Source organism: Actinoplanes sp. KI2 (genome assembly GCF_025630775.1).
Classification (GTDB): domain Bacteria; phylum Actinomycetota; class Actinomycetes; order Mycobacteriales; family Micromonosporaceae; genus Actinoplanes.
Map to the genome: position 1 here is coordinate 1 of NZ_JAOSZE010000026.1, position 54971 is coordinate 54971.

Genomic DNA, 54971 nt, shown 5'->3' on the forward strand with positions numbered 1-54971 from the left:
CCTAGATCCGTATGAACACCGCTCAGGCCAGCATGAGCACCACGTAGTCGACGCCGTCCTCGTGGCCCACCTCGGTCAGCCGGAAGCCGCAGCGTTCCAGCAGCCGCCGTGAGGCCAGGTTGTCGACGTCGGTGTCGGCGTAGAGCGGCCGCGTCGGCTCCAGCTCGAGGAACTGCCGCACGGCCGTCCCGCCGATCCCGCGGCCCCAGAACGGCCGGCCGAGCCAGTACCCGACGCTACGGCGGCCCTCCTTCCACCAGGCCGTGACGTAACCGGCCACCTCCGAGCCCACGCACACGGTCCGGACCAGCACGGCCGGGTCGCCGAGGACGCGGTCGCGCCAGTGCGCCTCGAACTCCTCGCGGGAGCGGGACGGCACGTTCGCGCGGTCCCGGGCCACCGGGTCCGCCTGCTGCTCGTGGAGGATCTCCACATCGGCCGGTACGGGCGGCCGCAGCGTGACCGGGGTCTGCAGGCCGAACCACGGCCGGCACTGCTCGAAGCCGGTCACGGTGACCGGCGGCGACGTCCACCGGTCGGCCGTGAGCAGCAGATTCTGCAGCGTGACGACGTCGCCGCCGGTGTCCACGATCCGGCTGAGGCCGTTGTCGACATATCCCACGCGCCGGGACACTCCCAGGGACGCGCCGTTCGCCAGGGTGGCCGAGCTGATCGCCGCCGTCGCGCCGAGACAGTCGAAGGCGAATGCCAGAGCGGCCGTACGCATCCGCACCCCGATCCCGCGTCCGCGCGCCGCGGGCACCAGCCACGACGCCGAGTCCACGGTGCGCAGGGCGGGGAAGTTCTCGCCCTCCACGGTCTGCACCCCGACGATCTCGTCGTGCACGATCACGGCGAGGTGCAGGATCCACGAGGCCGGATCCCAGGTGCCGAGCGACTTCCAGTAGCCCATGCAGAGCAGCCGCCGCTCGTTCTCGAGCATCGTCTGCGAATCGAACAGCGCCAGCCTCGGATCGTGCCCGACATCCGGCGGCAGCACCGCGCACAGATGCGGCAGATCCGCCTCGCGCACGCACCGGAGCAGCACGTCGCGATGGCGGATCCGCAGATCGAACAGTGGCCACATAGGTCGCTTTATAGCCGATCGCCGGCCGCCGGGGGCAAGAAGGCGGCCGGCGATCGGGGCCTACTCGGTGCCCAGCGCCACCACCGGGCTGACCTTCGCGGCCCGGCGGGCGGGCAGCACCCCGGCCGCCGCGGTGAGCAGCACCAGGATCACGAAGACCAGGGCAAGCTGGCCGATCGGCAGGGTGAACGGCGCGTTCACGCCGAGCGCCTGCACGGCCAGCCAGGCGTACGGGACGCCCAGCACCAGCCCGAGCCCGGCGCCGATCACGCCGTAGAGCGCGGACTCGGTGGTGAGCATGGCGCGCAACCCGCCCCGGGACAGCCCGACCGCCCGCAGCAGGCCCGACTCGCGCACCCGCTCGACCACCGACAGCGCCGTGGTGGTGCCGACGCCGACCACCGCGATCAGCACGGTGAGCCCGATCAGGCCGAGCGCGATGGCGAGCAGGACGGTGAGCTCGCTGTCGATCTGGTCGCGCTCGTCGGCGAGCACGTCGATCGCCCACTGGTGGCTGCCGACCGTGTCGGTGAGCGCCCGGCGGCCGTCGGCCCGGCCCTTCTCACCGGCGACGGACTGGTCGGCGAGCAGGCCGGTGAAGGCGGCCGGGGCGCCCAGCTTCGTCATGTCGGACGGGTCGACCACCATCGACGAGGCCAGCGGTGTGCTGCCGTTCAGCTCGGCGGCGACGGTCAGCGGCATCGAGCGCTTGTCGGCCACGACGGTGACCTTGTCGCCGACGTGCAGCCCCTGGTCGTCCGCCATGAACCCCGAGATGATCACCTTGCCCGGGCCGAGGTCGGCGACCTTCCCGGCCGCCACGTCGAGGTCGGCGAGCCGGGGCACCTGGGAGAGCTGGACGTCGACCGCCTGGAGTTCGGTGCCGTTGCCGGTCTTCACCGCGAGCCGCCGGTACGGCGCGATGTGGGTGAGCTCCGACCGGGCCTGCAACTGGCTGACCGTGGTCGCCGGGATCGGGTCGTCGTTGGTGGTCAGCTCGTAGTCGGCCGGGGACGACAACGAGCTGTCCCGGACGGCGAGGACCCGGATCGACGCGCCGCCGACCAGGCAGCCGGCGATCAGCGTGACGCCCAGCGCCACCACGACCGACACCGCGGCGGCCCGGCGCGGGGCGCCACCCACGCCCCCGGCGGCGAGCCGGCCGACCGGACCGGCGTGCCGGACCGGCGCGCCGAGCACCGCCAGCACCGGCCGGACCAGCACCGGGCCCAGCGCGATCAGCGCCAGGAAGGCGAGCCCGCCGGAGGCGACGATGGCCAGCAGGTTCATCGAGGGGTCGTAGTTCTTCGGGTTCCGGCCGGGCAGGTTGACCACGACGTACGCGGCGACCAGTCCGGCACCGGCCGCCAGCAGCAGGCCGAACGCCCAGCGCAGCTTGCCGATGTCGCGGCGGCCCCCGGTGACGCCGGCGCCGCGCAGCGCCTCGAGCGGGGACACCTTGCCGGCGGTGAAGGCCGGCGCGACCACCGCGACCACGGTCAGCACCACCGCGAGCAGCACGGTGAGCAGGGCGGGCCGGACCGGCAGGCCGGGCGCGGCGACGTGCGGCCCGAAGGCGGCGACGACGCGGGGCACGAGCTGACCGGCGCCGAGCGCGAGCAGCACCCCGGCCAGCCCGGTGACGAACCCGGTCAGCGCCCCCTCGGCCGCCAGCGACCAGGTGATGCCGCCGCGGCCGGCGCCGACCGCGCGGAGCAGGGCCAGCTGCCGCATCCGCTGGGCGAAGACGATCCGGAAGGTGGAGGCGGCGACCAGCCCGGCGGCGACCACGGCGATCGCGACGAACAGGCCGATCACCTCGAAGACCCGGTCCACCTGGCTCGCCTTCTGCCGGGCCTCCTCGAGGCGGACCTGGCCGCCGGTGGCGACCTCCGGCCGCTCACCGTCCTTCACCCTGCTTGCGCCCGCTGCCACCAGGTCTTCGATCTGCTTCTGTACGCCGTTCGCGTCCGCGCCGGGTGCCAGCCGCACGTCGATCTGGTTGAGCCCATCGGAACCGCTCATCTGCGCCACGGCCGGCTGTGACGCGTACGCCTGGAAGCCGTAGTCGTCGCGGCCGGTGACGATGCCGACCACCGTGAGGGAGGTCGGCGCCAGGGGTTTGCCGTCCTGGTCGTAGCGCAGCGAGACCTTGGCGGTCGAGCCGGGCTTGATGCCGAGCCGCTCGACCGTGCGCGGGCTGACCGCGATCTCGGACGGGCCCTGCGGCAGGCGGCCGGAGACCAGGTGGCTGACCGCGAGCGGCCCGGTCGACGAGTCGGCGAGGATCTGGAGGTATTCGGAGCCGATCTCGCCGCCGGCCTCGGCCCGCCCGGCCGTCTCGGCAACTCCCGGGATCTTGCCGATCGCGGCGAGCTCGCCCGTGGTCAGGGTGCCCTTGCGGGCCACGATGTCGACCGCCGCGGGCGTGCCGCTGAGCCCGTCGAGCACGCTGCGCTTGGTGATCTGCTGGGCCAGCACCGTCGCGTAGACGACGAACGAGACCACCAGCACGGCGAGGCCGGTGAGCAGCAGCCGGGCCGGTCGCCGCGCCACGCCGCGCAGCTGGGTGCGCAGGACCGCGCTCATCGCTGCGCCGCCAGCGACCGCAGCGCCTCGGTGACCGACTCGTGGTCGGGCCGGTCGATCTCGCCGGCCACCTTGCCGTCGGCGAGCAGCACGACCCGGTCGGCGTACGCGGCGGCGCCCGGGTCGTGGGTGACCATGACCACGGTCTGGCCCAGCTCACGCACCGAGTTGCGCAGGAACTGCAGCACCTCGGCGCCGGACCGGGAGTCCAGGTTGCCGGTCGGCTCGTCGGCGAAGACCACCTCCGGGCGGGAGATCAGCGCGCGGGCCACCGCGACCCGCTGCTGCTGGCCGCCGGAGAGCTCGCCGGGCCGGTGGCTGAGCCGGCCGGTGAGGCCGAGCGCCTCGGTGAGGTGGGTGAACAGGTGCCGGTCGGGCTTGCGACCGGCCAGCTCGAGCGGTAGCAGGATGTTCTGTTCGGCGGTCAGCTGCGGGAGCAGGTTGAACGACTGGAAGATGAAGCCGATCCGCTCGCGGCGCACCCGGGTCAGCACCCGGTCGCTCTGCCGGGTCAGGTCGGTGCCGCCGAGCGTCGCCTGCCCGGAGGTGGCCGTGTCGAGGCCGGCCAGGCAGTGCATGAGCGTCGACTTGCCGGAACCGGACGGGCCCATGATCGCGGTGAACTGAGCGCGGGTGAAGCCGACGGTCACCCCGTCCAGCGCGCGTACGGCCGTGTCGCCGCTCCCGTAGACCTTGACCAGGTCGACGGCCGCGACGGCGGCCAGCGCGTCCTGCGCGGCCGGTGGGAACTGGGTCTGCATGGTGACTCCACTCGCAGGGATCTCTTCCGACGCCGAGGAGTCTGGTGGAGCCGGGCGATCGGCACATCGGCCGCCGGGAGGGCTTACGCCGCGGGCGGCTCTCTAACTTTCGGCCGATGGGGAGCACCTGACCTGCCATTACGCTGGGCAACAAGATGGAGACAAACCCGAATCGGAAGATCCTGCTGCGCCTCGGCCAGGTGGGCGCGCTGCTCGTGCTGGCGATGCTCGGCCTGTTCGACGTGGCCCAGGGCCGCCTGGTCTCGCAGGCCGGCAACGAGCTGCTCGGCCTGGTCCGGATCCTGCTGGCGATGGCCGCCGCGGCGGTCTGGCTGCCCGCGCACAAGCAGAACTCCGTCTCGCTGGCCAAGGCGGCCATCTGGCTCAGCCTGACCTCGCTGGTGGTCACGTTCGTGGTGGCGGTCTCCGACCCGGAGTTCGGCAGCTGGGGGCTGGCCGAGTCATTGGCGCTGCTCGGCGTGCTGTTCGTGGTGGCACGCCGGGCCCATCCGGGCTGGGCGGTGGCCGCGGTGATCGCCACCGGCGGGGCGGTGAGCTTCCTGCCGCTGCGCGGCGGGCAGACCGCCGAGTTCGTCATCTTCGGCCTGATCCAGGCCCTCGCGGCGGCCGCGGCCACCGGCCTGGGCGTCTACCTGCGCACGATCGAGAGCTCCCGGCAGCGGGCCTTCGACGCCGTACGAGCGGAGCAGCGCGCCGAGTTCGCCCGTGATCTGCACGACTTCATCGCGCACCACGTCACCGGGATCGTGGTGCAGGCACAGGGCGCGAAGTTCATCGCCGAGCAGGACCCGAAACGCGTGGTGCAGGCGCTCGACCAGATCGAGCAGGCCGGCGCCGAGACGATGGCGTCGATGCGCCGGATGGTCGGCGTGCTGCGCGATCCCCAGTCGCGGCCGGACGCGCCGCTCGCCCCGGTCGCCGGGGTGTCCGACCTCGGGCCGCTGATCGAGCAGTTCACCGGGGCGGGCGGGCCGCTGGGCCGGCTGCACCTGGACGGGCCGATCGAAGGGCTGCCGGTCGAGGTGTCCACGTCGGCGTACCGGGTGGTGATGGAGGCGCTGACCAACATCCGGCAGCACGCGACCGGCGCCCGGGTCGCCGACGTGTGGATCCGCCGGACCCCGGAGTGGCTGCTGGTGCGGGTGGCGAACGACGGGACGGCACGGCCCTCCGGCCCCCGGGAACGCGCGGGGTACGGTCTCGTGGGCCTGACCGAACGGGTCCGCGCGGTCGGTGGCCGCCTCTCGGCCGGTCCCGGCATCGAGGGCGGCTGGGTGGTCGACGCCGCGTTCCCGCTCAACGTAAAGGTGGCCCAGTGATCCGGGTCTTGATCGCCGACGACCAGGCCATGGTCCGCACCGGCTTCGGCATGATCATCGGCGCCCAGCCGGACATGGAGGTCGTCGGCGAGGCGGCCGACGGCGTCGAGGCGGTCGCCCTGGCCCGCAAGCTCAAGCCGGACGTCGCGCTGTTCGACATCCGGATGCCCAAGATGGACGGCCTCGAGGCGCTGCGCCTGCTGGCCGGCCCCGGCGTCGCCGACCCGATCAAGGTGGTCGTGGTGACCACGTTCGACCTCGACGAGTACGTCCACCAGGCACTGCGTAACGGCGCGGCCGGCTTCCTGCTCAAGGACTCCGGCCCGGCCCTGCTGGTCGAGGCGGTCCGCGCCGCGGTCTCCGGCGACGCCCTGATCAGCCCGAAGATCACCGTACGGCTGCTGGAGCACCTGTCCCTCCCCCGGCCCGTCACCGACGACGGCGGCCTGTCGCCGCGGGAGCTGGACGTGGTGAAGCTGGTGGCGCGCGGCCTGACCAACGCCGAGATCGCCGGCGAGCTGTTCATCTCGATCGGCACAGTCAAGACCCACCTGGGCAGCGTGCAAACCAAGCTGAGCGCCCGCGGCCGGGTCGAGATCGCCGCGTGGGCGTGGGAGCGCCGCCTGGTCGGCTGACCCGGCCGACAGCCCTTCTGGGCGGATATTCGCCCAATATCACGCAGCGAGATGGGGTAGTTGCCGAACGTGGCACACAATTTGCCCTCCTCAGCGAATGTGAGTCGCGGCAATCCCCTTTAGGCTTGGATGATCAGCGGATTCGAAGCGACCACGTCGGTGATCATCTCGATCTGGGTGGTCATCGGATTTCTGCTGCTACCGACCGGGTCGCTGCGATACTGGACCGCCGCCTTCGTCGTCCTGCTCGCGGTCGTCGGCGTCGGCGACCACCTGCCGGTCCGGACTTTGCTGGTCGCCCTGCTCGCCCTGCACGTGCTGTTCGTGGCGCCGGCCGCCGCCCGCAGCGGCCAGCGGGCGCTGCTGCGGATGGCGCTGATCTCCCTCGCCCTGCTCACCGCGCTGGTGGTCACGGGCGGAGTGCGATATTGGCTGCCGGCGCTGATCGTCGGCGTGCTCGTGGTGCCGTTCGGGGTGCCGCTGCTCTGGGCCCGGCCACGCCCGGCCGTCGAGGTGCGACTGTGGCCGCGGCTGCGAGGGCCGGAACGGTCCACTCCGGTCGCGGACGAGCCCGCACCCGCTCCCCCACCGGCGGAACCCGGCGAGTCACCGGCCGACGAGGAGCGACCGCCGCGTCCGGCTCCATCTCCCCCGCCGCCGCGCAACGTGCGGCAGTTCCCGCCCGGGAAGCGGCGGGGCGCGCGGCCCTCGGCGCCCGACATGCCGCAGCGGCAGCGCCGTCCACCGGCCGCCTCCTGACCGGATTCGCCGCCGAGGCACATCATGACCGACGAGGACTGGAGGGATGGCGGGTTCCGGCAGGGTCGGCCATCCGTGGAGACTCTCGCCTGGGTTGCGGCGTCCATGGGTCGGGGCAGTCGCGTCGTTGGCTGTCGCCGATTGACCGGTGGCGTCTGCTCCGCCGACAGTGCCCGACGTCGATGGCGCGCTACCCCCGATGGATGTCGAGACGGCGCTACCGCGCCTCGGCTGGCGGGCGCGCTACAGCGTGATCCAGTAGCGGCGGACCTCGTCGTCGCCGGTGCCGCGGATGTCCTCGAAGACGCCGCCGGCCTTCTCGATCGTCCGGGCCGAGGCGACGTTGGCGACCCGGCAGGTGATCAGCACCCGCTCCAGGCCGAGCTTGCGCGCCTCGTCCAGGGTCAGCCCGAGCGCCCAGCCGGCCAGCCCTTTGCGACGCTCGGAGGGCCGCACGCCGTACCCGATGTGCCCGCCCACCTCCATCAGATAGTCGGTGAGGATGTGCCGCAGCGAGATCGCGCCCAGCACCCGGTCGCCCTCGACCATCCACCGGTACGTGCAGTGCACCCAGTCCTGGGCCGGCGGGATGTGGACGTCCTCCTCGTCGGTGAGCCGGCGCACCCACCGGGCGAAGCCCTCGGGCGTGTCGTACTCGTCCTGCGGGCGCATGCCGGCGCCGTCCTGGTGGACGCCGCGCCCCCACTCGTCGCGCGACGCGATCCAGGCGGCATGCAGGCGGGTGGTGGGCGCAATCAGCTCGGGCATGCCTGCCACCGTACGTGGGAAGGGTTATTGGCCGGCCGCGAGGGTGAGCAGGCGCTGGATCTGCGACTGCCGCCGCTGGGTGACCGTCGCCGCGAGGGACCGGGCGGGCGGATAGGCGCCGCCCGACTCCTCCATCCGGGACGTCTCGACGCAGTTCGCCAGCTGGCCCAGGAGCAGGCTCACCGCCGTACGGTCGAAATCGGAACCGGACGCCGAGCGCAAGTCCTGGAGGTCGGCCGCCCGCAGGGCATGCAACGCGCCGTGCCCGGCGTGCGCGCCGGCCGACGGATCGGCCGCGAGCGGCTGCTGCCAGCCCAGCAGCCAGCGCTGCATGGGGCCGGACTCGTCGCGCCACTGGGTGCGCAGTTCGGTGGCGACGGCGCGGATCCGCGCGTCTCCGGCCCGCTGCGCGGCGAGCTGGGCCACCTGGTCGCCCTCGGCGATCTGGGCCAGGCCCATCTGCAGGAACATCACGTCGGTCGCATTGAACGGCGACGTGGCGCTGACCGCCCCGTCGGTCGTGGTGGTCGGCGGCGCGGCGCTGACCGCCGGCCGCTCCGGGGAGCAGCCGGCGACCAGCGCCAGGATCAGGGCCAGCCGGATCAGATGGCGAGCCACAGCGCCGGTACGTTGGGCGGCTCCCAGCCGACGATGGCGGTGTGCGCCTGCCGGCAGCGATACGAGACGCCGTTGTAGGTGACGACGTCCCCGACCTTGTACGCGGTGCCGGCCTTCCAGGTCCCGCTCGGGGTGGTGGTCGGCGGTGTCGTGGTCGGCGGTGTCGTGGTCGGCGCAGTCGTCGGGGCGGTGGTGGGCGGGGTCGTCGGCGGCGTGGTGGGCGGTGTCGTGCTGCCGCCGCCGATGTTCACGTCCACGCAGGAGTAGAAGGCGTTCGCCGTGTCGGCGATGTTCCACCGGGCGAGGATCGTCTGCTTGCCGGTGAAGTTGCCCATGCTGACGGTGTGCTGCTTGGTGGCGCCGGGCTGGGCGCCGCCGTCGTTGAAGGACGCGAGCAGCGTGCCGCCGATGAAGTACTCCCAGGTGGCGGTGGCGTGCCGGGCCGTGATGACCCAGTTGAACGTCACGGTCCTGCCCACCGAGGCGTACGGCCAAGGTTTGCTGTTGTCGTTGAGCACGGCGAAGCGGGAGCCGCCGCCGTTGCAGAGGGTCGAGCCCTTCGGGGCCTCGACGCTCTGCGGCTCGTAGATGATGTCGCCGCAGTTGGGAACCGCGCCGCTGGCGCAGTTGGCCTGACGGCTCGGCGGGGATGAGATGTAGCCGTGTGCCGAAGCCGGGGAGACCGCCACGAGGAGCGAGGCGGCGGTCACGCCGACGGTCAGTGCGGGAAGGGTGAACCTGCGTCGCATGAAGAACTCCTTGGGCTTCATGGGGGATGTGGCGCCGGTCGTTGCGGTCAACATAAGTTAAAGAGTGTTAACAGTAAATAGACTTAACGAAGTTTTTCGATGTCCCGTTAATCGAGTGCCGCTGCCTGGGCGATCCGTTAGCGTTCGCCGGATGGAACCACTCACCGAGAAGGAGATCCGCGCCGGCTTCGCCAACTGCAGCAAGGGCGAAGCGAGCCGGATCAAGCTGCCGGATCTCGCCGCGGTGCCGTGGCCGGACCTCGACTTCCTCGGCTGGACCGATCCCGGCGCGCCGCAGCGAGCCCTGCTGGTCGTCTCGGCGGAGGTCGGCATCGTCCTGCGCCGGCCGGAGGCGCGCCGCAGCACGGCGATGCGGTCGAGCATGTGCCGGATCTGCTACACCGGCCACACGGCGGACGGGGTGACGTTGTTCGTGGCGCCGCTGGCGGGGGCGGCCGGCCGCAACGGGAACACGGTCGGCGAGTACATCTGCAGCGACCTGGCGTGCTCGCTCTATCTGCGGGGCAAGCGGCAGCCGCGGGGGCGGCTGGTGCGGCAGGAGGAGTCGCTCTCCCTGGAGGAGCGGGTGGATCGGGCGCTGACCAACCTGAACGGGTTCGTCAAACGGGTGACGTCGGGTCAGCTCAGTTCGGGGCGCCTCAGTTCGCGCTGACCTGCTTCATCAGGTCTTCGGCCAGGGCTGACGGGTGCTTACCGAGCCAGACGGCGTGCAACGGGCGGAGCAGGTCGAGACCGGGCACCCGCAGCTCGACCAGGTCCCCCGCCGCCCGCGCGCTGACCACGCCGATGCCGCCGCCGGCGCGGGCCGTCGCCAGGATCGTGGTGGTCGAGCCGAGGCTGGTCGCGTGCGGCAGCGGCGGCATCGCGCCGAGGGCCTTCTCGAGCGCCCCGAGAAACGTGTCGCGGGTGCCCGAGCCCGGCTCGCGCAGCAGCAGTGGCTGTTCGAGCAGGTCGGCGATCGGCAGGTCCTGGCCGACCCGCGCGGCGAGCGGATAACCGGCCGAGACGACCAGCGCGACCCGGTCCTCGCCGACCTGGCGGCGGCTGAGGCCGGCCGGGATGTCCGGCGACTCGACGAAGCCCAGGTCGGCCCGGCCGGAGCGGACGATCTCGAACACTCCCTGGCTGTTGGCCACCTCGGCGGAGATCTCGGTGTCCGGGTGGGTGCGGCGCAGGGCGAGCAGCCAGGCCGGCAGCATGTACTCGGCGACGGTGAGGCTGGCCGCGACGCGCAGCCGGGCCGCCTGGTCGGCGCGCAGGCTCAGCACCCCGTCCGCGAGGGTGTGCGCGGCCCCGACGACCTGCTGCGTCCAGACGGCGACGGCCTGCCCGGCCGGGGTGAGCAGGCTGCCGCGCCGGGAGCGGACCAGCAGCGGCACGCCGAGACGTCGTTCGAGCCGGGCCAGGCGGGCGCTGGCGCTGGGCTGACTGATGCCGTGCGCCTGGGCCGCGCGGCCGACGCTGCCGGTCTCGGCGACCGAGAGCAGCAGGTCAAGGGCGGGCAGATCGCTTATCCAGGGCGGAAGGGGCATCGCGCGCAGTCTGTCACACGCCGGTCAGGTGCTGCAGGCCAAGACTGGTGACACTCACCGCGATCCACAGGATCAGCCCGAGCAGCAGGGGCCGCATGCCGGCCCGGCGCAGTCCGGCCACGTCGGTCGAGAGCCCGACCGCGGCGAGCGCGACCGCGATGCACAGCAGGGCGAGCCGGTGCAGGAGGGGCTGCACCGCATCCGGTACGAGACCGACCGTATTCACGCCCACGACCAGGAGAAACGCCACGAGGAACCACTGCTTGGGCGCCCTGGCCCCCTTCGACAGCACCAACGTCACCGGGATGATCATCAGCGTCCGCACCAACTTGACCACCACGGCATGCTGGGCGGCGAGCGGCCCGAAGCTGGCGGCGGCCGCGACCACGGCGCTGGTGTCGTTCACCGCGGTGCCCGCGAAGAGCCCGAAGGCCTGCTGATCGAGCCCGAGGAGGTGCCCGAGCGGCGGGAAAGCCAGAACCGCCGCCACGTTGAAGAAGAAAATAGTCGAGATCGCGTACGCGACGTCGCTGCTCTTCGCCCGCAGCGCCGGCGTCACGGCAGCGATCGCCGACGCCCCGCAGATCCCCGTCCCGACCCCGATGAGCGTGCGAAGGTCCCGCGGAATCCCGAGTCGCCGCCCCACCAGCCAGGCGAGGAAGAGGCAGACGGCAAGCGTCCCCAGCATGACCGGCAGCGAGCTGGCCCCGACCGAGGCCACCTCGCCGAGCGAAAGCTGAGCCCCCAGCAACACGATCGAGAACCGCAGAACCGGCCCCTTGGCAAACTCAAGCACCGACTGCCGCCGCACGGTCCCCACCGCACGCGGCTCAACGCTCCCGGCCGCCGCCGGCTCCCCCACCGCAAGCTCCACAGGTGCCGCCGTCTCGCCACACCCCGCCCGCTCGCCGCACCCCGCCGTCTCGCCGCCCGCCCCGGTCTCGGCATGCGTCCCCGCCTCAGCAAGCATCACCGTCTCAGCGCGCGCCCAGGGCTCAACCGCAGCAGGCACTGCCGTCTCCGCGTGCACCGGCGCCTCGGCGTGCACCGCCGTCTCCGCGTGCACCGCCGCCTCAGCCGGCACCCCCGCCTCGGTGCGCACCCCTGTCTCTGCGCGCACCTCCACCTCGCCGCGCGCCCCCGTTTCGACGCGCGCCGAAATGCCCCTGCTGGCCGCCACCTCGCCATGCACCGCCGTCGCGGCCTGTCGCGCCCGCTCGCCCGACATCGCCGACTCTCCACGACCCGCCGGTGTCCGGCCCTCCGCCCGGCCCTCCGCCCGGCCCTCCGCCCGGCCCTCCGCCCGGGCCGCCGCCCGACTCGCGAGGCGGCGCGCCAGCGGGCTCAGCAATACACCGCCGACGACCGCGAAGATCGGCGCCCCAACGGACGGCACGAGGGAGCCGGCCGTGAAGGCGGCGAGACCCAGGGCGAGCAGAAGCAGCAGCACCAGTCCAGGTTCGGCCCGGATCCGGCCGCCCGGTACCGCCTACCTGCCGTGCGCGGTCATAGCCAGAACCTATGACCGCGGCGCTGATCAAGGCGATTCCAGGGCGCGCTACCGACTACTCCCCCACTACGGCGGACGGCTGTTGGCCGGCTCGGCCGGAGCGCTCGGGGTGATTCGGCGGGTTTCATAAGTCCACATGGCGAGCTCGACGCGGTTGCGGGCGTTGAGCTTGGCCATCAGGCTCGCCAGGTGGGTCTTCGTGGTGCTCAGGCTGATCCGCAGGTCGTCGGCGATCTCGGCGTTGGTGCGGCCGCGGGTGACCGCCAGCAGCACGTCCTCCTCTCTTGGTGTGAGCGGCTCGAGCGGTTGGATCGCGCGCCGCCCGGTCGGCAGGTTGGCGAAGGTCTCCAGCAGCCGGGCCGTGACGGTCGGCGCGATGAGCGCCCCACCGTCGGCCGCGGCCCGCACGGCCTGGACGAGAAGTTCCGGCCCGGCGTCCTTGAGCAGGAACCCGCGGGCGCCGTCGCGCAGCGCTCGATGAACGTACTCGTCCAGGTCGAACGTCGTGATCACAATGACCGCCATCGGGTCGGCCACCCCGCGACCGGCCAGCTCCCGGGTCGCCTCAAGGCCGTCCATCTCGGGCATCCGGATGTCGAGCAGGCACACGTCGGGCCGTAGCTCCCGCGCCAGCCGCACCGCCTCCCGCCCGTCCCCTGCCTCGGCGACGACCTCGATCTCGGGCGCCGTCTGCAGCATGACGCGCAGCCCGTTCCGAATGACCGCCTGGTCGTCAGCGATGAGCACGCGGATGGACACTGCCCTTGTTCCCCTCAGGTGATGACTCCTTGACGCCGCTCAACGGAAGCTCCGCCTCGACCACCCAGCCGCCATCGCGGCAAGGGCCGGCCCGCAGAACTCCGCCCAGCAGAGCCGCCCGCTCCTCCAGCCCGACAAGACCGAACCCGTGACGACGCGGACCGTCGCCACCGGTCGCCCCGTGCGCGCTGCGCCCTGTGCTAACAAGGCCGCCAGCCAGGCCGTCGCCAGCCAGGCCGTCGCCGGCCAGGCCGAACCCACCACGGCGCTGACCACCGCGGCTGCTCGATCCGTCAGCGCTGCGCCCGCTGCCGACAATGCCGTCGTCGGTCAGGTCGAACCCACTGCGGCGCGGGCGATGGCCGCCGATGGCCCCGTCGTCTCGGACGGCGATCCGGACCCGGTCGGGCTCGACTGTCACCCGGACCTCGACCAGGGTTGCGCCGGTCGCGTGGCGGGTCGCGTTGGTCACGGACTCCTGCACTATGCGGTAGACCGCAGTGTCCACGGCCTGCGGCAGGTTTTCGGCCGGGCCGTCGAGACGCAGGTCGATCGGGATGCCACCGGCAGCGTCGCCCGGCCGGTCGCGGGCCAGGCGCTTCAGGTCGGCCGTGCCGGGCAATGGCTTCAGCTCGGCATCCGTCTCCGCGGTGCGCAGGGCCTTGACCATGGCCCGCATCGCCTCGAGCGTGCGTGCGCCCTCCTCCTCGACACCGGCCAGCGTTTCGTCCGCGGTCGACGGGTCGAGGCCGGCGAGAACCCGCCCGGCCTGGGCGCGCACGACGATGGCGGAGACGTGATGGGCGACGGTGTCGTGCAGCTCGCGGGCGATGCTTTCCCGCTCGCGAGCGCGCATCTGCTCCAGCTCGCGTCGACGAGACGTCGTGCGGAGGCGGACGAAACCGCCGAGCGCGGCCGGGAACGCCAGGAACGAGAGCCCGCCGATGATGTCGCCGGCCGGGCCGCCCTCGACGATCGAGGACACCGCGAAAGAGGCGAGGATGACGACCGAGCCGAGCACGATCTCGCGCCCCGAGCCCCACCTGGTCAGGGCATGGACCAGGAACAGGACGATGATGCCGGCACGCAGGCCGATCGGCGCCGTGTGCCCGGTGAGCACGTCGATCAGAGTGAGCAGCACGCCGCCGCCGAAGGCGAGGACGACCATCGCCAGCGGATGGGTGCGCCGCCACAGCACCAGCAGGCACAGGCCGACGGTGAGAACAGTGGACACCGGGCGCCAGGTCACCTGCTCGCGGAACGACGCCTCCAGTGCCGTCGCGGTCAGCCCTGCGGCGAGCAGCAGCCAATCACCCGGGACCCGGGCCGGCGCCCCGGGCGCCCTCGGCTCGGCCCACAGCGTGCGCAGCTCGTCTCGGAACACGCCATCAGCCTAGGCAGCGCCGGGGAAGAAACATCGGCCGAAAGAACTAGGACTTTGCCGGTCCGCGGACGGAGAAACCGCCCGCAATCCGGCCGATGTCAGCGCCGCGCCGAGCGACGAACCTCGTGGCATGCCTGCATCGAAGACATCCGCACGCCTGGTGGGTGTGCTGTTCATCGCGGCCTCGGCCACGGCCGTCGCCGGGGGCTCGCTGCTGCTGCCCGTCCAGCGACGAGACTTCCTTATTACTGGTGCGCCGCACGCCCAGCTGGTCACCGGCGCCCTGCTGGAGGTGACGCTGGCACTCTCCGTCGTGGCCATCGCGGCGCTGCTGCTACCGGTGCTGCGGCCGGCCGGCGAGGGCTGGGCCGTGCTCTATACGGCGGTCCGCACGATCGAGGGCCTGCTGATCCTGGTCGGCGCGATAAGTGCGCTGGTCATGACGTCCCTGATCGGGTCCGGTGGGCCGGCGGGGCTGGGCGCCGCGGTGCTGCATACCCGGGAGTGGGCCTACCACCTCGGCACGGTGCTGGTCTTCGCCGTGAGCGCGGTCGTGCTCAACGTTCTGCTCCTGCGCGGCGGTCAGGTGCCGCGGTGGCTGGCCTGGTGGGGCCTGGCCGGCGGATGCCTCCTGCTGCTGCGGGGCGTAGCCGAGCTGTACGGGCCGCTGCCTCCCGCCGCGCAAGCCGTGTGCGCGGCGCCCATCGGCGTTCAGGAGATGGTCTTCGCCGGCTGGCTGATCGTGAAGGGAGTCCGGCCGTGACGTGGAACGGCGCGGCCCAGTGCCGGGACCGCGCCGTTCCTTCCGTCCGGTCAGGCCGCGACAGGAGCCTGCTCGGTCGTTGCGGGGGCCGCCGAGCCGCCGGACATGTGCCGCAGGTATGCCGGCAGGGTCAGGAACTCGGGGCAGGTGCGCTCGGTGAGCAGCACCGTCAGCAGGGTGCGGGCCTGGCCGAACCGGCGGGCCGCGTCCTCGTCGAGGGCGCCGGTCTCGCTGAGCACGTCCAGTTCCTCGCGAAGCATCCGGGTGACCAGGGCAGCCGAGACCGGCACCCCGTAGTCGGTCGGGGTGTTCGCGTGGATCCACTGCCAGAGCTGCGCGCGGCAGATCTCGGCGGTGGCCGCGTCCTCCATGAGGCCGCCGAGCGCGACGGCGCCACGCCCGCCCAGCCAGGCCGCGATGTAGCGCAGCGCGACGCTGACGTTGTTGCGCAACGCGACCTCGGTGACCTGGACGCCGATCGCCTTGACGTCGAGCAGGTCCTGGGCGGTGACCCGCACGTCCTCGCGCTTGCGCACGATCTGGTGCGGCTCGTCACCCAGCCACTGGTCGAAGACGTCGCGGCAGGTCGCCACCAGGCCGGGGTGTGCCACCCAGGAGCCGTCGAAGCCGTCGCCGACCTCGCGGCGCTTGTCCTGGCGCACCTGGTTGAGAGCGCGCTTCGCGGCGACCGGGTCGCGGCTGGGCACGACGGCGGCCATGCCGCCGATCGCGTGGGCGCCACGCCGGTGGCAGGTGCGCACGAGCAGCTCGGTGTACGCCCGCATGAACGGCGCCGTCATCGTGACCTGGGACCGCTCGGGCAGCACCACGTCCGGCCGGTTCTTGATCATGCTGAACAGGTAGTCCCACCGGCCCGCGTTCAGGCCGGCCGAGTGCTCGCGCAACTCGTACAGGATCTCGTCCATCTCGAACGCCGCGGTGATCGTCTCGATCAGCACGGTGGCGCGGATGGTGCCGCGCGGGATGCCGAGCTGCTCCTGGGCGTAGACGAAGACCTCGTTCCAGAGGCGGGCCTCCAGGTGCGACTCCAGCTTCGGGAGGTAGAAGTAGGGCCCGCTGCCGTTGTCGATCTGGCGCTGCGCGCAGTGGTACATGTAGAGACCGAAGTCGAACAGCGTGGCCGACACCGCCCGGCCGCCGATCCGCAGGTGGCACTCCGGCAGGTGCCAGCCCCGGGGCCGCACCATGATCGTCGGAGTCCAGCCGTTGACCTTGTACTCCTTGCCGTCGGCCGCGGTGAAGTCGAGCGTGCCGTCCAGCGCGTCCCGCAGGTTGAGCTGGCCGAGGACCACGTTCTCCCAGGTGGGAGCCGTGGCGTCCTCGAAGTCGGCCATCCAGACCTTCGCGCCGGAGTTGAGCGCGTTGATGGTCATCTTGCGCTCCGGCGGACCGGTGATCTCCACGCGGCGGTCGAGCAGGTCGTGGGCCGGCGGCGCCACCGTCCAGGACGCGTCGTCGCGGATGGAAGCGGTCGACGGCAGGAAGTCCAGCTCTTCCGTGCGCGTCGCCCGACGGCGCCGGCGGCGCTCCAGGAGTTGCACCCGCTGGGCGCCGAACTCACGGTCCAGCGCGACGACGAACGCGACGGCCTCGGGGGTCAGGATCTCGGCGTAGCGGCCTTCCGTCGTGCCGGTGATGGTGACCTCTTCGTTGCCCATTTAGAACTGCTCCGTCTCCGTCGAGCCCTTGAGGGCGGTGGTCGAGCTGTCCGGGTTGAGGGCCGTCGACACCGCGTCGAAGTAGCCGGTGCCGACCTCCGCCTGGTGCTTGGTCGCCGTGTAGCCGTCCGCCTCCGCGGCGAACTCGGCCTCCTGCAGCTTCACGTACGCGGTCATGCCGGTCTCGGCGTAGCCGCGGGCCAGCTCGAACATCGAGTGGTTGAGCGCGTGGAAGCCGGCCAGCGTGACGAACTGGAACTTGTAGCCCATCGCGCCCAGCTCCTTCTGGAAGCGGGCGATGTCGGCGTCGTCCAGGTTCTTCTTCCAGTTGAACGACGGCGAGCAGTTGTACGCGAGCATCTTGCCGGGGTGCTCCTTGTGCACCGCCTCGGCGAAGTCGCGGGCGAACTCCAGGTCGGGCTTGCCGGTCTCGACCCAGAGCAGGTCCGCGTAGTCGGCGTAGGCGACACCGCGAGCGATCGCCGGCGCCGGGCCGCTCTTGACCCGGAAGAAGCCCTCCGCGGTGCGCTCGCCGGTGAGGAACGGCTTGTCCCGCTCGTCCACGTCGGTGGTGAGCAGGTCGGCCGCGAGCGCGTCGGTCCGGGCGATGACCAGGCTGGGCACGCCGAGCACGTCGGCCGCGAGCCGGGCCGCGTTCAGCGTCCGGATGTGCTGGCCGGTCGGGATGAGCACCTTGCCGCCCAGGTGGCCGCACTTCTTCTCGCTGGCCAGCTGGTCTTCCCAGTGCACGCCCGCGGCACCGGCGGCGATCATGGCCTTCATCAGCTCGAACGCGTTGAGCGGACCACCGAACCCGGCCTCCGCGTCGGCGACGATCGGGGCGAACCAGTCGCGGTCGAAGCGGCCGGCCGCGGTGTCGATCTGGTCGGCGCGCATCAGCGCGTTGTTGATCCGGCGGACCACGGCGGGCACCGAGTTGGCCGGGTAGAGGGACTGGTCCGGGTAGGTGTTCCCGGAGAGGTTGGCGTCGGCGGCGACCTGCCAGCCGGAGAGGTAGATGGCCTTGAGGCCGGCCCGCACCTGCTGGACCGCCTGGCCACCGGTCAGCGCGCCGAGCGCGTTGATGTAGTCCTCGCTGTGCAGCAGCTCCCACAGCCGCTGCGCGCCCCGCTCGGCGAGCGTGTGCCGCTCCTGGACGGTGCCACGGAGCTTGACGACGTCCTGCGCGGTGTAGCTGCGCTTGATGCCGAGCCACCGGGGATCGCCGGCCCACGCCAAAGTGAGGTCCGCAGCGGTACCGCCCCTGGTTTCGGTCAGCTGATCAGTCATCGAAATATCCCTTTCCTACCCTGTCGCGTTCCTTCTCGGTGGAAGAACTCGACTGTCGCTCATCGCGCAAGGGGTCTGGGAGGCGTTTGTGAACAGAAGAAACGCAGAATTTCTGATAACGTGAAACCCGTGACCGCTTCACTTTCCGACGGCTCCGTCGACCTGGTGACCCTCGGCCAGCGCCTCCGGCACCTGCGCAAATCCAAGGGCATGACCCTGGAGCAACTGAGCGAGGCGGTCGGCCGGGCGCCGTCGCAGCTCTCCGTCATCGAGAACGGGAAGCGCGAGCCCAAGCTCTCGGTGCTCCAGGCCGTCGCGGCGGCCCTGGGGGTCTCGTTGCAGGACCTGCTCCGGCCGGAGGCGCCGAGCCGGCGGGCCGGACTCGAGATCGAACTCGCACACTTCCAGCAGGGAACGGCGTACACGGCGCTGGGTCTGCCGATGGTCCGCGGCGGCCGCAGGCTGCCGGCGGATGCCCTCGAAGCGCTCGTGGGCATGCATCGCGAGCTCTCCCGGGTGCTCGCCGAGCAGAGCGCGACACCCGAGGTCGCCCGCAAGGCGAACGCACAACTGCGGGTCAACATGCGCGAGCGGAACAACTACTTCGCCGAGATCGAGGCGGCGGCCGCGAAGGTGCTGCAGTCGGTGCGGTACACGACCGGGCCGCTGTCGCAGCGCGGCATCCTCGACATCGCGGCGTCGCTGGGGTTCTCGCTGCATTACGTGAACGACCTGCCCGGGTCGACCCGCTCGGTGACCGACCTGAAAAACCGGCTGATCTACCTGCCGCAGGTGGCCAGCGGCAAGGGGCACGATCCGCGGGCGGTGGTGTTGCAGACACTCGGGCACTTCGTGCTCGGGCACAACGACCCGGCCGACTACGGGGACTTCCTGCGTCAGCGGGTCGAGGCCAACTACTTCGCGGCGGCGCTGCTGATGCCGGAGAAGTTCGCCGTCGAGTTCCTGCGCGAGGCGAAGGCCGACCGGGCGCTGGCGATCGACGACTTCCGGGACGCGTTCGGGGTCTCCTACGAGACGGCGGCGCACCGGTTCACCAACCTGGCGACGCACCATTTCGGGATCCCGGTGCACTTCACCCGCGTGCACGAGAACGGGATCGTCTACAAGGCGTACGAGAACGACGGGGTGCGCTTCCCGTCCGACGTGACCGGGTCGATCGAGGGCCAGCCGATCTGCCGCAAGTGGGCGTCACGCACCATCTTCCAGGCCGACGACCCGTATTCGTCGTTCTACCAGTTCACCGACACCTCGGCGGGGACCTACTGGTGCACCGTCCACATCGAGTCGACGCGGTCGGGCGAGTTCTCGGTCACGGTCGGGACGCCGTACGAGCACGCGCGCTGGTTCCGTGGTGGGGACACGACGCGACGGACGGTGTCGCGCTGCCCCGATCCGGACTGTTGCCGTCGGCCGCCGGCGGACCTGGTGCGGCGCTGGGCCGGGAGCGCCTGGCCAAGCGCACGGGTGCACTCGCACCTGCTGGCGGCGCTGCCGCCGGGGACGTTCCCGGGCGTGGACAGCCAGGACGTGTACGAGTTCCTGGAGCGGCGCGCCCACGGGTGAGGGGGCACGCGGACCCGCCCCGGCGCCCTCATCCCGGTAACCAAAGTGTGACCAGGACGGCCAGGTGCCGGCACCCGCAGGGCCTGCCGTCGAAGACCAGCACGGCTCGGTGGCGGCGTCCGCAGGGCCTGCCGTCGAGGACCAGCACGGCTGGGTGGCGGCGTCCGCAGGCCAGCCGTCGAAGTCCAGCACGGCAAGGTGCCGGTGGCCGCGGGGCCGGCCATCGGCGATCAGGACGCTCGTCAGTCCGGGTCGAGGTCGAGGAGGTGGATCACGCGCAGCGTTTGCTGGACGGCTGTTTCTACAGCGCCGGCGCGCAGCCTGCCACGTCACCCAATCGGTCCTTCATCGGCAATCTATTCCAGGGAGGCGGGTCCACGGGCAACGGCCGCGGCGGGGGCTAACGGTCGGGCTGGGCAGGGCAACAGGCGGGGCGGGGCAACGGGCGGGGTGGGCATCGGCCGGCCGGGCGGGCGGGGCGTCAGCGGAGAGGGCGGGGCGTCAGCGGAGAGGGCGGGGCGTCAGCGGAGAGGGCGGGGCGTCAGCGGGTGAAGTGGTAGGCGAGGACGGCGAAGGCGAGGAAGACGAGGGCGACTGCGAGCAGGGCGATGAGTTCGGCGGTGATGCCTCGGGCCACGATCGGGCGGTCGGGGGCGGACGGGTCGTAGGCGATGGGGTACTCGGTGCCGGTCAGGTGTTCGCGGTGGTGGGGTAGTTCTTCGAGGACGGTGCTGATCTCCCGGCCGGTGTCGGTGTGGTAGGTGACTACCGGGCGGAACAGGAGGCGGCCCTGGTCGTGGGACTCGCGTTGGTTGCCGGTCACGACGGCGGTGGCGCGGGAGCCTTCGGCGGTGAGGCGGCGGTGGCGCAGCCATTTGCGAGCGGCGGCGACGGTCGCGAAGAGCGCCACGAGGGTCGGGACGATCACCAGGAACAACCGGGCCAGCAGCTCGAACCCTTGGTCGTCGTCGATCATGGGCGGGACTGTAGCGGGGCTACGCCACCATCTCGGGACGGTGTGGGGTGCGGAGTAGGGTCGTCGGCTGTGGACGACAAGGGTGTCGAGCGCTGGTTCGGGGAGTATCTCGTCGCGTATGCGGCCTGTGGGCGGGGTGAGCGGGAGACCGACTCGCTGCTGGACTACTACGGGGTGCCGCTGCTGATCACGACCGATGGCGGGTTCTTCGCGCTGGGCGGCGCGGAGCAGGTTGTCGCGGGGGTGCAACCGCAGATCGTGGCCATGCGGGACGCCGGGTACCACCAGACCGAGGTGCTTGGCGTCGACGTGACCGTGGTGAATCGGACCTCGGCGCTTCTTCGCGGGACCTTCGCGTGGCAGCGGGCGGACGGGAGCGAGTTCAACCGGCTCACCGCGTCGTATCTGGTGACCGACGGGACGGCGGGACGGCGGATCTCCGTGCTTGCAGTTCACGGCGCCGGTGTCTCGGAGGCGACCGGCCCGGCGCACCCGACCGGCACCGACGGCTGATGGCCGACATTCTGGTTGAGACCGGGCAGGTCGCCGAGATCCGGCTGAACCGGGTCGATGCGCGGAACGCGCTCTCCACCCGGCTGGCGTCCGAGCTGATCGAGGCGGCCGGGGTGGTTCGGGAGAGCAACGCGCGCGCCGTCGTACTCACTTCGGCCGCGCCGTCCGCGTTTTGCGTCGGAGCCGATCTCAAGGAACGGAATCGGCTCAGTGACGCCGAGTTCATGGCGCAGCGGCTGGTCTTCCGCCGTGCGTTCGGGGCGCTCCGGGAGATGCCGGTGCCGGTTGTCGCGGCGGTTCATGGGTACGCGCTCGGCGGCGGCTACGAGCTCGCCCTGTGCTGCGACCTTATCGTCGCGGACGAGTCGGCCGTCGTCGGGCTGCCCGAGGTGCGGCTCGGCATCGTTCCGGGTGGCGGCGGGACGCAGCTGCTGCCGCGCCGGGTCGGGTACGGCGTCGCGGCCGACCTGATCCTCACCGGACGGCGGGTCGCCGCGGAGGAGGCGGCCCGGCTCGGGCTGATCGACCGGCTCGTTCCGGCGGGGGCGGACCGGACGACGGCCACCGAACTGGCTCGGCAGATCGCCGCCAACTCCCCGGTCGCGGTCGGCAACGCGCGCCACGCGATCCGCCGCGGCCTCGACGTCGACCTCGCCGCGGGCCTCGACATCGAGGACTCCGCCTGGCGCGCCACCGTCTTCTCCGAGGACCGCCGCGAGGGGGTCCGGGCCTTCACCGAACATCGCGAACCCCGCTGGCCCTGACCGCGGCCGCAACCGGGGCAGCCCCGGGGTCAGCGCCACCCCGCAGGGCGACCGCAACCGAGGCCCAAGGCAGCCCCACCCCCGCGGAGCGGCCGCAACCAAGGGGCAGCGCCACCCCGCAGCGCGGCCGCAACCCGGGGAAGCACCCCCCGCACGGCGACCAAAGCGGTCAGCCGGTGACCAAGCGGTTCCGGTGGGATGCTGTGGGTTACCCCGAAACGACCCCACCCACCGCCGGGAGGTCACCGAAGATGCTGCCCCTCAGCAACGCCACCCTGTCCGACCTGAAGGATCTCACCGTTCCGTCCTACGACCGGTCCCGGTTGACGGCCGGGATCGTGCACTTCGGGGTGGGTGGCTTCCACCGCGCCCACGAAGCCATGTACCTGGACCGGCTGATGACCGAGGGCAAGGCCCACGACTGGGCCATCTGCGGCGTCGGGGTGATGCCGGCCGACCAGCGGATGCGGGACGTGCTGCGGCGGCAGGACGGGCTCTACACGCTGGTCGTCAAGTCGCCCGACGGCGGGCAGGACGCGCGGGTGATCGGCTCGATCGTCGAGTACCTCTACGCCCCGGACGATCCGGAGGCGGTGATCGAGAAGATGGCCTCGCCCGAGATCCGGATCGTGTCGCTGACCGTCACCGAGGGCGGGTACAACTTCAACGCGGTCACCGGCGAGTTCATGGCCGACAACCCGGACGTCCGCCACGACCTGCAGCCGGGCACCCGGCCGCGGACCAGCTTCGGGCTGATCACCACCGCCCTGGAGCGGCGACGCGAGCGCGGCGTGCCGCCGTTCACCATCATGAGCTGCGACAACATCCAGGGGAACGGCGAGGCCGCGAGGAAAAGCTTTGTTGCGTACGCCGGGTTGCGCGACCCGGGACTGGCGTCCTACGTGGCCGCCGAGGTCCGTTTCCCGAACAGCATGGTCGACCGGATCACGCCGGTCACCACCGACGACGATCGGGCGCAGGTCCGGGACCGGTTCGGTGTGGACGACGGCTGGCCGGTGGTGTGCGAGCCGTTCACCCAGTGGGCCCTCGAGGACAGCTTCGGGGCCGGGCGGCCGCCGTTCGAGGACGTCGGCGTGCAGGTGGTGCCGGAGGTCATCCCGTACGAGCTGATGAAGTTGAGGTTGTTGAACGCCTCCCACCAGGGGCTGTGCTATTTCGCCTGGCTGGCCGGCTACCGCCTGGTGCACGATGCCGCGCAGGACCCGCTGTTCGCGCGCTTCCTCCTGGCGTACATGGAACGCGAGGCCACCCCGACGCTGGCCGAGGTTCCCGGGGTCGATCTGCGCGAGTACCGGCACCAGCTGATCGACCGGTTCTCCAATGCCCAGGTACGCGACACCGTCGCCCGGCTGTGCGCGGAGAGCTCGGACCGGATCCCGAAGTGGCTGCTCCCGGTGATCCGCCGCAACCTGGAGACCGGCGGCGACATCCTGCTCTCCACCGCCATCGTGGCCTCCTGGGCCCGCTACGACGAGGGCGTCGACGAGCAGGGGCAGCCGATCGAGATCGTCGACCAGCTCAGGGACCGGCTGATGGCGTCGGCCGCCCGGCAACGCGAGCACCCGACCGCGTTCATCGAGGACCGGGAGGTGTTCGGCGATCTCGCGGACAACGAGCGCTTCGTCTCGGCGTACACCTCGGTGTTGTCGAGCCTGCACCACAAAGGAGCGCGAGCGACCCTCGAAGATCTCGTGTCGGGAACGTTGTAGCCGCAGGTTGTGCCGGGATGACAGCATGAGCCGGTGACCCTGCCGCTGCGTGTCAACGTCGCGCCGGAGCGGGCCGAGGCCTCCCCCGGCGACAATCTTCAGTTCGATGTCACCGTGCGCAACGCGAGCGACATCGTGGAGCATTACGGCGTCGAGATGGTCGGGTTGCCCGACGGCGCGACCGTGCGGGCCGAGCCCGAGGTGGCCAAGCTGCGGCCCGCCGAGAGCGCCACGCTCACCGTGCGGGTGACACTGCCGGTGCAGCCTCCGCCGCCGGCCGGCACCTATGTGGTCGGCGCGCTCGTGCGCTCGCCGTACCGGCACGACGTGTCGCGCTGCGTCGAGGTGCCGATCCAGCTGGCCAGCGTCGAGCAGATCACGCTGCGCACCACGCCCGAGGTGGTCAACGGCGGAAAGAGCGGGCAGTTCACGATCGAGGTGGCGAACGGCGGGAACGCGCCGGTGCGGCTCTACCTGAGCGCGACCGACCCGGAGCGGCGGGTCAGCACGGTGTTCCAGCCGGCCTATCTGGACCTGCCGCCCAGCGCGTCGGCCCGGGCGCTGCTGTCGGTCTCGGCGCCGCTGCCGTGGCAGCGGGAGAAGCAGCGGCAGCTCACCATCACGGCCAGCCCCGAGATGATGGGCGCCGTGCCGGTGACCAGTACGGCGTCGTTCGTGCAGCAGCCGCGGCTGGCCACGAAGTTCGCGAAGATCGGCGGGATCGCGGCCGGCGTGGTGGTGCTGGCCGCGGCGATCGCGGTGCCCGCGCTGATCAAGAAGGGGACCGAGAAGGCGGCGAACACCGCGGCCACCCAGACGGCCGCGCCGACCGGGGCCGCTACGGCCGCGCCCACGCAGGCCAGCGCCGCGCCGCCGGTCCAGTCCGCCCCGGCCTCGGCCGCGCCGCCGGTCCAGTCCTCGGCGGCGGCCCCGTCGTCGGCGCCGGTCAGCTCGGCCGCGACGGCGAACGGCGGCGGTGTGCAGGAGGTCGACCTGACCGCGCCGAAGGACGGCGTGGTCGCCAGCGACGCGTTCCGCAACCAGGGTTTCCTGGTCAGCGCCGACCCGGGCACGATCGCGGTGCCGGGCTGCGACAACGCGCGCAGCACCGCGGTGGTCACCGATCCCACGACCGGGCTGCGGTTCCTGACGTCGAGCACGGCCGACGACCCGACCAAGTGTCACAGCGTGCCGATGCTGATCGCCTTCCTGGCGGACAAGCCGGCCGGGGCGTTGCAGGTCGTACCGGTGTCGCCGAACACGCTGACCATGGAGGTCACCTTCAAGGACCTGCAACGGTTGCCGGCGCCGACGCTGGTCGTGCCGGCCGACGTGGCGGCCAAGCACGGCGGGGTCGACCAGGTCCTGCTCAAGCCCGCCGTCACCGGGGCGCCGAACGCCCCGGTCGCGGTGACGAAGATCCGGTTCGCGCCGCTGGGCTGAGCGCGGTTGAGCCGTGCGCGGTTGAGCCGTGCGCGGTTGAGCCGTGCGCCGTCGAGCCGCGCGCCGCCGAGCCGTGCGCCGTCGAGCCGTGCGCCGCCGGGCGGAGGACGGCCAGCGCCATGATCGTGATGCACAGCGCGCCGTTGAGGAAGGAAGCCGTGACGTCGCTGGGGTGGTGCATGCCCCGGTAGAGGCGGGATGTCGCGACGCAGACCGGGACCAGCACCAGCAGCCAGCACAGCCACTTCGCCCAGGTGCGGCGGACCAGGCCGGCCAGGATCAGGGCGAGACCGGCGTAGAGCGCGAACGCCGCCGACGTGTGCCCGGACGGGAAGCTGGAGGTCGGCGGCGAGGCGTCGAGGTGGTGCACCCGGGGCCGCTGCCGGTCGATGACGAGCGTGGTGAAGAAGAAGACGATCGCCTGGGCGCTCACCGCCGCGCACAGGAAGATCGGCTCCCGCCAGCTGTGCAGCGTGCGGAGCAGCACGAGGGCGGCGACGAAGGTCACCCCGATGATCACGGGGGTGCTGCCCACCAGGCTGAAGAACTCGGTGACCGCGTTGCGCGAGTCGGTGCGGTGCGCGGCGAAGTACCGGTTGACGCCGTCCTCGACGGTGAACGGCCACACGCCGGCCAGCACCTTGGTGATCAGCAGCCCGAGCCCGATCATCCCGAGTTGCAGCGCCACCAGGGGCGGCAGGATGCGCTTGGCGTAGTACATGACCTCGGACATGCGTCGCGCTCTACCCGATCCGCGGCCGGCCTACACGTCGTAGGTCCGGCCCTCGGCGATCGTGTGCAGTTTGTCGGGGTTGGCGACGTTGTGGATGGCGACGACGCGCCCCGACCCGTCGACGTCCAAGGTCACGGTGGCGATCACCCGGTCCGGCCCGCGGAAGATCACCCCGGGCCCGCCGTTGATCTCGGCGGTCTCGGCGCGCATGTCGGCGGGCGCGACGCCCTGGTAGGTGGCCGTGCCGAGCGCGGCGAACCAAGTCGCCACCGTCGCCGCGCCGACGATCGGGCGCCGGGCCTGGCGCACTTTGCCGCCGCCGTCGGTCCACAGTGTCACGTCCGGCGAGAGGAGTTCCATCAGCGCGTTCACGTCGCCCCCGGCGGCCGCCGCGAGGAACCGCTCGGTCACCTCCCGCTGCCGGGGCCGTTCCACCGGGAACCGCGGGCGGCGGGCCCGGACCTGCGCGCGGGCCCGGTGACCGGCCTGGCGTACCGCGTCCGGGGTGCGGCCGACCGCCGCCGCGATCTCGTCGTAGTCGAAGGCGAAGACCTCGCGCAGTACGAAGACGGCCCGTTCCACGGGGCTGAGAGTTTCCAGGACGACCAGCATCGCCATCGAGACCGAGTCGGGGTCGGCGGTCGCCGCGGCGTCGGTGCGAATCGGCTCGGGCAGCCACGGGCCGACGTAGACCTCGCGCCGGCGGCGGGCCTCGCGCAGCCGGGCGAGGGCCTCGTTGGTGACGATCCGGCACAGGTACGCCTTCGGGTCGGCGACCTCCGACCGGTCCGCCGAGGACCAGCGGATCCACGCGTCCTGCACGGCGTCCTCGGCGTCGGCGGCGGTGCCGAGGATTCGGTACGCGACCGCGAACAGCAGGGTGCGGTGCCGCTCGAAGACGTCGTCACTCATGCGCGCTTCCCGCGCGGCCAGAACGCGGCCGAGGCGGGCATCCGCCGCATCCGGCGGTAGGTGGGCCAGGGGGACGCGGTCACGATCTCTTTGTACCGCGCGGCGAGCCGGCCGGTCAGATAGAGCCGGCGCGGCGAGTCGTCGCCGTGCGTGAACTGCACGACCCCGTCGCGGCGGCCGAGACTGACCGGCGTGTGGTAGTAGCCGAACCGGAACGCCCGGGGCTGCTTGCCGTTCAGCTCGCGCAGGATCGAGAGGGCGGCGTGCACCCCGGTGGGCATCCCGCTCTGGCAGGTGCCGTGCATGATCCCGTACGGCTGGCGGATCGCGGCCGCGTCGCCGACCGCGTACACGAAGGGGTGCGACACCGACCGCAGCGCGGCGTCGGTGACGATCCGGCCGCGCGGGTCGGTGGTCATCGCCGCGGCGAGCGGCGACACCCGCGTGCCGCCGGCCCAGAGGAACAGGTCGGCGGGGAGGGTTCCACCGTCCAGGTGTACGCCGTCCGGCAGCACCTTGCGGATCTCGGCGCGCACGGTCCGGACCCCCAGCCGGTCGAGCGCCGCCCGCAGGTGGGCCCGCGCCATCGGGTGCATCGCCGCGCCCGGCTCGTGCCGCCCCACCAGCGTGACGGTCAGGTGCGGGAACCGCGAGGCGATCTCCGCGGCCGACTCGACGCCGGTCGGGCCGGCGCCGCCGACCACCACGTCCGACGCGCCGGCCAGCCGCCCGGCGAGCACCGCGGCATCGTCGAAGGAGTTCAGCGTGTAGGCGTGCTCGTCGGCCCCGGGCACGGCCGCCGTGTCGGCGACACTGCCCAGGGCGTACACCAGGATGTCGAATGTGATCTTCCGGTCGTCGAGGGTGACCGTGCGGGCGGCGAGGTCGATCGCGGTGACCCAGCCGGGCTCGAAGCGGGCGCCGGTACCCGCGAGCAGGCCGGGGAGGCGCAGGTCGGCGACCTGCTGTCCGGTCGCGGTCAACGGCAGGCGCAGCCGCTCGGTGAAGCGGTCGGTGGCGTTGACCAGCGTGACCTGGACGGTGTCGTCGTGGCGGGTGCGGGCGGCGAGTTGGACGGCGGCGGCAAGGCCGGCGTAACCGGCGCCGAGGATCACGATTTCGGTCATGCCCGCGAGATGCCGGCGGCCGACCCGGGCGTGACGAAACGTGACCGGGGTCACGGCCGGACCGGCGCGGGCGGCCTGCCAGGCGCGACCGGGTTCACGGTCGGATCGGCGCGGGTGGCCCGCGGGGCGACCGGGGTCACTGCCGGACCGACGCGGGCGCCCCGCCGGACGTGACCGGGGTCGCGGTCAGGCCGCGCGGACGCGCCCCGAGCCCTCCTCGACGCCGTCGCCGCCCCGCCGCGCCGAGCACTCCTCGACGCCGTCGCCGCCCCGCCGCGCCGAGCACTCCTCGACGCCGTCGCCGCCCCGCCGCGCCGAGCACTCCTCGACGCCGTCGCCGCCGCGCCGCTTCACCCGGTACATCGCCTGGTCGGCGCGGCGCATCGCCTCGGGCAGGTCGCCGGCGTACCCGACGGCGACCCCGATGCTCACCGTCGCCGGGCAGTCCGGCAGGCGGCGCACCGCCTCGGCCATCCGCTGCGCGATGCCGATCGCCCCGGCCGCGTCGACGCCGGGCAGCAGCGCCGCGAACTCGTCGCCGCCGACCCGGGCCAGCAGGTCGGCGTCGCGCAGCTGGGCGGAGAGCGCGGTGGCGATCGCCCGCAGCGCGGCGTCGCCGGCCGCGTGCCCGGCCGTGTCGTTGATCTGCTTGAACTTGTCGGTGTCGACCAGCAGCACGGTGATCAGGTCGGCCGGGTGCTGCTGGGCCTGCTGGACGGCCAGGTCGAACGCGCCCCGGTTGGCGACCCCGGTCAGCGCGTCCAGCGTGGCGGCGAGCGCGGCCTGGTCGTGCTGGACGCGCAGCAGTTCGAGGGACTTCATCGCGGCGACCGTCTGCAGGGTGCGCCGCCGCTGCCGCCACATCTCGCGGGCCAGCGTGTCGCCGTAGGCCAGGCCGACCTCGGCGTCGGACGAGCCGCGGGCGGCCAGCAGCACGGCGCGGGTGCGGTGGGTGACCGACTCGATCAGCCAGCCGGCGTCCGGCGTCAGGGTCGCGACCGCCCGCTCGATCACGTCGAGCGCCTCGTCCGGGCGGCCGGAGCGGCGCAGCGCCACCGCGTGGAACGGGCGGGAGTAGGCCAGCGAGCTCGGGCTGACCCCGCGGGCCGTCAGCGCGGCGAGCGAGTCGGAGATCTCGTCGGCGAGCCGCCCGGTCAGGTGGTCCCGGTCGGCCCGGGCGCAGGCGGCGGCGAGCATCGCGTGGTCGCGCCAGGCGGCGGCGTCCGGGCCGTCGGCCTCCTCGACGGCGCGCAGGGCGTACCGCTCGGCCTCCGCGGTGTGCGCCTCGGCGGCGGCCCCCTCGCCGATCTGGTAGAGCTCCAGCGCCCAGAACAGGTGCAGCTCGGCCTGGTTGCAGAGCCACATCGCGCGGTTGCCGCTGCCGGGCGGGCTCATCTCGTACGCGGCGTCGTAGAGCGGGCCGACCAGCTCGTACAGGCGCAGTTCGAAGTAACCGATGGCGACCCCGACCCTAGCGTTGACCGCGGCGATCGGCTCGGTCTCCTCGACCGCGCCGATCTCGGCCGTGACCAGGTCGTGCAGCACCCCGTCCGGGTCGTCGGTGTCGCCGGTGCGCAGCTCGATCGAGGCGCGGGTGGCCAGGGCGCAGGCGTGCCAGCCCGGGCTGCCCTCGCACTCGGCGACCCGGGCCATCAGGTCGAGGGCCGGGATCGGGTTCTCGCCGAGGTTGACGAGCGCGATCGCCCGGACATAGTGCATGCCCGCGTGGTCGCCACCGCGCAGCACGCGCTCGGCCTCGGCCAACGCCTCCCGGGCATGCCCAGTCTGCGCTCGCTCGAGCAGCCGCGCCACCTGGCGTGTGATGTCGCTCATCGCCCCTCCTGGCCGGGTCTATCGGCAGCAGGGGCGCGCGGACGAGGCGTTTGATCAGTCAAATGAGATGATCTTGTTGATCAGGCCGCCACCGGGGAAGTCGAGCATGAGCACGCCGGTGCGGGTCACGGGGGTGTGCACGTCGGGGCCCTGGTTCAGGTAGATCAGCAGGAACGGGTCGACTCCCTGCACGCCGAGCGCGCCGCCGGCCACCGACTGGGGCTGGGCGAAGACGCTCGCGCCGCTGGCGAAGTTGACGTACATCCTGGCCGGGTCGCCGGCGCTGGTGGCGTCGAGGAAGCGGCGCACCTGGTCGCGCTTGGTGGCGATGGCGCCGATGTTCGGGACGTTGTAGTTGTCCTGGACGTACGTGGAGCTGCCGTCGTTCCAGTCGGCGAACTGGGCGAGGCCGTAGCCGGCGAACCGCCCGCCGTGTGCCCCGTTCATGACGACGAGCACCACCTTGCCGCGGACCTCGCCGAGCGTGGGCATTGCGGCATCCCCGGAGACACCGGGCGTCCACCACAATGCCCGGTTTTCAGCGACATAGGAGTCGAAGATCTGGGTGAAGCTGTTTTGTCCCGAGGCGTCGGTGCAGGAACCGATTTCGCCGGTGCACTCCTGTTTGAGCCGCATCAGCACGGTCTCCCCCGGATGCGCCGCCAGGAACGTGGCTAGCCGGCCGAGCACGTCGTCGAAGTTCGCGTTCTGGTACGAGGCGCCGTGGTGGATCGTGAAGGTGTTCCCGTCGTTCACCCGCGCCCGGATGTCGATCATGCGGATCCCGGCGGTGAGCTGCGCCGCGAGGGTGCCCCCGCTGTCGCCGAAGTCCTCCTGGGTCTGCGTCCACGCGCCGCCGTGGATCGCCATGGTCTCGTGCGTGCCCGGGACGGAGAGGCTCGCCAGGCTGCGGGAGTCGGCGAGGCCGCGCATCCAGTCCGGGTTGGCGGCGGAGCTCAGCGTGCGGTAGGACGCGTCGGCCGCGAAGGCCGGTTCCGGGCTGGAAATCAGGACGGCGGCGATTCCCAGGGCGGCGGCGACCCGCGAGACCTTCATGCCGGGAAAGATATCGATCGATCCGGAGCGGCGGAAGGGGCATGCCTTCGGTTACCGTCGAGAGTGCCCCTCCCGGCGTCAGGAGCCGCCGATGTTCGAGAAGTTCACCGATCGGGCGCGCCAGGTCGTGGTCCTGGCGCAGGAGGAGGCGCGCCTCCTCTCGCACAACTACATCGGCACCGAGCACCTGCTGCTCGGCGTGGCCGACCTGCGCGACGTCGTCGCGGCGCCGGTGCTCACGGAGGCCGGGCTGACCCCCGAGGCGTTCCGCCGGGAGATCGAGACGACCATCGGGCGCGGGATGGACCCGCCGGGCGGGCACATCCCGTTCACGCCGCGCGTCAAGAAGTCGCTCGAGCTCGCCATGCGCCAGGCGATGAAGCACGGCGACGGCACGATCGCCCCGCACCATCTGCTGCTGGGCATCCTGACCCAGCACGACAGCGCGGCGGTCCGGCTGATCACCAAGATGGGCCACGACCCGGACCGGCTGCGGGCCCGGGTGCTCGAGCGCAGCGCGACGGACCCCGCTCCCCCGCCGGCCGTGCCGCCCCTCGCCGCTCCGCTGGGGCTCGCGCGGGCGGTGCCGGCGCTGGACCGGTACGCGCGCAGCCTCGACGAGGCGGCCCGGCTCGACCGGCTGAGCCCGGTGGCCGGCCGGGACGACGAGATCGCCCGGCTGATCCGGGTGCTCAGCCGGCGTACCCGCAACAACGCGATCCTCACCGGCGAGCCCGGCTCGGGGCGGCTCGCGGTGGCCGAGGGGCTGGCCCAGCTGATCGCGCGCGGCGAGGCGCCGCGGCACCTGCGCGACAGCAAGCTGTACATCGTGGAGTTCGGGCTGCTGGCGATGGGCGCGTCCGACCGTGCCGAGGCGGAGTGGCGGGTCACCTCGCTGCTCACCTCGATCCGCGAGCGCGGCGACGCGATCGTGGTGACCGAGGAGCTGGCCCCGTTCGCGGGCATGCCGGGCGACCACGGCGGGCTGCTGGGCGCGTTCGTGCGGGCGGCGATGGAACGGCGGGAGCTCCAGCTGATCTCGACCGCCACGCCGGCTGCTCTTCGCGAGCAGCTCACCCGGGATCCCCGGCTGGCCGCCGTCGTGCAGCGCGTGACGGTCGACGTCCCGGACGTGGCACGAGCGGTGCAGATGCTGGAGGGGACTCGACTGCGGTTGGTGGAGCATCATCACGTACGTATCGATCCTGAGCTTTTGCCTTTGGTGGTTTCGCTGGCCGCCGAGCTCGGGACCCTGCCCGCCGCGGCCATCGACCTGCTCGACGAGGCCTGCGCGGGTGCGCCCGAGTCCAGTTCGATCGGTGCGGCGCAGGTGCGGGAGGCGGTCGCGCGCGTCCGCGAACGCTAGGCTGCGGGCGTGGAGATCCGGCAGGTCGGCGCCGAACTGCTGCCCGATGTCGGGGAGTTGTTCGAGGGAAACTCGACGACCCGCGGCTGCTACTGCATGTGGTTCCTGCTCGCCGCCAAGGAGATGGACGCGGGCTGGGGCGGCGGCAATCGGGTGCGCTTCGAGGCGGCGGTCCGCGAGTCGGGCGAGCCGTTCGGCGTGCTCGCCTACGACGACGACGACGGCAGGCCGCTCGGCTGGGCGGCGGTCGGGCCGCGCTCCCGGTACGCCCGCATCCTGCGCTCGCCGCTGATGAAGACCCGCGACCCGGCCGAGGACGACCGGGTCTGGATGGTGCCGTGCTTCTTCGTCAGGGTCGGCGCCCGCAAGGCCGGCACCACCGAGCGGCTGCTGACCGCGGCCGTCGAGACCGCCGCCGGGCACGGCGCGACCGCGGTCGAGGGTTTCCCGCTGGCCGGGCCCGGCCCGCACCGCGACGATCGCTACCTCGGCACCGAGGGACTCTTCGCCGCCTGCGGCTTCCACGAGGTCGCCCGGCCGTCACCCCGGCGTGTGGTCATGCGTCGGCTTCTTGTTTGATTACGAAGCCCCGAGACGGCAGTATGCACGGGTGCGGCGGAACCTGATCGTGATCCTCGCGGTGGCGGCCGCGATTTTTCTGGGCGGCGGCCTCGTCACAGCCGGCCTGCGCAAGACGGCCGACACCGCCACACTGTCCCCCAGTTCGGTGATCGAGGGGGACTCCCCCTCGCCCGCGGCGTCCTCGTCGCCGACGCCGGCGCCGACGGTCAAGCCGTCGCCCAGCCCGAGCGCCGAGGAGGAGGACGAGACCGACCGGGCCGATCGGGTCGCCCAGCTGACCGCGGCGCTGAAGAAGCTGGACAGCACCTCCCCCGAGTTCTCGGTCGCCGTGCTCGACAAGCGGACCGGCGAGCGGTACGAATACCGCGGCACCGTCAAGTACGACACCGCGAGCATCGTCAAGGCGCAGATCCTCGCCTGCATGCTGCTGCACGACCAGGACGCCGGGCACGACCCGACCGCCGCCGAGATGGCCTGGGCCAAACCGATGATCCGGCAGAGCAACAACGACGCCGCCACGTCGCTCTTCCAGCACGTCGGCGCCCGCACCGGCGTGACCCGCTGCAACAAGCGGCTCGGCCTGACCCAGACGGTCGTGAACAGCTCGTGGGGCCTGACCCGCACCACGGCCGACGACCAGATCCGGCTGCTCTCGAAGCTGGTCGACACCAAGGGCCCGCTGGACACCGAGTCGCGACGGACGGCGTTCACTCTGATGAACACCGTCGATCGGGCCCAGCGCTGGGGCATCCCGTCGATCGCCCGGTCGGGCGAGACCACGACGGTGAAGAACGGCTGGGACACCCGCTCCGCCGACGGCGGCCTCTGGGCCATCAACACGATCGGGCGAGTGACCTCCGGCACCACGAACGTGTCGGTGGTGGTGCTGTCGCACGACAACCGCTCGATGGCGGCCGGCGTCACCCTGGTCGAGAAGGTCGCGAAACTGACCCGCCAGTACCTGAGGTACTGACCGGCTCGGCCGGCGGCCGGAGCAGGTGGGCGACGACGTCCGCGGCGGAGAAGTCGGGTCCCGACCGAGCGATGAGGCCCGGTAGGAACTCGAGGTTCTGACCCAGCGTGAGCAGCGGTGGTTCGGCGCTGCCGTCGCGACCGTGCTGCGCGAGGCCGATGGCGGCCACCAGGCCGTTGCACAGGCATCGGCGGGACGGTGTGTCCTCGATGGCGCCGCCCTTGCGGACGTAGCTGTCGGCGGGTTCGGCCGGGCACCGGTATCCGACGGCACCGTCGGGCCGGCGGAACGGGGTTCGCAGATATCCCAGGTCGCACCGGCGGCTTCGGGCCCGGTAGATCTCGTCGTCGGCCAGGGTCCCGCCCAGTTGGACGACCTTGAAGGGAAAACCGGTGGGCGAGGCATCCGGTACGTTGCGCACGGTGAGCCGGTCGGCGAGGGCCTGTTCGATCATCCGGTGTCGAAGCTCGGGGGCGAGGCCGGAATCCCGGCACAGCGCGAACGCGGTGCCGACCTGGATACCGGCGGCACCGGCCGCGCGGGCGGCATCGAGCGAGCCGCCGGCGGCGTGGCCGCCCGCCAGCCAGAACGGCAGCCCGAGCGCCGCCACCTTGGCCAGGTCGATGCGGTCCCGCGGTCCGTAGATCGGCTCGCCGTCGGCATCCCGATGCATCGTGCCGCGCGGTGGTGCACTGTGGCCACCCGCGCTCGGGCCCTCGAGCACGAACCCGTCCGGGGCGGTTCTCGGGTCACGGGTCAGATAGGCGGCCAGGACCGTGGCGGAGACGATGGCGAGAAACTGTGGCCGGACCGTCGCGACGGCGGACCCGCGCGGGTCGAACTCCACGGTGTGGCGTTCGCCGGTGGCAGCGCCGGCGACCGTCACGGTCAGGACACCGGGCTCCCCCCGGGACAGGGCGTCGAGCAGCCCGGGAATCTCGGCGGGAATGCCCGCGCCCATCAGCACGGCGTCGACCCCGGCGAGCATCGCCCCGTAGACGGCGGCCGGGGTCGCCAGCTGAATCTTCTCCAGGAAGTTGATGCCGATGCGCCCGCGATGACCCTGCTTCGCCAGGAACACCTCGACGAAGTTGCCGGCGACGGTCAGCTCGTCCCGGTCCGGTCTGGGTTGCAGGCCGAGCCTCGGTGTCGGGCGGAACGGCACGCCGGCGGCCAGACCGCCGGGCACGAAGTAGCGCCGCAGAATCCGCTCGGCCGCGCCGGGAACCGGCAGGTGAGCCAACGCCGCTCGGATCTGCCCGTCGGGATCCCCGCGCTGCAGACGCCGTGCCAGGACGGCGTCCAGTGCTACCCCGGACACCACGCCGAGCTGCCCGGTCTCGGCCACCGCACGGGCGAGCCGCGACCCGGACACGGCGACCCCCATGCCGCCCTGAATGATCGACGGCGCCGGCTGTGTGCTCAACCCGTGAGTCCCCACTTCTTCAGGTACGAACGCTCGTCGTCCACCGTGCCCAAACGAAAGGCGGACGTCATGAGGCTTTGGTCCCGACGGTCGGGTGACCTACAGGGCGAGCGCGAGGAACGCGACTCCCGCTGCCGACAGCAGCGCGCCCAGACCCATGACGAGCAGGGTGACCTGCCAAGCCTGGTAGGCACCCAGCAGCGCACCGCGCAGGCTCTGCCCCATGAACGCGGTCTCCCGGAGCCGGGCGAGCCGCTCGTCGTCGCGTCCGCCGTTCTGGCACTCGTCGGCGATCTCCGAGTAGGTGCGACCACCGGTGGCCTTGGCGACGTGCACGGCGATCAGCTCGGAGTAGGCCCGGGCCTGCACGCCGGTGTGCACCTGTACGCCGGCGTACTGCGTCAGTCCGGCGGGCAGGTTCTCCCCGGCGGGGAAGCTGATGCGTTGTTGCGCCAGCTCCCGGCCGACATCACGCCGTCCCGCCCAGCCCTGGATGACCATGGCAACGCCGGTGATGATCAGAACGACACCGACCGTGCCCACCGCAAGAGAGATCATGGGTTTCAGCGTGCGGCACCACAGGTGCGGCGAGTAGGGACCTGCGACATCGACCGGTACGGACCAATGGCACTGGAGCCGGACTAGCGGCGGATCTCGAAGCCGCTCAGTCCCTCGGCCGGCTCCTCCCGGGCGTCGACCCCGGTGACCTCCGCCTCGGCCGGCCCGCGGCGGGACCACTCGACCAGCCGCTCGACGCTTTCCGCGGCGCCCTCGAAGACCGCCTCGACGCGGCCGTCCGGGAGGTTGCGGACCCAGCCGGAAACGCCCTGCCGGCCGGCCACCCGCCGGCAGGTGTCGCGGAAGAAGACGCCCTGCACCACGCCGGAGACCAGCACACGCTTGCGCATCACCGCCCGAGCCTACGGCATTTCGACCCGTGGCAAATCAGTTCATAAGTGTGTAGACCGTGTGAAGTCCTGCGAACCGGACTATCGGCCGTTAAAGCTGGTTGGCGTGCCAGGTCACCCGGACTGGCCCACCGGAACACAGCCGACACGAAAGCGCGCGGAATGATGGCAGTTGCCACGGAGATGGCACAACGGGCGGCGGGCAAGTCCCGGCCGGCCCGCCTGGAAGATCTGGTCTCGCCGCTCGGCGGCCTCGTCAAGGAGGTACGCCGGCTGCCGGTCCAACCGTCGGACCCACCGCTCGCGGTGTTCTCGGCAGACCTCGGCGACGTGTCGGCGGCGCTTCCCAACCTGTGCGATACGTCCTGCCTGGGACGGCTCGACGGCACCGGCACAAAGATCGACCCGGAGCTCGCGTCCACCGTCGCGGTGGCCGAGGCGCTCGAGCGCTACTCGAGCTGCGTGTACGACGGGCGCCAGTTCCGCTGGGCAACCGCGGACGAGCTCGGCGACGAGGCGCTCGACCTGGACAGCCTGCCGCGCTGCTCGCCGGCCGAGCTCGCGGACCCGGCCTGCCCGGTCGCCCGCCCCGATCGGTCGGCGCGCATCCGCTGGGTGCGTGGCCTCGACCTGCACACCGGTGAGCCGCGCTGGATCCCGGCCCGGCTGGTCTACCTGCACATCCCACCGCGCGGGCCCGGGGAGCGTTACACCAGCCCGATCTCCACGGGCGTGGCGGCCCACCCGGATCCGGCGGTGGCGGTCTGCGGAGCGCTGTGCGAGGTGATCGAGCGGGACGCGATCAGCCTGACCTGGCTGCAGCAGCTCCCGCTGCCGCGGATCGAGCTCGACACGGTCGGGCCGGAGCTGCGGCGGTACCTCGACGTGAGCGCCGGCCGGGACGTGACGATCCACCTCTTCGACGCGACCACCGATGTCGGCATTCCCACCGTGTACGGCGTGGCGGTCGCGCCCGAGCACCCCACCTGCCGCACCGCGGTCTCCTGCGCGACCGGCCTGGACCCGCAGACCGCCGCCGCGAAGGCGATCTGCGAGACGTCCTCGGAGCGGATCGCGCTGCACGGCGCCCGGCCGCCGAGCGACGACGTGCGCACGTTCAGCACCGTGGTCGACGGCGCCGCGTACATGTGCGCCCCGGAGCGGGCGTCGGCGTTCGGCTTCCTCCTCGACTCCCCGGCGCGGCGCCGGCTGTCGGAGATGCCGGCACTGTCCACCGGCGACCCGGTCGCCGATCTCCGGCTGGTGTGCTCCCGCCTGGCGGCGCTGGGGCTCGACGCGTACGTCGTGGACCTGACCACCGACGAGGCGCTTCGCGCCGGGATGACCGTGGTGCGCGTCGTCGTCCCGGGGTTGCAGCCGCTCTCCTTCAGCTACCGCGCCCGGTATCTCGGCCATCCCCGGCTCTACCGGGCGCCCGCCCGGATGGGGTATCCGGCCAGGCCCGAGGCCGAGCTCACCACCTGGCCGCAGCCGTTCGCCTGAGAGGGAACCGCATGTACCACCTGATCGTGTGTCCGGTCGGGCCGTTCGGCCACGCCGTCGCCGAGCGCCTCCGTGAGCTGCGCGACGACGTGCACATCACGGACGACGTGCACATCACGGACGTCCACGTCGGCGAAGGGCCACCGGGAAAGCGGCTACGAGTGCTCGCGGCCTGGCGCCGGACGCCGGCGCTGGAGCGGGCCTTCGACGAGGAGTCGTTCCGCAGCGGCCGGCCGTGGCTGCCGGTCACCCTGGACCATCCCGCGCTGGAGATCGGCCCGTTGGTCGTACCGGGGTTCGGCGCGTGCCACGGCTGCTATCGCCGCCGGATCGCGCAGCACGACCCGGCCCGTGCGGTCAGCTCGGCCATCGACCGCCACTACGACGAGCACGACGACGCCGGTCCGGCCGGATACCTGCCGTCGACCGCACTGTTCGCGGCGGCCACCGCGGCCGAGATGGTCGACCGGCTCCGCATCGCGCCCGAGGCCGAGGCCGGCCGGGTGCTCCGGATCGACGTGCCGACGCAGCGGCTGCGCTCCGGCCGCGCGGCCGGCGTGCACGGCTGCCCGCGCTGCGGCCTGGGCCGGGACGAGACCACCCGGTCGTACGAGCGGCTGCCCGCGCTGCTGCCGGGGGTGTGGGGATGAACCGGGACCAGCAGACGACCACGCCGGCTCGGCCCTGTGTGGCGCCCGGCCTGGTGCACGTGCCGCTCGGCGACGGGCTGGCGATCGTCGGCACCGGCAGCCGGCAGGTGTGGCGCGGCCGAACCGCGACCACGCTGCTGCCACGGCTGCTGGCGGAGCTCGACGGCAGCCGCCCGGTCTCGGAACTGGCCGAGACCGAGCAGGCGTGCCTGCCCCTGCTGCACGCGAGCGGGATCCTGCAGGACGGCCCGGCCGACCCGGCACGAACCGGGCCGGTGGCCGGCTACCTCGGCCGGCACCTGGAAACCACCCGGGTCAACCGCAGCCGGGACGAGGCATGCGAGCGGTTCGCCGCCGCGCGAGTCGTGATCGCGGGGGCCGAGCCGCTCGCCACCCGGCTGCGCGCCGAGCTGGCCGGTTCCGGAATCGAAACGTACGGGTGGGGCGAGCCGGCCGACCTCGTGATCGCCGTCGACGACGGGGACGCCGGCGCGATGGCGGCCGTGGACCGGGCCTGCGCCGAGGCGGGGACCGGTTGGCTGCGTACCGCGGTGGGCAGCCGCACGGTCGAGGTCGGCCCGCTGTTCGATGCCCGGTACACCTGCTGCTACGAGTGCTTCGCCGGGGGCGTGCCCGGCCCGGCCGGGGTGCCGTCGCCGGCCCGCCTCGCCACCTGGGCGGCGCTGACCACGACCGAGGCCGTGCACCTGCTGTCCCGGGTCGGCCAGAGCGCGGCGACCTCCGGCTGTACCGTGTTCGACCTCGCGGACTGGACCCAGTCGAGCATCGGCGCCTACCGCCGGCCGGGGTGCCCGCGGTGCCTACCCACCGCGGCGCCCGCGCCGGACGGACCCGCCCTCGCGCACCTGTACGAGCAGGCGGTCGCCCCGCGGCCACGCGAGTGGCTCAACCGGCACCCGCATCGGCCCGCGAGCATCGCTCTCCAGCGGTACCACAAGGAGTATCCGTCCGCGCCGCGCATCCCCCTGGCCGACGACCGGACCGGCACGACGCTGGCGGCGCTGGCCGCGCTGCTGCTGCGGACCGTCGGGCTGCGCGACGACGGGACCGGCGCCGGGCTGCGCGACGGCGGCGGTACCAGCGGGCCGCGCGACGGCGGGGCCGGCAAGGTGGGCCGGTGGGCGCCGACGGCCGGCAACCTGGGCTCGACGCAGGCGTACCTGCACGCGGCCGACGTACCCGGGCTCGACCCCGGCTGGTACTTCTACCAGCGCGCGGATCACAGCCTGGCCCGGCTGCACCCGGACGACCGGGCGCCGGAGCGGCCGGCCGCCACGATCGTGCTCACCGGCACGCTCGCCACCGCCGGGGCGAGGTACCAGGGTCTCGCCTACCGGCTGGTCTGCCTCGACGCCGGTGTCGCGCTCGCCCAGCTGGCGGCGCTCGCCGGCGCGCACGGCCTGACGGCGCGATTCGCCGACCGCTGGGACGACCTGGCCCTGAGCACGACGCTCGGCCTGGACACCGTCGCCGAACCCGTGACCGCGGTGGTCGCCCTGGACCCGAGGAACAACGATGCGCTCGACGATTGAGATCCTCCCCGCGCCGCCGGCCGGGGCGGACCCCGGCCGGGACCGGCTCTCACTGCTCGGCCAGCTGCTGGCCGACACGCAGGCGGGCGGGCGGCCGGTGGCCCCGGTCCCACCGCACCTGCTCCGGGCCCCGGACGGTGGGCCGCCGATCGCGCTGCCGCGACCGGCGCCACCACGCGCCTCGCTGGACGACGTGCTGCCGGGGCGTACCGCGGTCCGCGATTTCGCCGGCACCCCGGTTGCCGCCGCGGAGCTGTCCGCCCTCCTGGCCGCCGCCGACCGGATGGATGCCGAGGCGTTCCCGGCCGAGCGGGACGCCGGTCTCGGCCTGGAGCTGTACTGCGCGGCGGCGCGGGTGACCGGTCTCGATGCCGGCCTGTACCGGCACGTGCCCGAGCGACCCGCGCTGCGCCCGGTGGCGAGCCTCCCGGACGGCCTCGACGAGCTCGTCACGCAGCCCGGGATCGCCGGAGCGCCCGCCCTGCTGATCATCATGGGAAACCTGGCCGGCGCGCTCGCCCGGCACGGCAGCCACGGCCATCGGCTGCTGCTGTCGCGGGCCGGGGCGGCCGGGCAGGCCGCGTGGCTGACCGCGCTACGACTCCATCTCACCGGCACGTTGTACGCCGGCCTGCAGCCCCATGTCCTCCGGGAGCGGGCCGGCGCCGACGGGTACCACCGGGCAGCGCTTCTCGCGTTCGCCGCCGGGCACCCGCAGCACGGGTGAGGCACGTCGCAGCGGTCCAAAGTCTGAGATCCGCGGATCTCGGGCCGGCGGCGACGCCGACCGGCATCGGAACACGAACACCAAATGGAGGAGCAAGTCCATGAAGACGGAACTCGCCAGCCCGGAAATCCCGCCCGAGCTCGACCTGTGGCTGGAGGACGACCTGACCGCCGAGCAACTGCCCACCGTGGTCAGCGCCTCGTTCCCGACGGGCACGGTCGGCTGCGGTTGTAGCGGCTGCTACGGATGCAGCGGCTGCAGCGGCTGCAGCGGCTGCTACGGGTGCAGTGGCTGTAGCGGCTGCCACGGCTGCAGCGGCTGCTACGGCTGCTACGGCTGCCACGGGTGCAGCGGGTGCCACGGGTGCAGCGGGTGCAGCGGGTGCAGCGGGTGCAGCGGGTGCTACGGCTGCAGTGGCTGCAGCAGTTGTGTTTAGGTACTGACCAGACCCAGGGGCGTGTGCGCAGGCACGCGCCCCTGGCCGGCGGAAGAGACCGCATGTCGCCGCACGACAAGGGAGCAACGGCGCTCGCCGTGCCCGATTGGCTACGGGAGCCCGTGGGACTGGCGCCGGGGGTCACCCTCGTCACCGGCGCCGGCGGGCACCCGCTGCTGTTCCACCCCGGCACGGGCACCTACGTGCGGCTGAGCCGGACCGGGGCGAGCCTGGTCCCGTTGCTGGACGGCACGCACACCGGCACGGCGCTGCTGGCCGCCGCCGGCCGGTCCCGCGGTCCGGAGGGGGTACGCGACCGGGCCGCGGCGCTGCTCACGTTCCTCAGTGACCTGAGGGCGGCGGGCGTGCTGTCGGTGCCGCCCGAGCAGCTGCGCGGCGCCGCCCGTGTGCTGGCCCGGCTCGCCCGGCTCACGCCGCGGGTACGGATCCCGGCCAGGTACCTGACCCGGCTGATCGGACCACCCGCGGCGGCGATGGCGCGCTTCCCCCGGCTCGCCGTCATCGCCGCGCTGCTCGTCGCCGCGGCCTCGGCGACCGCGGTGATCATGGCGTTGACCCTTCCGATCGCCCCGGTGTTCGGCGGCCCGCGGTGGACGCTGATCCTCGGTGCGCTGCTGACCCAGGCCGCCGTGCACGAGCTGAGCCATGCCACCGCGTGCCAGGCGCTGGGCATTCCGGTGCGCGAGGCCGGCGTGAAGCTGTTCTGCCTGCTCATCCCGTTGACCTACGTGGACCGGACCGACGCGTACCGGATCCGGTCCCGGGCCGGCCGGGCGGCCGTGGCGCTCGCCGGGCCGCTCGTCGACGTGGCCGCGGCCGGGCTGTCCAGTCTGCTGATCCTGACCTACCCGGCGCAGCTGAGCGAGTTGCGCTGGCTGCTCGGGCTGCAACTGATCGTCGTCGTCAACAACCTGAACCCGCTGCTGCCCACCGACGGGCACCACGCGGTCGAGGCGGCGATCGGCGAGCTGAACATGGGGCACCGGGCGAGCGCGTACCTCGCACACGCCCTGTTCCGGGTCCCGCTGTCGTCGGCCCATCGCGCGATCTCCCCGGCCCGCCGCCGCACCTACCTGGCGTACGGAGTCGTCAGCACCGCCTTCCTCGCGATGACGCTGACGATGATCGCGATCAACCTCTCCCGGCTGATCTACGTGAGGTAGAGCCAGAGCAGGGTGCCGAGCAGCACCACCAGCGCGACCGCGGCCAGCACGATCAGGGCGATCAGCCAGCCCCAGCCGCCGCGGCGGGCCGGCTGCTGCTGGTACTGGGCCGGGCCGAGCCGGCGGGCCTGGGGGCGGGCCGGTTTCAGCTCGAAGCCGCAGCGCTCGCAGCGGATGCGGGCCGGCTCGTTGGGGTAACCGCAGTGCCGGCACTGCAGCTGACCCCGCGGCGCGCCGTAGCTGCCCGGGGTGAACTGGCGGGTGTCGGCGCGCGGCGTCGGCACCGGCTGCGGGATCACGCGCAGGTTGGTGGCGTCGTCGCCGGCGTTCGGGCTGCGCGGGACGGCCTGGGCCTGGGCGTCGTCGTTGCCGCCGCCCTTGCGCAGGAACATCAGCGGATAGCCGCAGTTGGGGCAGAGCTGGTCGCGGTCGGGATGCACCGGGTTGCCGCAGTCGGGACAGGGCATCTGCCGGACCTGGCCGTAAATCTCAGGCATCTTCGCCCCCGGAGGAAGAGGGTGGCCGGGCGCGACCGCGGGCGGGCTGCGCCTGGAAGCGGACGTCCAGCTGCACCTTGGCGCCCAGCGGCAGCTCGCTCTGCAGGAAGGCGAGGACCTGCTTCTCGGTGAGGTGCCCGGTGTGGTCCATCTGCACGACCACCACCGAGTCGGGCGGCGGCACCTGGTCCTTGCTGCCGTACACCCCGCCCGCGTCGATCACCGTCACCCGGGCGCCGGTCGCGGCCTGCAGCAGCGCCTCGACGCCGTACCGGGTGCCGCGCCAGCCGAGCAGCTTGCCGACCTCGCGGACCAGGGTGCGGCGGTACTCGGCCGGGTCGGTGGGCTCCAGCATCACGCCGAGCCAGGAACCCAGGTAGGCGAGCATCTCCGGGCTGGCCAGCCCGGTGTCCACCTGGTACTCGATCGCGTCGATCCGTTCCCGTACGGTGTCGTGCACCTGCTCGAAGGCGGACACGAAGTCGTGCAGCACCGGGTCCTCGCCCATCACCCGGGGCAACTGCTCGACAAGCCAGCCGGCGCGCCCGGTCACTGCTGGACCACCACCCGGTGCTCGTACGACATGAACAGCGCCTCCGGCAGCAGCCGCAACCGCTGCTCGACCTGGTCGAGAGTGCGTTGCCGGCGCAGGTCGGCGGAGAAGAAGTGCACCGCCTCGACGCCCTGCACGCCGAACGAGCCGTGCAGCACGCCGTAGACGTCGCCGAGGCGCAGGTCGGTGTCGAACGGCCAGCCCTGCCCGCTCGGGCCGCCGGTCAGCGGGTTCAGGTACTCGTACAGGGCACGCTCGGCCCGTTCGCGCACGGTCTCCGTGCGTACGCCCGGCGCGGCCCGCACCTCCGCGACCACCTTGACCCCCTGGTACCGCGGAGCATCGATGCGCAGGCGCATCGTCAGCAGCCGGCGGGGCTCCAGATACGCCTTGATCTGCTCCTCCAGCTCGTCGGAGATTGCCAGATCATCGAGTACGAGGTTCTCCGGCGCCACGTCGACGCGCGGCACCACCAGCAGGCGGGCCGGTTCGGACGGGTTGTTCGGCGGCAGGCAGCGGGCCCGCGCCACGCTCGGCGCCGCGTCCAGGGTGAGCCGCTCGACGTCCTCGGCGGTCACCGCGCGCCGGCCGCCGCGCAGCAGCATCGGGCCGCGCACCTTGGCGTTCTCCACCGTCTCGGCGTCGACGCCGCCGGTGCTCGGGTCGAGGTTGGTCACGCCGGCCACGAACGGGATCGAGGTGTGCAGGATGGTGAGCCGCTCGGCCGGCACGTTGCCGCGCCGGCCGCCGCCGAACCGGTAGCCGGTCACGTAGATCTGCGCGTCGATCTGCGGGATCGCACCGTGCTGGCGCACCCGGCCCTCCCGGTCGAGCACCCGCGGCCCGAAGCGGATCTCGCCGGTGGCGCCCGACCAGGTGAAGACCCGGTCGTCGTCCTCGGCGTCGGCGAGGTCGGCGACCTCGGTCCACTCCTGCTCCTCGGGCTCGCCGGTGCGCTCGTGCCGGGGCAGCACGACCCGGACGGTCTCGTCGAAGCGGCGCGGCAGCACCGGCACCCGGCGCACCTGGAACACCTGGCCGGGCCGGCCGTTGCTGGCGCCGAGCAGCTCGGCCGGGGCCGGCTCGGCGTGGTGGGCGGAGACCGCGCCGCCCAGCGCGACCGCCGACAACTGCTCGAGGACCGGCGGGTTGGTGTACTCGGGCTGCCCCTCGACCGCCTGGATCAGCCGGCAGCGCAGCCAGTACGCCCGGCGGGAGCCGATTGCGAGGGCCTCGTGCCGCATCGGGAGCAGCAGCGTCACCTCCCCGGTGCTGTTGAAGCCGGCACTGGTGTCGTCGAGGATCCGCACGCCCTTCCAGGTGTGCCCGTCCCACGCCTCCCAGACCCGGGGCGGCCGGCGCGGGTCGACGCCGGCGCCCTCCGGCCCGGTGGTCACGTCCAGGCGCAGCAGGTTGCCGGCCGCCGAGTCCTGAAGTCCGAAGTAGACGGCCTCGTCCGGCTGCAGGGTCGGGAACAGCTGCACGGTCGCGGCCTCGCGGCGCAGCTCCTCCCAGTGGTCGGCGAACCGGTCGCCGGTGTGCGTCAGGCACGCGACCAGCGTCGGCGGGGTGACCTGCAGCTCGGCGTCGGTCAGGAAGACGATCGGCGCCTCGTCGTCCCGGCGCTCGGTGCTGACCTGGGTGCCGGCCGGGACGCGGACCACCTCCTCGCGCGGGGCGGTCAGCCGGAACAGCAGGTCGGCGCGGGCCGGCACGGCCGAGAACAGCTCGACGCCGACCAGCTCGAGGAACTTCACGTAGAGCCGGTCGGGCACCTGGTTGAGCCGGTACAGCGTCATCTCGGTCATCCAGGCGAACAGCTCGATCAGCGCCACGCCGGGGTCGGAGACGTTGTGGTCGGTCCACTCCGGGCAGAGCCGGTTGATGCGCCGTTTCGCCTCGTCGACGATGTCCTGGAACCGGCGATCGTCGAGATCGGGTGCGGGGAGGCTCATGGCGCCGGCTCCTCGGTCGGGATCGTATAGAACGGAAACACCAGATTGCGTACGTCGTTCGTCGACTTCACCCGGTAGCCGACGGTGATGTGCACGGTCCCGGTGGCCTGCTCCCCGACCGCATCCACCGATTCCAGCTCGATCCGCGGCTCCCACCGCTCGAGCGCCTCCCGCACGGCCTGCTCGATCAGCCCGAGCGTGCTCGCGGTCAGCGGAGCGAACAGCTGCTCCCACATCGAGCAGCCGAACTCGGGCCGCATGACCCGCTCCCCCGGCACGGTCGACAGGATCATCCGGATCGCCGCGTCCACCTCGTCGGTGCCGGTGACCAGGCGGACGCTGCCGTTGCGGTTGATCCCCGCGGGGAACGCCCAGCCGTTGCCGATGAAGTCGTCGCCGGCCATCGCTCAGGCCACCATCACGTCGGGCGAGCCACCGCTGATCACGCTGGTCGGCGCGTCGACCGGGTCGTTGCAGGTGGCGACCTGGTCGCCGAGCCGGGCCAGGGGCTTGCCGTTGACCAGCACGCTCGGCGACCCGACCAGGACGGTGCCCTGGTTGGTGGGCGGCTTCTGGAACGGGAACGGCGGGATGTGCGGGGTCTGCTGCGCCTTGCTGCCCTGGGTCGCCGCGGGGCGGCCGTTGATCAGCACGTTCGCGGAGAGCGAGAGGGCGAGCTGCCCGGCGTACGGCAGCGGGGTGGGTGTCGGCACCGGGCCACCCGGCGACGGGACCATGAGGATGTGGATGTCGGTCCCGGTGACCGGGTCGTTCTGGCGTGCGGCGGGTTGCGGCATGGCCCCTCCTCTCAATTCAGCTTGATCGGCTTGCCGGACGTGGTGAGCGGCCCGGACGCGGTGATCTCGACCTGGCTGCCGGACAGCGCCAGCTTCGAGGTCGCCTTGATCTCGATGTTCGTCGCGGTGATGACGAGCTTCTGGTCGCCGGTGACCGACGACTCGGATTTCTCCAGCTTGATCGCGCAGGGCGACCCGCCGAGCATCAGCTCGATCTGCGGCTTGTCGTCGTCGAAGATCAGCCGGGAGTCCTTGCGGGACACCAGCATCCGCTGCTTGACCACGCCGCCGCCGACCGCGCCCGGGTCGGGCGGGGCGTCCTTCCGGTTCCACAGGCCGCCGAGGATCACCGGGCGGGCGGTGTCGTCGAGCTCGAAGCCGACCAGCACCTCGTCGTCGACCTCGGGGATCCATTGCAGGCCGCGCTGCTTGCCGCCGCCCGGGGTGGCGACCCGGGACCAGGCGCTCTCGTCGTTCTGGGTCAGGGTCGGGAACTTCACCCGGACCCGGCCCAGCTTCTCCGGGTCGTCGTTGTTGGTGACGATCCCGACGACCAGGCCGGTCCAGCCGCGCTTCTCCGGCGCGCCGGTGGTGGTGAGATCGGCGATGCCGGCCGGCTCCTTGCCGCCGCAGACGAACCGGGTCAGGTACGGGTGGGCCGCGCCCCACGAGTGCTCGACGCCGGTCACCCGGTACGCGCCGGTCAGCCGGGAGCCGATGCCCTCGAGGTGCACCTTGGCCCCGGCGCCGATCAGCGGGTCGCCGGCCGCCTCGCCGCGCAGCACCACCTCCTCGCCGGAGGCCCGCAGCAGCAGCGAGCCGGCGAGGGCGTCGGCCTCCGCCTGGTCCTTGACCGGGAACTGGCCGGCGTTGCGCTTGACCCGGCCGAACGCGCGCCGGGCCGCCGCCGACAACTCCTCGGCGGCCGGCGCATCGGTGCCGAGATCGGTGGTGTCCGAGCGACCGGTGATCGCCTCCTTGCCAAGGTTGTCCCAGCCACGGATCTCCACCTCGTCGCTGCGCTCGGCCGCGCTGAACCGGGTGCTGAAGCGGGACAGGTTCTTGCCGTACACCAGCTTGGGTGGGGTTGCAGTTGATCTCGGGGTCTTCTTGAAGTGGAACGTCTTCTCGCTGACCCACACGTCGAAGCCGATCCGGGCGGCGCGGCGGCGCAGGAAGGCGTAGTCGCTCTCGCCGGCCTGCAGCACGTAGTCGTGAGTGGCGCCGGTCGCGTCGACGTCGGCGTCGAGGCCGTACTCGCCGGCGATCCGGGAGGCGATGTCGGCGTCGGTGACCTTCTGGAAGCTGCGCGACTTCGGCGCCCGGGCGAGCCGGTGGGTGAGGTCGAAACCGGTGAGGATCAGCTCGTGCCGGCCGGAGGCGCCCGGCTCGACGCTGATCGCGGTCACCTCCCCCGCGGTCACCACGACCGGGTCGCCCTCGGCCCGGAACGCGATCTCGACCCGCGTCCCGATCGTCCACTGCCCCTTGTCGAACAGCTCGAAGTGCGGGTCGTCGAAGTGGATCGCGAAGTAGTCGGGCAGCAGCACCGACTCCTCCACCCGGACCAGCGCGACCTGCGGGTAGAGCGCGGGTTCGAGCGGCCGCCCGTCCATCGTGATCACCACACCGTCGAGCCGGCGTTTCTCCTCAGCCACGGCGGCGCACCGGCAGCTCGGGGATGATCAGCAGCGCGCCGGGCTCCAGCGCGAGCGGGTCGATGACGTTGTTCGCCTCGGCGATCAGCCGCCACCGGGTCGCGTCGGCGTAGTGCTTGGCGGCCAGCCGGTCGAGGGTCTCGCCGTGGCTGAGCCGGTGCACGGTCTGCAGCGACGGCGTGTGCGAGGTCGGGTTCTGCAGCGGCTTGACCGCCTGGTCCTCGTACTGTTTCAGGGCGAGGTCGGCCTTGGCGCGCAGCGGGGTCCCGTTCGCGGCGAAGTAGGTGAACTTGATCGACAGCCGCTCGACGACGGCCTTGAACGACTGGAGCGGCCCCCAGTTGAAGGTCACCCACGGCGGCCGCGCCTTGTTCCGGCTCTTGTCCGTCGACGGGAGCTTCGGGTCGACGGTGACCAGCAGCATCAGCTTGTCGGTGTAGTCGGTGACGCTCTTGCCGGTGTCGGTGGTGTCCAGCGTGATGCTCAGCGCGAGGGTCCCCGGCTGCCCCGCGGAGAACTTCAGCAGCGGCGCGTTGTTGCCCTTGCTCTCGGCCGCGTTCCAGGAGGCGGCCTTCGTGATGGTCAGCTCCGCCGGGTTGAACAGCAGCGGAATGACCTCCTTGTTCTCGGTCCGCAGCTCGGCCTTGACCGGCGCGGTCGGCACTCCCGCCATCAGAACGCACCCACCCTCGACATCAGAAGATCCCCGCCCATCGGCCGCCGCGGCGCTCGATCTCGCGCAGCAGCCGGCGCTCGACGATCTCGACGATCTGGTCGTGGTCGAGCGCCTTCGCCGCGCCGCCCACGGCCTCGCCCGCCGCGTGGACCGCCCCGCCGACGGCGTCACGCACGCCACCGACCGCGTCGCCCACCGCCGACGCGGCGCCCTCGGCCGCGCCTTGCAGACCCGACATCGCGCCGCCCGCCATGCCCGACAAACCCGACATCGCGCCGCCCGCCATGCCCGACAGGCCCGACATTGCGCCGCCCGCCATGCCCGACATCGCGCCGCCCGCCATGCCCGAGAACGCGTCGCCGGCCGCGCCCTGCAGCCCGGAGAGGGCGCTCCCCATCGGGCTGCCGGATGCCTCGATCACGGCCGCCCGGGCCGCCCGCGTGGCGACCTCGCTGACCGCGCCCATGCCTCCGCCGCCCACCGGCAGCGAGTCGACGATCCCCGCCCCGGTGCTGACGGCCTGGCCGAGCCGTTCCTTGCCGGCCGCGAGCGCCTGGCGTTCGTCGTCGTCGAGCAGGCCGGACGCGCCGCCCAGGAAGAACCGCGGCCGCCGCACCGGGCTCCTGGTGTGCGCCAGTTCGTGGGCGAGCACCGCCGAGACCGCGGGTCCGCTCGGCGTGGCCGGCAGGTGCACGACCGTCCCGGTGGTGGCGCCGAGGGCCCCGGCCGCGGCGAGCGCGCCACGGGTGTTCGGCCCGGTGGTGAACAGCGGCGGCCGGGCCCGCCCGGTGATCGCCGTCGCCATCGCGTGGAAGGCGACGGGCAGCGGGCGAGGGCTCTCCAGCGGCCGGGCCGCGACGGCGGCCGCCCAGCGCTCGCGCGGCGTGGCGCCCATGGCTTCTCGCGGTACGCGTCCCGCCGAGTCGCCGCCGGCCCCGCGCGTCCGGGCGGACGGCCCGATCGGGTGCCCGGCCGCGGGGCCGACCGAGACGGCCCCGGTCGGATCCGGCACGCTCCCGGGCGGCAGGGTGGCCGCGCCGAGCACGCGCATCCCGCCGGCGCCGTCCGGATCGCTCACGGTCGGCCCGTCCACCGGCCGCCGCAGCAGCGACGCACCGGTCCCGCCCGGCCCAGCAAGCCCGGCCGACCCCGCAAACCCGCCCGGCCCCGCAAGCCCGGCCGACCCCGCAAACCCGCCCGGCCCCGCAAGCCCGGTCGACGCAAACCCACCGGACCCGGCAAACCCGCCGGGGCCCGCAAACCCGCCCGATCCGGCCAACCCACCGGACCCGCCGGCCACCCCAGGGCCGGCCCCGGCGGAACGTCCGCGGCCATCACCACCATGTCCGACGTCGCGGCTCGGGCCGGCCACGCCGCGCAGGCCCGCACGCCCGAGGACACCCGGTCCCCATCCGCTCGGGCCCGCGCCCGCCGGACCGCGCCCACCGGCGGCGTGCTCGTGGTTCATGCCCACTCGCGGCGCGCGATGTCCGTCCGCTGTGTCACCCGAGGTCGGCGAGCCGGGACCGGCGGCGGAGATCGAGATCCCGCCACGTACCGGCAGGCCATCGGCGAGGCCCGCACCGACCACCGGCGCCGGCTCGCGCGTCGTCGGCGTCGGCGTCGCAAGGCTTCGCCGGGATACGTCGCCCGTGAGGCCGGCGCCGCCCACCGAGAGCGCACCGCCTCCGGAAGCCGGACCACCATGGGAGACCGATCCGCCGCGGACGGCCGGGCCGCGTCCGAGAACCGAACCGCTTCGCACATCCGGGCCGCCACGGACAGCCGGACCGCCACGGACAGCGGAGGCGCCTCCGGGAGCCGGGCCGCCGGTACCGGAATCGATGGCACCGCCGGCCGGCGGCCGCAACGACCCGAGGCCCGGACCCATCGCGAGCTCGTGCCCCGGCCGCACGTTCGGGCCGCCCGGCGGCAGGCCGATCAGCGATCCCACCGTGGTCAGCGGCGACCGGGCGACCGCCGGCCGCCGCGCCGTGCCACCCACCGGGGGTGTCGCGCCCACCAGGTTCCGGGACCGTCCGCCCGTACCCGATTGGCTGGAAAGCCTGTCCCGAGCGGTCGAGCCGGGAAGCTGACGACGCCCGACCGAGCCCGGCGCCGGGTCGATGGTTCCGCCCGGCGTCCGGTCATCCCTCGACCGTAGGGCTCGATACCAGCGCACCAGGGACCAAGGCGCCCGCACCGGCAGGGCGTCAGCGACGCCGGCGCCGACCGACGGCCCGCCCGGCCCACCCGGCGCGCCCGACCCGCCGAGCCCGCCCGGCGCGCCGGACCCGCCCATCCCGCCCGGCGCGCCCGGCTTGCGGCCGGAACCGGTCAGCCCCGGCCTCAGGGACCGGGGCAGCAGACGTGCGACGAACCGGAGCGCCCGCTCACGTCGTGACCGTGAAGCCACTGTGGCACACCTCCAGCTCCTCGATCGCCAGGTCCCGGGACGACGCCGCGAGGCGAGGGCCGGTCCACTTCACCGGCTTGACGTCGATCAGCGACCAGGTGCGGAACGGCTCCCCCTTCGGCGTCACCACGCTGATCGAACCGGTCTCCGGCTTGATTTTGTTCTGGGCGCCGTTGAAACCGTCGCCGGAGAACTGCAGCAGCCAGGTGAACAGCGCGTTGGAGTCGGTGAGGCCGCGCTTGAGCACGATGTTCGGCCACCGCATGCGGCCGAGCAGCTTGTGCGTGTACGCGTTCTGCCCGCCCTCCATCAGCTCCTCCACGTCGATCGAGACGCCGAGGCCGGTCACCTCCGTGAAGGCGCCGATCTGCAGCGCCCCGATCTTGAACACGAACTTGCCGACGAACGGCGGATCGATCGTGCGCGCGTTAGCCACCCGTCACTCCTTGCCATGCCCGTTCGTTGAGGCCGCCCACCTCCCGCAGGAGGCGGATGCGGTCGCCGTGTTCCAGGTCGAGCAGCCGGTCGAAGTCCCAGTGCAGGTGGTACGCCAGGAAGGCGATCTCCTGCCAGAGCTCGTCGTGCGCGTAGTGCCCTAACCCACCTCCACCGACGCCGGCGGGAAAGGGGTGCCGGGCTCCAGCGTCTCGAGGATGCTCGGGTCCTGGAAGTTGACGATCCGGTACAGGTCCTGCAGGTAGCTGAAGTCGGAGACGAACAGCGACTCGATCGTCCTGGTGGTGACCCGGTTGACGGTGCCGAGCTGGGTCACCACCCGGGCGAGCACGATCACCGTCGCGTACGCCTCGTTCTCCTTCACCCGGCCGTCGCGCAGCGGCTCGATCTCGTCGCGTGCACAGGCCAGCCTCATGATGCCGGTCTTGTGCAAGGTGCCGTCGTCGTCGACGTACCCCTTCGGCAGAGTGAAGGGGAACTCGGTCTGCAACCCGCTCATTTTGTCCTGCGCAGCCCTTCGTGGGTGATGACCACCTTCTCCGTGGCGATCTCGTTGCTGCCGGCGTCGAGCTCGGCGCCGGTCCACTTGGAGACCCAGCCCATGTCGAAGTCCCAGCGGCCGACCTCGGTCTTCATCGAGTCCTTGATGACGATCGAGCCGTTCCGGCGGGCGCTGTCGACGTCGCCGTCCTCGACCTGCTTGCGCCACTCCCACAGGGCCGTCGACTCGTCGATCCGGCGCTCCAGGGTGATGTCGCTCCACTTCATCGCCCCGGGAACCTTCCGGATGATCATCTTTCCTTCCTTGGTGGCCTCCTTGTACTCGATGGTCTCGGTCTCCGACTCGACCCCCGAGCACTTGCGGAAGCTGGCCATCTCGATGCCGTCCACCTCCAGTACGAACTGGAAGGTAGTCATCAAATCGGGCATAGGAACCTCTCCTCACTACTCGCTTGCGGCTCCGCCGCCCTGCCACTGACTGATCCGGAAGATGACGAACTCGGCCGGCTTCACCGGCGCGATGCCGATCTCGACGATGAGCTTGCCCTCGTCCACCGAGGAGGGCGGGTTGTTGCTCTCGTCGCAGTGCACGTAGAACGCCTGCTCCGGGGTCGCACCGACCAGCGCGCCCTGCATCCACAGTCCACGCAGGAACGAGGTGATGGTGCGCTTGACCCGCTGCCACAGGTCGTAGTCGTTGGGCTCGAAGACCGCCCACTGGGTGCCGCGCTGGATCGATTCCTCGACGAAGTTGAACAGTCGGCGGACGTTGATGTAGCGCCAGCTCGGATCGGTCTTGGCCAGCGTGCGGGCGCCCCAGATCTTGGTGCCGTAGCTGCCGAACGAGCGGATGCAGTTGACCCCGTCCGGGTTCAGCAGATCCTGCTCGCCGCTGGTGATCTCGGTCTCCAGCCGGACGATGCCGCGCAGCGCCTCGTTGGCCGGTGCCTTCCACACGCCGCGGGCCGCGTCGGTGCGGGCCCACACGCCGGCGACGTGGCCGGCGCCGGGAACGACCAGCGAGAGCTCGCCGTTGGTGGCGCCGGGCCGGGCCAGGGGGTTGCTGACCACCACGTTCGGGTAGTAGAGCGCGCCGAACGCCGAGTCGCGGGCCAGCCGGGCGCGCCACTCCAGGGCGCGGGTGGCGTTCAGCCCGGGCGGGGTGTCCAGGATGGCCATCTTGTTGTGGCTCGCCTCGCAGAAGTCGATGAGCTGCTTCTGCGCGCCGAGGAACATCTCCTCGTCGATGCTGCCGTCGTCCCGGGTGGCCACCGTGACCAGGTCGGGGATGGCGACCATGGTGACGTTCTCGGCGATCGCGAGGCCCTGGTACCCGGTGCGGTCGCTCTCGCTGCCGACCAGGTCGGCCGGGGTGACCGACTTGCTGGAGACCGGCGGCACCTCGAGCGTGTAGCGGCCGGGGGCCGGGGTGCGCTCGGCGAGCGACGCCCCCTGCAGCGGCTGCATCTCGATCCGGACGAACTTGGAGCGCTCGTTGACCGTCTTCTCCACGGTGCGGGTGCTGCGGCCGCTGAACTGGAGGCCGCCCAGCTCCTCGCGGAGGGCGCCGCCCTCGTAGACGCGCAGGGTGTAATCGCCCGAGCCGTTGTGCGACGCGCCCTCGCCGCCTTCGCCCTCCTGCGGCGGGGCCGGCGCCGGCGGGACGACCTCGACCTCGAGGTTGCGGCCGGGCTCGACGGCGGACAGCTGGAGGCTGGGCGTGTCGGGCTTGTCGGCGGTGGGCAGGGTCAGCGTCGGCCGGCCGCCGTTGGCGCTCTCGCCCTCGGTGGTCGGGATGCGGCAGATGTACGCCTTACCGCCGCCGTTCTCGAAGTAGCCGCGGACGGCGTGCGGCAGCATCGCGCCCCGCACGAAGCCGCCGTAGATCCGCTCGTACTGCGGCCAGCTGGTGACCAGCTGCGGCTTCACGCCGGCGGGGTCGGTCGGGTCGCCCTGCTCGGTGTCGTAGCGCTCGGTGAAGCCGACGAACGCGGCGACCGCGGTGCCCACCCCCTCGATGGGCATGGAGCCGCTGGGTTGCTCCTCGATGTAGACGCCCGGTGCTCCGTACGACGCGGCCATGAAAGTTTCCCCCTGTCAGGCCTGCACCGCGCTGGTCAGCAGCGCGGGGTCAAGGTCGGATTCGTAGAACTCCCCGTAGTGCAGCGGCGGGAACACGCGCATCATCGGATGCTGCGACGAGCAGGCCACGACCTTGACCCGCGGGAACCGGTGCACGATCGCGTGGACCAGGTCGCCGGTCGACCGCTTGTCGAGATCGAGGACGATCACGTCGGGCAAGGCCTCGCAGATCCGGTCGAGCATGTCCGCCCCCTCTGCGCCGACCAGCTCGATGCCGTCGACCTGGAGGATCTGCTCGAGCCCGAGGCGGTGCAGTGCCTCGAAATCTCCCATGAGGACTCGCGTCATCGCCTCACCCCGCCTGGACGTCGCCATTCGCCGCCGGGATGAGCCTCCCTCGCGTATGCGCGCGGGCAAAAGGTGCACCGGTGCAGCCTTAGGTGCAACCCACCGCGGGGCCGACGGCGTGACGAGGCGCGGAGTGCCGTTGGCCCGTTCGCGAGCGCGTGGCGCGACAGGGCAGTCGTAGCGAACTAATCCAGGACGACGGCGGCCGGGAAGTCGGCCGGATCGCAGTGGCGATACGCGGTGGTCAGCGCCTCCGGTGGGAGGCCGAGGGCCTCGATGATCGCCCAGTGCTGGACCTCGGCCATCATGTACGGGGCAACACCCTCGTCGCGCAGCGCGGCGCCGACGGCGTCCAGGTCGGGCGGACCTGCCGCGAACGGGGCGAAGGCCGCCGGGTCGTCGCCGATCGGGCCCGCGGGGATCTTGAAGTCGACCGGGTAGACCACGTTGTCGATCATCGGGTGAAACTGGCCGTCCTCGTCCTCGAACGCCTCCACCAGCATCTCCGCGTCGGAAATGTACGTGTGGACGGTCTCGCCGTCGCGGATCACGTAGCAGCGGACGAGGTCCGAGTCGAAGACGCACATCGCCAGCGTCGGACAACCCAGGCGCAGGCTGAGGTTCGCGCCGATGGAGCGGACCGGGGCGGTGTCCCAGTCACCCTCCTTGGGCACCACCGCCACCCGCTCGTCGGCCAGTGGCACCACGACCGCGGTGACCCCGGCGTGGCGCAGCGCGTCCACGGTCGCGTCGAAGTCGGCGGCGACCAGCAACGTCTCGTACGTTGATCCCATAAGGCGCGAACCTTA

General features: G+C 72.4%; 52 protein-coding genes and 2 pseudogenes. 17 read left to right on the plus strand and 37 right to left on the minus strand.

The genetic code is table 11. From position 1 onward, the window contains the following. Nucleotides 1–22: 22 nt before the first annotated feature. Genes ODJ79_RS26385 through ODJ79_RS26395 form a run of 3 tightly spaced genes read right to left on the minus strand, consistent with a single transcriptional unit; the run spans nt 23 to nt 4437 of the window. On the minus strand, nt 23–1087 hold the full coding sequence (locus tag ODJ79_RS26385) for a GNAT family N-acetyltransferase (RefSeq protein WP_263026273.1): 1065 nt from the start codon (nt 1085–1087) through the stop codon (nt 23–25). 60 nt (nt 1088–1147) lie between these two features. Continuing rightward, a complete protein-coding gene (locus ODJ79_RS26390; RefSeq protein ID WP_263026274.1) occupies nt 1148–3676 on the minus strand; it encodes an FtsX-like permease family protein in 2529 nt (842 codons plus the stop codon). After that, on the minus strand, nt 3673–4437 hold the full coding sequence (locus ODJ79_RS26395) for an ABC transporter ATP-binding protein (protein ID WP_263026275.1): 765 nt from the start codon (nt 4435–4437) through the stop codon (nt 3673–3675). The genes ODJ79_RS26390 and ODJ79_RS26395 overlap by 4 nt, the downstream gene beginning before the upstream one ends. Before the next feature lie 155 nt (nt 4438–4592). On the opposite strand from ODJ79_RS26395, the gene ODJ79_RS26400 reads away from it, so the two are divergent. From ODJ79_RS26400 to ODJ79_RS26410, 3 genes are all read left to right on the plus strand, one after another. Next, on the plus strand, nt 4593–5777 hold the full coding sequence (locus tag ODJ79_RS26400; RefSeq protein ID WP_263026276.1) for a sensor histidine kinase: 1185 nt from the start codon (nt 4593–4595) through the stop codon (nt 5775–5777). Then, nucleotides 5774–6412, plus strand: a complete 639-nt coding sequence (locus ODJ79_RS26405) for a response regulator (RefSeq protein ID WP_263026277.1) — start codon at nt 5774–5776, stop codon at nt 6410–6412. The genes ODJ79_RS26400 and ODJ79_RS26405 overlap by 4 nt, the downstream gene beginning before the upstream one ends. A gap of 129 nt (nt 6413–6541) precedes the next feature. Further along, nucleotides 6542–7171 (plus strand): hypothetical protein, encoded by a 630-nt coding sequence (locus ODJ79_RS26410; protein ID WP_263026278.1) that lies wholly within the window; start codon nt 6542–6544, stop codon nt 7169–7171. A gap of 243 nt (nt 7172–7414) precedes the next feature. Here ODJ79_RS26410 and ODJ79_RS26415 read toward each other — a convergent pair whose 3' ends face one another. From ODJ79_RS26415 to ODJ79_RS26425, 3 genes are read right to left on the minus strand one after another with little or no spacing between them, the layout of a single operon-like run. Then, a complete protein-coding gene (locus ODJ79_RS26415) occupies nt 7415–7939 on the minus strand; it encodes a GNAT family N-acetyltransferase (RefSeq protein ID WP_263026279.1) in 525 nt (174 codons plus the stop codon). Between the two features lie 24 nt (nt 7940–7963). Then, nucleotides 7964–8557 carry a DUF305 domain-containing protein gene (locus tag ODJ79_RS26420; RefSeq protein ID WP_263026280.1) on the minus strand — a complete coding sequence of 198 codons (594 nt, stop codon included), beginning with the start codon at nt 8555–8557 and terminating at the stop codon, nt 7964–7966. Then, nucleotides 8542–9306: a lytic polysaccharide monooxygenase gene (locus tag ODJ79_RS26425; RefSeq protein ID WP_263026281.1), complete on the minus strand. Its 765-nt coding sequence runs from the start codon at nt 9304–9306 to the stop codon at nt 8542–8544. Before ODJ79_RS26425 ends, ODJ79_RS26420 begins: the two co-directional genes overlap by 16 nt. Nucleotides 9307–9457: 151 nt before the next feature. On the opposite strand from ODJ79_RS26425, the gene ODJ79_RS26430 reads away from it, so the two are divergent. Continuing rightward, complete coding sequence (locus tag ODJ79_RS26430; protein ID WP_263026282.1) at nt 9458–9979, plus strand: FBP domain-containing protein; 522 nt, start codon at nt 9458–9460, stop codon at nt 9977–9979. On the opposite strand, the gene ODJ79_RS26435 is transcribed toward ODJ79_RS26430, so the two are convergent. The 4 genes from ODJ79_RS26435 to ODJ79_RS26450 form a co-directional block, all read right to left on the minus strand. Further along, nucleotides 9966–10859, minus strand: a complete 894-nt coding sequence (locus ODJ79_RS26435; protein ID WP_263026283.1) for a LysR family transcriptional regulator — start codon at nt 10857–10859, stop codon at nt 9966–9968. The genes ODJ79_RS26430 and ODJ79_RS26435 overlap by 14 nt on opposite strands. 13 nt (nt 10860–10872) lie before the next feature. Further along, nucleotides 10873–12309 carry a YeiH family protein gene (locus ODJ79_RS26440; protein ID WP_263026284.1) on the minus strand — a complete coding sequence of 479 codons (1437 nt, stop codon included), beginning with the start codon at nt 12307–12309 and terminating at the stop codon, nt 10873–10875. Between the two features lie 126 nt (nt 12310–12435). Continuing rightward, nucleotides 12436–13128: a response regulator gene (locus ODJ79_RS26445; protein ID WP_263026285.1), complete on the minus strand. Its 693-nt coding sequence runs from the start codon at nt 13126–13128 to the stop codon at nt 12436–12438. Continuing rightward, entirely contained in the window at nt 13103–14512 is a 1410-nt protein-coding gene (locus tag ODJ79_RS26450; protein ID WP_263026286.1) for a sensor histidine kinase, read from the minus strand. The genes ODJ79_RS26445 and ODJ79_RS26450 overlap by 26 nt, the downstream gene beginning before the upstream one ends. A gap of 130 nt (nt 14513–14642) precedes the next feature. Here ODJ79_RS26450 and ODJ79_RS26455 point away from each other — a divergent pair, with 130 nt between their 5' ends. Continuing rightward, nucleotides 14643–15275: a DUF4386 domain-containing protein gene (locus ODJ79_RS26455; protein WP_263026287.1), complete on the plus strand. Its 633-nt coding sequence runs from the start codon at nt 14643–14645 to the stop codon at nt 15273–15275. A 50-nt stretch (nt 15276–15325) separates the two neighbouring features. Here the strand turns inward: ODJ79_RS26455 and aceB are convergent, their stop codons facing one another. Then, a complete protein-coding gene (aceB, locus tag ODJ79_RS26460; protein ID WP_263026288.1) occupies nt 15326–16954 on the minus strand; it encodes a malate synthase A in 1629 nt (542 codons plus the stop codon). Beyond that, nucleotides 16955–18232, minus strand: a complete 1278-nt coding sequence (gene aceA, locus ODJ79_RS26465) for an isocitrate lyase (protein WP_411267376.1) — start codon at nt 18230–18232, stop codon at nt 16955–16957. It lies immediately after the preceding gene. A gap of 141 nt (nt 18233–18373) precedes the next feature. Between aceA and ODJ79_RS26470 the strand changes: the two genes are divergently transcribed. Further along, the gene (locus tag ODJ79_RS26470; RefSeq protein ID WP_263026290.1) at nt 18374–19828 is read left to right on the plus strand and encodes an XRE family transcriptional regulator; all 1455 of its coding nucleotides are present in this window, start codon (nt 18374–18376) and stop codon (nt 19826–19828) included. Between the two features lie 541 nt (nt 19829–20369). On the opposite strand, the gene ODJ79_RS26475 is transcribed toward ODJ79_RS26470, so the two are convergent. Next, nucleotides 20370–20804, minus strand: a complete 435-nt coding sequence (locus ODJ79_RS26475; protein ID WP_263026291.1) for a DUF3592 domain-containing protein — start codon at nt 20802–20804, stop codon at nt 20370–20372. Nucleotides 20805–20873: 69 nt separating this feature from the next. Between ODJ79_RS26475 and ODJ79_RS26480 the strand changes: the two genes are divergently transcribed. From ODJ79_RS26480 to ODJ79_RS26490, 3 genes are all read left to right on the plus strand, one after another. Further along, nucleotides 20874–21317 carry a hypothetical protein gene (locus tag ODJ79_RS26480; protein ID WP_263026292.1) on the plus strand — a complete coding sequence of 148 codons (444 nt, stop codon included), beginning with the start codon at nt 20874–20876 and terminating at the stop codon, nt 21315–21317. Next, nucleotides 21317–22081 carry an enoyl-CoA hydratase/isomerase family protein gene (locus ODJ79_RS26485; protein ID WP_263026293.1) on the plus strand — a complete coding sequence of 255 codons (765 nt, stop codon included), beginning with the start codon at nt 21317–21319 and terminating at the stop codon, nt 22079–22081. The genes ODJ79_RS26480 and ODJ79_RS26485 overlap by 1 nt, the downstream gene beginning before the upstream one ends. A 251-nt stretch (nt 22082–22332) precedes the next feature. Next, on the plus strand, nt 22333–23811 hold the full coding sequence (locus ODJ79_RS26490) for a mannitol dehydrogenase family protein (protein ID WP_263026294.1): 1479 nt from the start codon (nt 22333–22335) through the stop codon (nt 23809–23811). 1181 nt (nt 23812–24992) lie between these two features. Here ODJ79_RS26490 and ODJ79_RS47195 read toward each other — a convergent pair. The 6 genes and pseudogenes from ODJ79_RS47195 to ODJ79_RS26520 all read right to left on the minus strand — a co-directional run. Next, nucleotides 24993–25301, minus strand: a pseudogene (locus ODJ79_RS47195) (hypothetical protein); the annotation flags it as partial. Next, nucleotides 25193–25987: a phosphatase PAP2 family protein gene (locus tag ODJ79_RS26500; RefSeq protein ID WP_263026296.1), complete on the minus strand. Its 795-nt coding sequence runs from the start codon at nt 25985–25987 to the stop codon at nt 25193–25195. The pseudogene ODJ79_RS47195 and the gene ODJ79_RS26500, both read right to left, overlap by 109 nt. A gap of 30 nt (nt 25988–26017) precedes the next feature. Beyond that, a complete protein-coding gene (locus ODJ79_RS26505; protein ID WP_263026297.1) occupies nt 26018–26899 on the minus strand; it encodes an RNA polymerase sigma-70 factor in 882 nt (293 codons plus the stop codon). Beyond that, nucleotides 26896–28026 carry an NAD(P)/FAD-dependent oxidoreductase gene (locus ODJ79_RS26510; protein WP_263026298.1) on the minus strand — a complete coding sequence of 377 codons (1131 nt, stop codon included), beginning with the start codon at nt 28024–28026 and terminating at the stop codon, nt 26896–26898. The genes ODJ79_RS26505 and ODJ79_RS26510 overlap by 4 nt, the downstream gene beginning before the upstream one ends. A 186-nt stretch (nt 28027–28212) precedes the next feature. Further along, nucleotides 28213–29859: a sensor domain-containing diguanylate cyclase gene (locus ODJ79_RS26515; RefSeq protein WP_263026299.1), complete on the minus strand. Its 1647-nt coding sequence runs from the start codon at nt 29857–29859 to the stop codon at nt 28213–28215. A gap of 54 nt (nt 29860–29913) precedes the next feature. Then, nucleotides 29914–30915 carry a phosphatidylinositol-specific phospholipase C gene (locus ODJ79_RS26520; RefSeq protein WP_263026300.1) on the minus strand — a complete coding sequence of 334 codons (1002 nt, stop codon included), beginning with the start codon at nt 30913–30915 and terminating at the stop codon, nt 29914–29916. 91 nt (nt 30916–31006) lie between these two features. Here ODJ79_RS26520 and ODJ79_RS26525 point away from each other — a divergent pair, with 91 nt between their 5' ends. Genes ODJ79_RS26525 through ODJ79_RS26535 form a run of 3 tightly spaced genes read left to right on the plus strand, consistent with a single transcriptional unit; the run spans nt 31007 to nt 33836 of the window. Beyond that, nucleotides 31007–32281: a Clp protease N-terminal domain-containing protein gene (locus ODJ79_RS26525; protein WP_263026301.1), complete on the plus strand. Its 1275-nt coding sequence runs from the start codon at nt 31007–31009 to the stop codon at nt 32279–32281. A gap of 9 nt (nt 32282–32290) precedes the next feature. Beyond that, on the plus strand, nt 32291–32860 hold the full coding sequence (locus ODJ79_RS26530) for a hypothetical protein (RefSeq protein WP_263026302.1): 570 nt from the start codon (nt 32291–32293) through the stop codon (nt 32858–32860). 31 nt (nt 32861–32891) lie between these two features. Further along, nucleotides 32892–33836, plus strand: a complete 945-nt coding sequence (locus ODJ79_RS26535; protein ID WP_263026303.1) for a class A beta-lactamase-related serine hydrolase — start codon at nt 32892–32894, stop codon at nt 33834–33836. Here the strand turns inward: ODJ79_RS26535 and ODJ79_RS26540 are convergent. The 3 genes from ODJ79_RS26540 to ODJ79_RS26550 form a co-directional block, all read right to left on the minus strand. Next, on the minus strand, nt 33784–35223 hold the full coding sequence (locus ODJ79_RS26540) for a nitronate monooxygenase (RefSeq protein WP_263026416.1): 1440 nt from the start codon (nt 35221–35223) through the stop codon (nt 33784–33786). The genes ODJ79_RS26535 and ODJ79_RS26540 overlap by 53 nt on opposite strands. Before the next feature lie 138 nt (nt 35224–35361). After that, the gene (locus ODJ79_RS26545; RefSeq protein WP_263026304.1) at nt 35362–35820 is read right to left on the minus strand and encodes a hypothetical protein; all 459 of its coding nucleotides are present in this window, start codon (nt 35818–35820) and stop codon (nt 35362–35364) included. Between the two features lie 83 nt (nt 35821–35903). Continuing rightward, nucleotides 35904–36170, minus strand: coding sequence for an acylphosphatase (locus tag ODJ79_RS26550; protein ID WP_263026417.1), 267 nt, complete (start codon nt 36168–36170; stop codon nt 35904–35906). 183 nt (nt 36171–36353) lie between these two features. Here ODJ79_RS26550 and ODJ79_RS26555 point away from each other — a divergent pair, with 183 nt between their 5' ends. From ODJ79_RS26555 to ODJ79_RS26575, 5 genes are all read left to right on the plus strand, one after another. Next, nucleotides 36354–37673 (plus strand): YcaO-like family protein, encoded by a 1320-nt coding sequence (locus ODJ79_RS26555; protein WP_263026305.1) that lies wholly within the window; start codon nt 36354–36356, stop codon nt 37671–37673. An 11-nt stretch (nt 37674–37684) separates the two neighbouring features. Next, a complete protein-coding gene (locus ODJ79_RS26560; RefSeq protein ID WP_263026306.1) occupies nt 37685–38323 on the plus strand; it encodes a TOMM precursor leader peptide-binding protein in 639 nt (212 codons plus the stop codon). Further along, entirely contained in the window at nt 38320–39876 is a 1557-nt protein-coding gene (locus tag ODJ79_RS26565; protein WP_263026307.1) for a hypothetical protein, read from the plus strand. Before ODJ79_RS26560 ends, ODJ79_RS26565 begins: the two co-directional genes overlap by 4 nt. Further along, the gene (locus ODJ79_RS26570) at nt 39860–40603 is read left to right on the plus strand and encodes a nitroreductase family protein (protein WP_263026308.1); all 744 of its coding nucleotides are present in this window, start codon (nt 39860–39862) and stop codon (nt 40601–40603) included. The genes ODJ79_RS26565 and ODJ79_RS26570 overlap by 17 nt, the downstream gene beginning before the upstream one ends. 498 nt (nt 40604–41101) lie before the next feature. Then, entirely contained in the window at nt 41102–42223 is a 1122-nt protein-coding gene (locus ODJ79_RS26575) for a hypothetical protein (RefSeq protein ID WP_263026309.1), read from the plus strand. On the opposite strand, the gene ODJ79_RS26580 is transcribed toward ODJ79_RS26575, so the two are convergent. From ODJ79_RS26580 to ODJ79_RS26645, 15 genes and pseudogenes are all read right to left on the minus strand, one after another. Beyond that, nucleotides 42211–42720 carry a zinc-ribbon domain-containing protein gene (locus ODJ79_RS26580; protein WP_263026310.1) on the minus strand — a complete coding sequence of 170 codons (510 nt, stop codon included), beginning with the start codon at nt 42718–42720 and terminating at the stop codon, nt 42211–42213. The genes ODJ79_RS26575 and ODJ79_RS26580 overlap by 13 nt on opposite strands. Next, complete coding sequence (locus tag ODJ79_RS26585) at nt 42713–43273, minus strand: phage tail protein (RefSeq protein ID WP_263026311.1); 561 nt, start codon at nt 43271–43273, stop codon at nt 42713–42715. Before ODJ79_RS26585 ends, ODJ79_RS26580 begins: the two co-directional genes overlap by 8 nt. After that, nucleotides 43270–45228 carry a putative baseplate assembly protein gene (locus ODJ79_RS26590; RefSeq protein ID WP_263026312.1) on the minus strand — a complete coding sequence of 653 codons (1959 nt, stop codon included), beginning with the start codon at nt 45226–45228 and terminating at the stop codon, nt 43270–43272. Before ODJ79_RS26590 ends, ODJ79_RS26585 begins: the two co-directional genes overlap by 4 nt. Continuing rightward, entirely contained in the window at nt 45225–45632 is a 408-nt protein-coding gene (locus ODJ79_RS26595; protein WP_263026313.1) for a GPW/gp25 family protein, read from the minus strand. The genes ODJ79_RS26590 and ODJ79_RS26595 overlap by 4 nt, the downstream gene beginning before the upstream one ends. Nucleotides 45633–45635: 3 nt before the next feature. Continuing rightward, the gene (locus ODJ79_RS26600; RefSeq protein WP_263026314.1) at nt 45636–46025 is read right to left on the minus strand and encodes a PAAR domain-containing protein; all 390 of its coding nucleotides are present in this window, start codon (nt 46023–46025) and stop codon (nt 45636–45638) included. A gap of 11 nt (nt 46026–46036) precedes the next feature. Then, a complete protein-coding gene (locus tag ODJ79_RS26605) occupies nt 46037–47683 on the minus strand; it encodes a VgrG-related protein (RefSeq protein ID WP_263026315.1) in 1647 nt (548 codons plus the stop codon). Then, a complete protein-coding gene (locus ODJ79_RS26610; protein ID WP_263026316.1) occupies nt 47676–48356 on the minus strand; it encodes a CIS tube protein in 681 nt (226 codons plus the stop codon). The genes ODJ79_RS26605 and ODJ79_RS26610 overlap by 8 nt, the downstream gene beginning before the upstream one ends. Nucleotides 48357–48378: 22 nt before the next feature. Next, the gene (locus ODJ79_RS26615; protein ID WP_263026317.1) at nt 48379–49437 is read right to left on the minus strand and encodes a DUF4157 domain-containing protein; all 1059 of its coding nucleotides are present in this window, start codon (nt 49435–49437) and stop codon (nt 48379–48381) included. 1315 nt (nt 49438–50752) lie between these two features. Continuing rightward, complete coding sequence (locus ODJ79_RS26620) at nt 50753–51211, minus strand: phage tail protein (RefSeq protein ID WP_263026318.1); 459 nt, start codon at nt 51209–51211, stop codon at nt 50753–50755. Continuing rightward, nucleotides 51204–51353, minus strand: a pseudogene (locus ODJ79_RS47200) (DUF6760 family protein); the annotation flags it as partial. The pseudogene ODJ79_RS47200 and the gene ODJ79_RS26620, both read right to left, overlap by 8 nt. Nucleotides 51354–51370: 17 nt before the next feature. Next, nucleotides 51371–51730, minus strand: coding sequence for a hypothetical protein (locus tag ODJ79_RS26625; RefSeq protein ID WP_263026319.1), 360 nt, complete (start codon nt 51728–51730; stop codon nt 51371–51373). Next, nucleotides 51727–52149 (minus strand): phage tail protein, encoded by a 423-nt coding sequence (locus tag ODJ79_RS26630; protein ID WP_263026320.1) that lies wholly within the window; start codon nt 52147–52149, stop codon nt 51727–51729. Before ODJ79_RS26630 ends, ODJ79_RS26625 begins: the two co-directional genes overlap by 4 nt. Nucleotides 52150–52176: 27 nt before the next feature. Then, nucleotides 52177–53814, minus strand: coding sequence for a phage tail sheath family protein (locus ODJ79_RS26635; RefSeq protein WP_263026321.1), 1638 nt, complete (start codon nt 53812–53814; stop codon nt 52177–52179). A 15-nt stretch (nt 53815–53829) separates the two neighbouring features. Further along, complete coding sequence (locus tag ODJ79_RS26640; RefSeq protein WP_263026322.1) at nt 53830–54162, minus strand: hypothetical protein; 333 nt, start codon at nt 54160–54162, stop codon at nt 53830–53832. 185 nt (nt 54163–54347) lie between these two features. Continuing rightward, a complete protein-coding gene (locus ODJ79_RS26645; protein WP_263026323.1) occupies nt 54348–54956 on the minus strand; it encodes a hypothetical protein in 609 nt (202 codons plus the stop codon). Between the last annotated feature and the right edge of the window lie 15 nt (nt 54957–54971).

Excerpts from the sequence above, each read along its gene's own strand:
- ODJ79_RS26385 (WP_263026273.1), bottom strand. The coding sequence starts at position 1,087 with ATGTGGCCACTGTTCGATCTGCGGATCCGCCATCGCGACGTGCTGCTC.
- ODJ79_RS26390 (WP_263026274.1), bottom strand. The coding sequence starts at position 3,676 with ATGAGCGCGGTCCTGCGCACCCAGCTGCGCGGCGTGGCGCGGCGACCG.
- ODJ79_RS26395 (WP_263026275.1), bottom strand. The coding sequence starts at position 4,437 with ATGCAGACCCAGTTCCCACCGGCCGCGCAGGACGCGCTGGCCGCCGTC.
- ODJ79_RS26400 (WP_263026276.1), top strand. The coding sequence starts at position 4,593 with ATGGAGACAAACCCGAATCGGAAGATCCTGCTGCGCCTCGGCCAGGTG.
- ODJ79_RS26410 (WP_263026278.1), top strand. The coding sequence starts at position 6,542 with ATGATCAGCGGATTCGAAGCGACCACGTCGGTGATCATCTCGATCTGG.
- ODJ79_RS26415 (WP_263026279.1), bottom strand. The coding sequence starts at position 7,939 with ATGCCCGAGCTGATTGCGCCCACCACCCGCCTGCATGCCGCCTGGATC.
- ODJ79_RS26425 (WP_263026281.1), bottom strand. The coding sequence starts at position 9,306 with ATGCGACGCAGGTTCACCCTTCCCGCACTGACCGTCGGCGTGACCGCC.
- ODJ79_RS26430 (WP_263026282.1), top strand. The coding sequence starts at position 9,458 with ATGGAACCACTCACCGAGAAGGAGATCCGCGCCGGCTTCGCCAACTGC.
- ODJ79_RS26435 (WP_263026283.1), bottom strand. The coding sequence starts at position 10,859 with ATGCCCCTTCCGCCCTGGATAAGCGATCTGCCCGCCCTTGACCTGCTG.
- ODJ79_RS26455 (WP_263026287.1), top strand. The coding sequence starts at position 14,643 with ATGCCTGCATCGAAGACATCCGCACGCCTGGTGGGTGTGCTGTTCATC.
- aceB (WP_263026288.1), bottom strand. The coding sequence starts at position 16,954 with ATGGGCAACGAAGAGGTCACCATCACCGGCACGACGGAAGGCCGCTAC.
- ODJ79_RS26475 (WP_263026291.1), bottom strand. The coding sequence starts at position 20,804 with ATGATCGACGACGACCAAGGGTTCGAGCTGCTGGCCCGGTTGTTCCTG.
- ODJ79_RS26485 (WP_263026293.1), top strand. The coding sequence starts at position 21,317 with ATGGCCGACATTCTGGTTGAGACCGGGCAGGTCGCCGAGATCCGGCTG.
- ODJ79_RS26490 (WP_263026294.1), top strand. The coding sequence starts at position 22,333 with ATGCTGCCCCTCAGCAACGCCACCCTGTCCGACCTGAAGGATCTCACC.
- ODJ79_RS26500 (WP_263026296.1), bottom strand. The coding sequence starts at position 25,987 with ATGTCCGAGGTCATGTACTACGCCAAGCGCATCCTGCCGCCCCTGGTG.
- ODJ79_RS26505 (WP_263026297.1), bottom strand. The coding sequence starts at position 26,899 with ATGAGTGACGACGTCTTCGAGCGGCACCGCACCCTGCTGTTCGCGGTC.
- ODJ79_RS26510 (WP_263026298.1), bottom strand. The coding sequence starts at position 28,026 with ATGACCGAAATCGTGATCCTCGGCGCCGGTTACGCCGGCCTTGCCGCC.
- ODJ79_RS26515 (WP_263026299.1), bottom strand. The coding sequence starts at position 29,859 with ATGAGCGACATCACACGCCAGGTGGCGCGGCTGCTCGAGCGAGCGCAG.
- ODJ79_RS26520 (WP_263026300.1), bottom strand. The coding sequence starts at position 30,915 with ATGAAGGTCTCGCGGGTCGCCGCCGCCCTGGGAATCGCCGCCGTCCTG.
- ODJ79_RS26525 (WP_263026301.1), top strand. The coding sequence starts at position 31,007 with ATGTTCGAGAAGTTCACCGATCGGGCGCGCCAGGTCGTGGTCCTGGCG.
- ODJ79_RS26540 (WP_263026416.1), bottom strand. The coding sequence starts at position 35,223 with ATGGGGGTCGCCGTGTCCGGGTCGCGGCTCGCCCGTGCGGTGGCCGAG.
- ODJ79_RS26545 (WP_263026304.1), bottom strand. The coding sequence starts at position 35,820 with ATGATCTCTCTTGCGGTGGGCACGGTCGGTGTCGTTCTGATCATCACC.
- ODJ79_RS26550 (WP_263026417.1), bottom strand. The coding sequence starts at position 36,170 with ATGCGCAAGCGTGTGCTGGTCTCCGGCGTGGTGCAGGGCGTCTTCTTC.
- ODJ79_RS26555 (WP_263026305.1), top strand. The coding sequence starts at position 36,354 with ATGGCACAACGGGCGGCGGGCAAGTCCCGGCCGGCCCGCCTGGAAGAT.
- ODJ79_RS26560 (WP_263026306.1), top strand. The coding sequence starts at position 37,685 with ATGTACCACCTGATCGTGTGTCCGGTCGGGCCGTTCGGCCACGCCGTC.
- ODJ79_RS26565 (WP_263026307.1), top strand. The coding sequence starts at position 38,320 with ATGAACCGGGACCAGCAGACGACCACGCCGGCTCGGCCCTGTGTGGCG.
- ODJ79_RS26570 (WP_263026308.1), top strand. The coding sequence starts at position 39,860 with ATGCGCTCGACGATTGAGATCCTCCCCGCGCCGCCGGCCGGGGCGGAC.
- ODJ79_RS26575 (WP_263026309.1), top strand. The coding sequence starts at position 41,102 with ATGTCGCCGCACGACAAGGGAGCAACGGCGCTCGCCGTGCCCGATTGG.
- ODJ79_RS26580 (WP_263026310.1), bottom strand. The coding sequence starts at position 42,720 with ATGCCTGAGATTTACGGCCAGGTCCGGCAGATGCCCTGTCCCGACTGC.
- ODJ79_RS26590 (WP_263026312.1), bottom strand. The coding sequence starts at position 45,228 with ATGAGCCTCCCCGCACCCGATCTCGACGATCGCCGGTTCCAGGACATC.
- ODJ79_RS26595 (WP_263026313.1), bottom strand. The coding sequence starts at position 45,632 with ATGGCCGGCGACGACTTCATCGGCAACGGCTGGGCGTTCCCCGCGGGG.
- ODJ79_RS26600 (WP_263026314.1), bottom strand. The coding sequence starts at position 46,025 with ATGCCGCAACCCGCCGCACGCCAGAACGACCCGGTCACCGGGACCGAC.
- ODJ79_RS26610 (WP_263026316.1), bottom strand. The coding sequence starts at position 48,356 with ATGGCGGGAGTGCCGACCGCGCCGGTCAAGGCCGAGCTGCGGACCGAG.
- ODJ79_RS26625 (WP_263026319.1), bottom strand. The coding sequence starts at position 51,730 with ATGAGCGGGTTGCAGACCGAGTTCCCCTTCACTCTGCCGAAGGGGTAC.
- ODJ79_RS26630 (WP_263026320.1), bottom strand. The coding sequence starts at position 52,149 with ATGACTACCTTCCAGTTCGTACTGGAGGTGGACGGCATCGAGATGGCC.
- ODJ79_RS26635 (WP_263026321.1), bottom strand. The coding sequence starts at position 53,814 with ATGGCCGCGTCGTACGGAGCACCGGGCGTCTACATCGAGGAGCAACCC.
- ODJ79_RS26640 (WP_263026322.1), bottom strand. The coding sequence starts at position 54,162 with ATGACGCGAGTCCTCATGGGAGATTTCGAGGCACTGCACCGCCTCGGG.
- ODJ79_RS26645 (WP_263026323.1), bottom strand. The coding sequence starts at position 54,956 with ATGGGATCAACGTACGAGACGTTGCTGGTCGCCGCCGACTTCGACGCG.